Here is a 57671-nt window from a genome sequence, read left to right as displayed (position 1 = left end):
CGCCACGATCGGACAGATCCGCGCGGCGCTGCTGCGCCACAAGGTGATCTTCTTCCGCGATCAACACCACCTTGACGACGCCCAACAGCATGCCTTCGCCGCGCGCATCGGCACTCCCGTCGCCCACCCCGCGGTGCAGCAGCAGAACCTGCCGATCATCACGCCGATAAACTCCGACTACGGCAAGGCCAACCGCTGGCACACCGACGTCACGTTCGTCGCGAACTATCCGGCCGCCTCCATCCTGCGTGCGGTGACCCTGCCGGGCTACGGCGGATCGACACTGTGGGCTTCCACCGCCGCGGCTTATCAGGCGCTGCCCACGCCGCTCAAACACCTCGCCGAGAATCTCTGGGCGCTGCACAGCAACCGGTTCGACTACATCGCCGCGCCCGAGGCGCAGACCGACGACCAGAAAACGCATCGAGCGCGCTTCGAGAAAATCGACTTTCGCGCCGAACATCCGGTCGTCCGCGTCCATCCCGAGACCGGTGAACGAACCCTGGTGGCCGGCGACTTCGTGCGCGGATTTGTCGGGCTGGACAACTACGAGTCACAGACGCTTCTCGAGTTGCTGCAACGACGAATCACCATGCCGGAGAACACTGTTCGTTGGAATTGGGTGCCCGGCGACGTCGCCATCTGGGACAACCGCGCGACTCAGCACCGAGCGATCGACGACTACGACGACCAATACCGGCTCATGCACCGCGTGACCGTGCAAGGCGACGTGCCCGTCGACGTGCACGGCCAACGCAGTCGGGTGATCAGCGGCGCGCCCCTGCAGGCCGTCGACATCGTCGCAAGCTGACCCCACGGTGCGGTCGCGCCATCCAGCAGGCGTGCGGCCTCGGATAGCCGAACAGCGGGAAAACAGTCGGTCAGTCGGAACGCCTGGCGAACCGGCATCGGGCATGGTGAGGTGGAGGCTGGCTCGATCTCCCAAGGCCGAGATCACCCCTGACCGAAGTCATCCTAGAAGGGAGGCCCGCAGTGCTGGGTCTACCGGAATCCGTGCACGCCTGCTTGTTCGATCTCGACGGTGTGCTCACTGACACCGCGAGCGTGCACACCAAGGCCTGGACGGTCATGTTCGACACGTTCCTGCAGCAGCGGGCCGAACAGACCGGCGAGAAATTCGTGCCGTTCGACCCGGTCGACGACTACCTGAAATACGTCGACGGCAAAAAGCGTGAAGACGGCGTCCGGTCGTTTCTGGCCAGCCGAGGCATCGAGCTGCCCGACGGCGATCCCGACGATTCGCCGGACAAAGAAACCGTCTACGGCCTGGGCACCCGCAAGAACGACGCTTTCCAGAAGACGTTGCATCAAGACGGCGTCAAGGTATTCGAGGGCTCGCGCCGCTACCTGGAAAAGGTTGCCGCCGCGGGCCTGGCCACCGCGGTGGTGTCCTCCAGTGCCAACACCCGCGAGGTGCTCGAGATCACCGGACTCGACAAGTTCATCCAGCAACGCGTCGACGGCGTGACCCTGCGCGAGGAACACATCGCGGGCAAACCGGCACCCGATTCGTTTCTGCACGCAGCCCAGCTGCTGAACGTCACCCCCGCCGAAGCAGCGGTGTTCGAGGATGCCCTCTCCGGCGTTGCCGCCGGGCACGCGGGGCATTTCGGCTTGGTCGTGGGTGTCGACCGGGTGGGTCAAGCCGACGAATTACGCAGCCACGGAGCCGATCTCGTGGTGACCGACCTCGCCGATCTGATTTAGGAACCAGACATGATCAATGAAGACGCCTTCCCCATCGAGCCGTGGCAGGTTCGCGAGACCCGCCTCGACTTGAACATGTTGGCCCAATCCGAGTCGCTTTTCGCATTGTCCAACGGACACATCGGGCTGCGCGGCAACTTCGACGAGGGTGAACCGCACGGACTGCCGGGCACCTACCTCAACTCGTTCTACGAAGTCCGGCCGCTGCCGTACGCCGAAGCAGGTTTCGGGTATCCCGAAGCCGGCCAAACGGTCGTCGACGTCAGCAACGGCAAGGTGTTGCGTCTGATGGTCAACGATGAGTTGTTCGACGTCCGCTACGGCCAATTAATCGACCATGAGCGCATTCTCGACCTGAGGGCCGGCACGCTGGAGCGCCGCGTGCAGTGGCGTTCGCCCGCGGGACGGCAGGTGAAGTTGGTGTCGACGCGGCTGGTGTCGCTGGCCCATCGCAGCGTCGCAGCGATCGAGTATGTGGTCGAGGCCGTCGACGAATTCATCCGGATCACAGTGCAATCCGAGCTCGTCAGCAACGAGGACCAGCCGGCAACCTCGCGCGATCCGCGGGTCTCGGCGGTGTTGGACAGACCGTTGGAGCCCGTCGACCACGAGGTCACCGACAACCGTGCAGTGCTGATGCACCGCACCAGAGCCAGCGGACTGATGATGTCGGCCGCAATAGATCACGAGATCGAGGTCCCGGGACGCGTCGAGGTCCACACCGAAGCTCGCCCAGACCTGGCCCGTACCACGGTGATCTGTGGGCTGCGTCCCGGCCAACGGCTGCGCATCGTGAAGTATTTGGCGTACGGCTGGTCGAGCCTGCGCTCCCGACCGGCGCTGCGCGACCAAGCCGCGGGTGCGCTGGCCGGTGCCCGCTACGCCGGCTGGCAGGGCCTGCTGGACGCACAGCGGGAATACCTCGACAAGTTCTGGGACAGTGCAGATGTCGAGGTCGACGGCGACCCCGTCATCCAGCAGGCGGTCCGGTTCGGGCTCTTTCACCTGGTGCAGTCGAGCGCCCGCGCCGAGGGCCGCGGAATTGCCAGCAAGGGACTCACCGGAACCGGTTACGACGGCCATATCTTCTGGGACAGTGAGGGATACGTTCTGCCCGTGCTGACCTACACGTTGCCGCACGCGGCTGCCGATTCGCTGCGATGGCGGGCGTCGACACTGAACCTGGCCAAGGAGCGTGCGGCCGAACTGGGCTTGGAAGGCGCGGCGTTTCCGTGGCGGACGATTCGGGGGCAGGAATGCTCCGGCTACTGGCCGGCCGGCACGGCCGCCTTCCACATCAACGCCGATATCGCGATGGCGTTCGAGCGGTACCGCATCGTCACCGGCGACCACTCGCTGGAAGAAGATTGCGGCCTCGAGGTCCTGATTGAAACCGCGCGGCTGTGGCGCTCACTCGGCCACCACGACCGGCACGGGGTGTGGCACATCGACGGAGTGACCGGTCCCGACGAATACACCGCGATCGTGCGCGACAACGTCTTCACGAATCTGATGGCGGCGCACAACCTCGAGGTGGCTGCCGCGGCCTGCGCCCGCCATCCCGAGAAGGCCCGGGCGTTGGGCGTCACCACCGAGGAAACCGCCGCCTGGCGCGACGCGGCCAGCGCGGCCCACATCCCCTACGACGAAGAGCTCGGCGTGCATGAGCAGTGCGAAGGCTTCACCACCTTTGCCGAGTGGGACTTCGAAAACAGGCACAGCTATCCGCTGTTGCTGCACGAGCCCTACGTCCGGCTGTACCCCGCGCAGGTGATCAAGCAGGCCGACCTGGTGTTGGCGATGCAATGGCAGAGTCACGCATTCACACCGGAGCAAAAGGCCCGCAACGTCGACTACTACGAACGCCGCATGGTGCGCGACTCGTCACTGTCAGCGTGTACCCAGGCAGTGATGTGCGCCGAGGTCGGTCACTTGGAGCTCGCACACGACTATGCCTTCGAAGCGGCCCTGATCGACCTGCATGACCTGCATTCCAACACTCGCGACGGTTTACACATGGCCTCGCTGGCCGGCGCGTGGATGGCTCTGGTCAACGGCTTCGGCGGCCTGCGCGACGACGAGGGAATCCTGTCGCTCGATCCGCAACTGCCGGATAGCTTTGCGCGCCTACGGTTCCGGTTGAACTGGCAGGAATACCGGTTGACGGTCTCGGTCACCCACCAGGACGTCACCTACACCCTGCGCGACGGTCCGGAGGGCGAGCTGAAGATCCGGCACGCCGGCGAGGAGCTGGTGCTGACCACGACTGAGCCGACAACCGTTGCAATACAAGAACGTAAGCCGCTGTTGCCGCGACCGCCGCAGCCACCCGGCCGCGAGCCGGTGCACCGACGCAGTGGCGTGGCGATGCCGAAAGTTGTTGCGGTCAGCCCGCCGAGCTGATCCGCTCCTCAGCATCGTCGCCGGCGGGGGAAGGCCAGCGCAGCGCCCCCGGGGCTGAGGCCGGCACCACCGGGTGGGCCGGCGCGATCGGGTCGATCCGGCGATAGGGCTCACCCTGCCGCGGCCGCGCGTCGTTCTCCCCCTTGTTCGGCCACAGCGACGCGGCCCGTTCGGCCTGCGCGGAGATTGACAGCGACGGGTTGACCCCGAGGTTCGCCGAGATCGCCGCGCCGTCGACCACCGACAACGTCGGGTAGCCGTACACCCGGTGATACGGGTCGATCACGCCATGCTCGGCGCTGTCGCCGATCACCGCGCCACCAAGAAAGTGCGCGGTCAACGGGATGTTGAACAGCTCGCCCCAGGTTCCGCCCGCGACGCCGTCGATCTTGGCGGCGATGCGACGGGTGACTTCGTTGCCGACCGGAATCCACGTCGGGTTCGGCTCGCCGTGCCCCTGCTTGCTGACGTAGCGACGTCGGCCGAGCCGGCCGCGTTTGGTGAACGTGGTGATCGAGTTGTCCAGATGCTGCATCACCAGCGCGATCACCGTGCGCTCGCTCCACCTGTGCGGATTGAGCATTCGAAGGATGCCGCGCGGATCTTCGCCGGCCTGATCCAGCAGCTGCCTCCATCGCGGCACATCCGTACCCTCGGGACCGGACCCGTCGGTCATCAAGGTCTGCAGCAGACCCATGGCGTTGGAGCCCTTGCCGTAGCGGACAGGTTCGACGTGAGTGTCGGAGGTGGGGTGAATCGACGAGGTGATCGCCACCCCGTGGGTCAAGTCCAGGTCCGGCGAGACCTTCAACGTCGCGGCACCGACGATCGATTCGGAGTTGGTGCGGGTCAGCACACCCAGCCGATCCGACAGACCGGGCAACGTGCCGGTGTCGCGCATCTTGAACAGCAGCCGCTGGGTGTTGTAGGTGCCGGCGGCCAGCACCACGTGATTCGCGGTGAACGTCCGCTTCTTCCGGCGCAGCAAGCGTCCGGTGTGCTTGGTGCGAACCTCCCACAACCCGTCCGGCCGCTGTGCGAACTTGGTGACAGTCGTCATCGGATGTATCTGCGCCCCAGCCGATTCGGCAAGGCCGAGGTAGTTCTTCAGCAGAGTGTTCTTGGCGCCGTAGCGGCAGCCGGTCATACATGAGCCGCATTCCAGGCAGCCGGTCCGGGCCGGGCCGGCGCCGCCGAAGTACGGGTCCGGCACCGTCTCACCGGGTGTCTTGGTTCCGTTCGGACCGAAGAACACCCCGACCGGGGTCGGCACGAAGGTGTCGCCGCAACCCATGTCGTCGGCGACCTCTTTGACCACCCGGTCAGCGTCGGTGAACGTCGGGTTCTCGACCACACCGAGCATCCGCTGCGCCTGCTGGTAATGCGGCATCAGCTCCGAGCGCCAGTCGGTGATGTGCGACCACTGCTGATCGTTGAAGAACGGCTGCGACGGCACGTACAACGTGTTCGCGTAGTTCAGCGATCCCCCGCCGACGCCCGCGCCGGCCAGGATCATCACGTTGCGCAGCAGATGAATGCGCTGGATGCCGTAGCAGCCCAGTTGGGGTGCCCACAGGAACTTGCGCAGGTTCCACGAGGTTTTGGCGAAGTCCTCGTCAGCGAAGCGGCGGCCGGCTTCGAGCACGCCGACGCGGTAACCCTTTTCGGTCAACCGCAGCGCGGTGATGCTGCCCCCAAAACCCGAACCGATGATCAAGACGTCGTAGTCAGGCTCCATCGCACCAGTATGGACTTACCCGCCGGTAGCAAGCCAGAGTGCCGGCGTTCAGGCTGTCAGCTGCTGGCGGTCAACGCGACCTTCTGGAATTCCTTGAGGTCGCAGTAGCCCGATTTGGCCATCGACCGGCGCAACCCGCCGACGAGGTTCAACGAGCCGAATGGATCATCCGACGGGCCGTTGAGAACTTGGTCCAGCGGGGGCCGCTCGCCGACCGCGACCTGCAGCAATGCCCCCCGCGGCAACGACGGGTGGGCGGCGGCGGACGGCCAGAACCAGCCGTCACCCTGCGCCTCGGCCGCCTCGGCAAGCGGGGTGCCCAGCACCGCCGCGTCGGCGCCGCAGGCAATGGCCTTGGCCAGATCGCCGGACGTGTGGATGTCGCCGTCGGCGAGCACATGCACGTAGCGACCGCCGGTCTCGTCGAGGTATTCGCGGCGGGCCGCGGCGGCGTCGGCGATCGCGGTGGCCATCGACACGCTGATCCCGAGCACCTCGCCGCTGGTGGTCACTCCACTGGTCGATCCGTAGCCGACGATGACCCCGGCGGCGCCGGTGCGCATCAGGTGCAGCGCGCTGCGGTGGTCAATCACCCCACCGGCCACCACCGGCACGTCGAGTTCGGAGATGAACGTCTTCAGGTTCAGCGGCTCGCCGTCGCTGGCGACGCGTTCGGCGGAGACGATCGTGCCCTGGATCACCAGCAGGTCGATGCCGGCCGACAGCAACGCCGGCGTCAGCGCCTGGGCGTTCTGCGGGCTCACCCGTACCGCGGTGGTCACCCCGGCGTCCCGGATACGGGCCACCGCCGCGCCCAGCAGATCGGGATCCAGCGGCGCAGCGTGCAACTGCTGGAGCAGCCGGATGGCTGCCGACGGCTCGGGTTCTTTGGCCGCGGCCTCGATGACCTGAGCGATCTTGGCTTCCACGTCCGGGTGGCGGCCGATCAGCCCTTCGCCGTTGAGCACGCCCAGCCCGCCGAGCCGACCGAGTTCGATGGCGAATTCCGGCGACACCAGCGCATCGGTCGGATGCGCGATGACGGGAATCTCGAACCGGTAGGCGTCGAGCTGCCAGGCCGTCGTGACGTCCTGCGAAGAGCGGGTGCGACGCGACGCCACGATACTTATTTCATCGAGTTCGTAAGTGCGCCGGGCTGTTCGGCCCATGCCGATCTCAACCATGTCACGCATGAGCGGTCCTTCGATCAGTTCACCGGGCGTAGTAGTTGGGCGCTTCGGCGGTCATCGTGATGTCGTGCGGATGGCTTTCTTTCAAACCCGCCGCGGTGATTCGGACGAACTGGGCCCGCTGCAGCCCCTCGATGGTGTCGGCGCCGGTGTAGCCCATCGCGGCGCGCAATCCACCGGTGAGTTGATGAATCACCGACGATAGCGGCCCACGGAAGGGCACCCGACCTTCGATGCCCTCGGGCACCAGCTTGTCCTCGGAGAGCACGTCGTCCTGGAAATAGCGGTCCTTCGAGTACGACTTGGCCTCACCTCCCGAAGCCCCACGGCCTTGCATAGCGCTCAGCGATCCCATGCCGCGGTAGCTCTTGTACTGCTTGCCGTTGACGAAGATCAGCTCGCCGGGCGCTTCGCCGGTACCGGCCAGCAGCGACCCCAGCATCGTCGTGGACGCGCCCGCAGCCAGCGCCTTGGCGATGTCACCGGAGTACTGCAGTCCGCCGTCGGCGATCACCGGCACACCGGCCGGCCCGCAGACCGCCACGGCCTCGAGAATCGCGGTGATCTGCGGCGCTCCGACGCCGGCCACCACGCGGGTGGTGCAGATCGATCCGGGACCAACGCCGACTTTGACCGCGTCGGCGCCGGCCTCGACTAGCGCCGCGGCCGCCGACCTCGTCGCGACATTGCCGCCGACGATCTCGACCCGATCGCCCACTTCGGCCTTGAGGTGAGCGACCATGTCGAGCACCAACCGGTTGTGCGCGTGCGCGGTGTCCACCACCAGCAGGTCGGCGCCGGCGTCGGCCAGCGTCATCGCACGCACCCAGGCGTCGTCGCCGACGCCGACCGCGGCCCCGACCAGCAACCGGCCGTCGCTGTCCTTGGTCGCCAGCGGGTGCTGTTCGGTCTTCACGAAGTCTTTGACGGTAATCAGCCCGGTCAGCCGCCCGTGGCCGTCGATGATGGGCAGCTTCTCGATCTTGTGCCGGCGCAACAGTCCCAGCGCGGCGTCCGCGGTCACGCCCTCCTGGGCGGTGATCAGCGGGGCTTTGGTCATGACCTCCGCCACCTGCTTGGACTGGTCGACCTCGAAGCGCATATCGCGGTTGGTGATGATCCCGACAAGTGAGCCCAGCCCGTCGATCACCGGCAGCCCGGAGATCCGGAACCGGGCACACATCGCATCCACCTCAGCCAACGTGTTCTCCGGGTGGCAGGTGACCGGGTCGGTGACCATGCCGGCCTCCGAACGCTTCACGGTTTCGACCTGTCCGGCCTGCTCGGAGATGGGCAGGTTGCGGTGCAAGACCCCGAGGCCGCCGGCGCGGGCCATCGCGATCGCCATCCGCGACTCGGTGACGGTGTCCATCGCCGAGCTGACCAGCGGCACCTTCAGCCGCACCTTCTTGGTGAGCTGGCTGGAGGTGTCGGCGTTCGCCGGCACCACATCGGAGGCAGCCGGCAGCAGCAGAACGTCGTCAAAGGTCAGTCCCAGCATCGCGATCTTCTGCGGGTCGTCACCGCCGGTGGGCACCGGATCGTCCGGAAAACCACCGACCCGGGGATACGACGCGACAATCAGGTCGCCGGTGCCTTCGAGACGGGACAAGCCAGATGACATTGCCGGGGCCCTCCCATACGCGCGCGGAGTGAGAACGCCATCCTATCGGCTCGCGCCCAGCGACGATGCACGCCGCGACGCGGCGTGAGGAGAAGGCGGGCAATCGGGCCCTGCCGGGTGGCGGCGACGCGCGCCGGGGAAGCCCGTGAGGCCGCGACATGGGGGTTGGGCTGCGGGGGTAGTGCTGGCGTGATACCCGCCCGGCTGCGTACTGTGGAAGCCGTGCGCGACTACCTTCCACCCGGTTTGCCGCCGGACCCATTTGCCGACGACCCGTGTGATCCGTCGTCGGCATTGGACGCGGTGGAGCCCGGCCAACCGCTGGACCCTCAGGAGCGGATGGCAGTCGAGGCCGATCTGGCCGACCTGGCGGTCTACGAGGCCCTGTTGGCGCACAAAGGTGTTCGCGGCCTGGTGGTGTGTTGCGACGAATGTCAGCAGGACCACTATCACGACTGGGACATGCTGCGCGCCAACCTACTTCAGCTGCTGGTCGACGGCACTGTGCGTCCGCACGAGCCGGCTTACGACCCCGAACCCGATTCCTACGTGACCTGGGATTACTGCCGCGGGTACGCCGACGCCTCGCTCAACGAGGCCACCTCGGACACTTCGATATCACGGGAATAGCCCGACTCGCCGTTGAACGGCTCCCGCTTTCCGACGACCACATCTGCTCAACCGCCAAATGGGTTGGGCGCAACCGTGATAACCGGACCACCCGGCGGTATCACCGCCACGGTGGCTGTTGCGCTGATGGTCGGGACCGCGCCCGGTCCCGCGTTGGGCGGCATCGTCGCATTGCGGTCGCGGCCCGCCACCTTCGCGTTCAACCGGTTCACCTTCTCGATGAGCCCCTGTTTGCGGCCGTTGTCGCGGACGCTCTGCAGGTGGGCGCCGACCGTGGCCAATTTGTCCTGGGCCTGACCCCATTGGCCCAGCGCGATCATTTGCTCAACCTGGCCCAGGTCGGTTTCGGCTGACACGGCGATCCGGGCATCGCGGATCGACACCGGCTCCCCCGACAGCGCCGTGCGGACGGTGTAGAGCGCGTCGCCGGGTTGGGCCTGGCCCAGCACGGCACCGAATCCCGCGACGCTGAGCACGGCGGCGGCCACCACGCTGACCAGGGCCATCCGGCGACGAGCGCGCCGGCGCCCGGCCAGCCCGCGGTTCAACGCCGCCACCGCGTCGTGCTCCGGGCACACTCCGCGGGGACCTGGACCCCTCAGCTCGTCGCGCCAGTCCTCCAGCAGGCCGGCCAGTATCCGGTCCCCGGTATCGCCATAGTCGGCGACGTCAACGAAGTCGACCGGCTCGCGTCTGGTCAGCGCGTCGACGAACCGCTCGGTGCGGGCCACCGCGTCCGGATCGGGCTGATCAAATGGTGTGACAACTGGGTCAGACATAATCTCGTCCTGCCGCAGCGATCGCGGATTTCAGCCGCGCCAACGCGCGGTGCTGGGCAACTCGCACCGCACCCGCGGTGCTGCCGACGGCCGCGGCGGTCTCCTCTGCGCTCAGGCCGACCACCACCCGCAAGATCAGGATCTCGCGTTGCTTGTCGGGCAATATCTCCAGCAACTCGCTCATCCGGGTGACCGAGTCGGCGTCGAGTGCCGCTTGCTCGGGACCCGCATCGGTCGACCGGCGTTCGGGAACCGACTCCGCAGCATAGGAGAGATCGCGGCCGACGGCGCGATACGCGTCGGCCACCTTATGCGCGGCAATGCCGTACACGAATGCCAAGAACGGGCGGCCGCGGTCGTGGTAGCGCGGCAGCGCCATGACGGCTGCCAAGCAAACCTCCTGTGCCACATCGTCGGCCGACAGACCGCTCCGCTCCCACGTGCCGACTCGGGCCCGGCAGTATCGGACCACGATCGGCCGGATCGTCTCCAGTACTTCCCGAAGCGCGTCCCGATCGCCTGCCACCGCATCGGCGACAACCGCGTCGAGACGTTCCTCCTGCGTTGTCATCGACGGCAACATCTCCAGCGTTACGAGCCGGGCGTCGCCCGGCCCGGTGGGGCACTAATACGACAATAGTGACCCAGCAGAGCTCAGGGCCGTCGCCAGGCTCCGCCCCAACGCTCGACGCGGCGGGCGCAGTCGTCGCGGATGCCGCGCAACTCGCCGGCCGAGTTTCCTGCGCCGGCCAGGTCGACGAGTAGACCGGCCACCGCCCAGCGCAGCGGTAGCAGCCGCAATTGACCGGTGAGCTCCAGCGCCGCGTCGGCGACAGTTCGCGCGCGATCGAGGGCACCGTTGCTGCACAACGCCGCGGCCAACACCACGTCGCTCTTGGCCCGGTGCCGGGTGGCGCCGCCAAGGGTGGTTGCAACCAATTCGACGGCGAGCTCCGCGTTGCGGACCGCGACGGCGCCTTGGCCGCGGGCCATCGCCAGCTCGGCGGCGACCCAGGCTTTTCGTATCGCCAGCCGGTGCGGCGCCTGCGCCACCAACGGCTCGGCCCGCCCAAGCAGCGTCGCTGCTGCCGCCAGCCGCCCCACGCCCAGTGCGTCGGCCGCCAGCCCGGTCAGCGCGTCGGCGGCCGCCTCGGGGTCACCACCGGCCAGCGCCAAGGCGCGACCGTCCCAGCCGCGAGCCAGGCTGTGCCAGCCCAGCTGGCGCAGAAACGACGCCTGCGTGCTATGAGCGAGCGAGGCAAGCCTGCCGGACGGTTCGGCGCGCATCAGGATCGCGAGGTCGGCATACGCGCTGCCGTAGCGGCCCTGCCCTGCCGCGGCGACCGCACGCAACCACCGCTGATGGGGTGTCGCCGCAGCCGGTAACGGCCAACGTCCGGGCTGTTCGCCGAAAGCGACCGCGACGAGGTCTGACTCGACAGGCGAGCTGCGAGAGATATGTATCACGCTGGGCTATCCGTTAAGACTTGATGGTTTCTGAGTTACACCAGTATTAAATCCATCGATGAGCATATTTGTTGTGCCTGGCACGTGATTCGGCCACGAGCTGCAACATTTCGTCACAGCGCGACGTCAACGTGCACTCGCGGTTCAACAAACTCCTCGCGTGGATGAACTCGCGGTAAATTCCCAAGCCGCAGTTGGGCATTCGGCAGATTACAGCCTGTTGACGGAATTTCCCTAGCGCCCCTACCTTTAACGTCGACGAGTAGTCACCGGTGACCCGCTCGATTGAGTCGGCCTGAACCTGGGCGTGTAGAGAGGGACTTCAATGCCGCAACCGGAGCAACTACCAGGCCCCAATGCAGATATTTGGGAATGGCAATTACAAGGCCTCTGCCGCGGCGTGGATTCGTCGGTGTTCTTCCACCCGGACGGCGAGCGCGGCCGGGCCCGCCTGCAGCGTGAACGTCGCGCCAAGGAGATGTGCCGCCAATGCCCGGTGCTGGCCCAGTGTCGTGCGCACGCCTTGGACGTGGGCGAGCCGTACGGGATCTGGGGCGGGCTGTCGGAAACCGACCGCGAACTGCTGCTCAAGCGTGACATCGGCAGAACGCGCAGCATTCGCCGCAGCGCGTAGTTCGGTTCTAGAGCACCGACCCGTCCTGCTTGTACTGCTCGATCTTGTCCCAGTCGATCCCGGCGTCCAGCAGGATCTCTTCGGTGTGCTGGCCGTGTTCGGGTGCGCCGGTCGGCTGCACGTGCTGCCCGTCGAACTGGACCGGGTTGGTCGGCAGGATGTAGGGCTTACCGTTCATCGCGTTCACGGTCGGGATGTAGCCGTTGGCGACGACGGCGGGATCGTTGCGCAGCTCGCTAGTTCTCTGCAGGACGGCCCACGCTCCCGACAACGGCTTGAGGACGTCGCGCCACTGGTCGACGGTCTTTGAGGCGAATTCCTCGTCCATGATGTCGATGAGCTCGCCGCGGTTCTCGAACCGGGAATGACCGTCGGCGAACCGTTCGTCGGTGATCAGGTCGGTACGGCCGATGACGGTCATGAACTCGGGGTAGAACTTGTCGCCCTGCAACATCATCAGCGTGATGTAGCGGTCGTCCTTGGTCCGGTAGTTACCGACCAGCGGGTTGGGCATTTCGCGGTGGGTGAACGTCGGGATCGGGTCGCCGCCGTACAGCATCGCGGCGGTCACCTGGGGGGTCATCGCCCACGCAGCGAGCCCGAGCAGCGAGACGTCCACGATCGAGCTCTCTCCGGTCGACTTGCGCTTGTACAACGCCGCGGCGATCCCACCGGCGATGGTCAGCCCGCCCATCAGGTCGCCGAATGCCGGGGTCTGCATGACGGGCTCGGGCAGCTCGCGAGTGAGCGCGTCGGCGATCCCGCCGCGCGACCAGAAGGACACCCCGTCATAGCCGGGCTTGTCGGCGTCGACTCCCTGTGGCCCGTAACCGGATCCGCGAACGTAGATGATGTCAGGATTGACGGCGCGAATCTCGTCGACGTCGATGCCGAAACGCTTGCGCCTGCCGGGCAGATAACTGGTGAGGAACACGTCGCTGGTCTTCGCCAGTTCCTGAACGACCTCTTGCCCGCCCGGTGTGGTCAGGTCGATGCCGATGGATTTCTTTCCGCGGTTGGGCATTTCGATCATGTAGTTGACGGCGGTCGGTCCGCCGGGGATGAGGCCCATGGTCACCAGGCCCCGCTGCGGGTCGCCACCCTCCCGCGGCTCGACCTTGACGACGTCTGCACCCCACTCGGCGAGCACCGCGCCGGCCGCGGGGACGAACGTCCAGGCCGCGACCTCCAAGATGCGGATACCACTGAGTGGTTTGGCGCCGGTCATATCCAATCCTCCTGCATCGCGGTCAGTTTCGAACTATTCGCTGATGAGCCCGAACCGGCGATAAGCGGCACGGATGTCGATACGCGCCTGCTCGGGCAGCTTGGCTTGTGGGGGGCGGGATTCCGGGTAAGACCCGATCGGTAGTCCGACCACCGATGCGGCGAACTTGAACGCGCCGCCCCAGTGGGTGAAGTAGTCGGGGCGTCCGGGATAGCGGGTGAACCAACCGCGCATGTCCAGCTCGAACTGGTCGAGCCCCGATTCCTGGGCGTAATCCATTGCCTCGACCAGCTTGTCGTTCCAGACCAGCTCCCAGTACTGTGACAGGGCTCGCTTCTGCGGAGTCTCGAACAGATAGCCGGTGGTGCCGAGTTGCCCGGGGCCGACGATGCCCGACCGCAGCCAACCGGCGCGGTACACCGTCGTATCGCATTCCCAGATCACCAGATCCGGTGCGAGCTCGTGCAGCATGCGGCTTTGATGTGGCCTGAACGATCCCTCCTTGGTAGCGCATACCGCGGGAATCTCCTCGACAATGCGAGCGCTCTCCTGAGCGGACAGTACATATCCCGAGCTGGGCGAGTTGAACATTCCCAGTGCGATGTCGGTCCGCTCGGCGATATACCTGAAGAAGCTCAAAACACCTTCGCCGCCGTGCAATTCCATCATCGGCGTCTGGATGTAGACAATGTCGGCGCCGGCATCTTGCGCATGCTGCGTCAGCTCGAGTACGTCTTTGGCCGACATCGCCGCGGTACACGACTGTACGATCACGTCGGAGTTGATGCCCCGCGCCTCGTCAATAGCGATCTCCAGCAGCTTCTTTCGCTCGGCGACGGTCAGCGACCAGAATTCCGCGACACCGCTTGTCGCCCAGAGCATGGGGTGTCCGAGCGTACCGACACAGTGCCGGACCAGGGTGCGGTAGGCGTCCCAGTCGATGTCATCGCCGTCGCGTCCGCTGAACGGGGTGTACAGCGAGTCGCCGATGCCGTGCAGTGTATTGCGCGCCCATTGCCGAGCGTCCTTGGCGTTAGCCATTATTCACTCCTTGAATTAGCCGACGATCTCGAAGACCGCCGCCGCCGACGTCACCGGCTTGTCGTCGTTGCCCTCATCGTGCAGCAGCATGCGCACGCCCACCTTGCCCGGCCCGCCGACATGCGCGGTGCCGTCGACCCGGAAGGGGCCGACCTTGCCGCGCGACATGAACATCACGTGCCAACTGACAACCTGCAGTTTGCGGGTCCCGACCGCGTCAGCGGCCAGATCGACCGCGGCGGTTTCGAGCACCACGTGCTGTGGCCCGATGTGCAGGGCCGCATCCGGTGAGGCCAGTTCAACGCTGAGTGCCGGCAGCTGCCAATGTGCGTCGGGCCGCTTGGACGCGCCGAACGCCTGCCACAGCGGCGGCAGGTCCGGTGAATCCTCGATCACCAAATCGGTGCCCGAAACATCCATCTTTCCAAGGCCTTCCGGCGGGACACCGATGATCGCGCCCTGCCCTTCGTTGAAGGCGATGACCCGGTCCGGGTTGTCTGCGTCGACGATCTTGCATCGCCCGTAGCCCATCATCCGCCCCTGGTGGACGTTGCCGGAATCGACGACCTCGACTCTCGTCACGTCGTATCCGGGGTCGACGATCTGCACCGAGGCGATCACCGGGTTGGGCACTGCGACCATGTCGGTCTGACAACCCTCGGGCGAGGCTATGGCTAACGGCGCCACCATGATTCCACCGGCCTCATTGCGCATGTCGCGACGGATCACGACGGTGTCGTCGCTGTCGCCGACATTCATCGACGCATGATTGCGCCCGATGTAGCGGTAGCTCAGCAGCCCCGTCCAGCGCCGAAACAGCTCGTCTCGGTAGGCGTCGGCGTCACCCTGCAATTCCCTGATGTCGCGCAGCGGCCCGGTCAATCGCGTCGTCCCTCCTGAGCGAAAGTTGAGCAGACGCTCAGCTAGGACACTACGGAACATGTCCGCCGTCGAGCGGCGATATCGGCGATCTACTGCGGATCGAAGAGCACCGGCACCGACGTCGGCGACCGGAATACCTGCCCGCGGACGTGCGGGTCGTCGGCCTCCGGGTCGAGCCTCAGGTTGGGCAGTCGGTCCAGCAGCAGGTTGATGGCCGTGCGCATTTCCAGCCGGGCTAAGTGCATGCCCAGGCAGACGTGGACGCCGTGTCCCCAGCCCAGATTCGCCTTGGCCTGCCGATGGATGTTGAACGTATCGGGGTCGGGATAGCGATCTTCCTGCCGGTTCGCCGAACCCAGCATCGGCATGACCGTGCAGCCGGCCGGGATCGGCACGCCGCCGAGTTCGGTGTCGCGCGTTGTCACCCGGGTGATGGTCAGCAGCGGGGGCTCCCACCGCACACCCTCCTCGATCGCCTGCGGCAGCAGCGAGCGATCCGCGCGAATCGCATCCAACTGCTCCGGGTCGGACAGCAGCCCGAACAGCAGACTGCCCAGTGCGCGATAAGTGGTTTCCACACCGGCGGGCAGCAACAGCCGCAGGAACGAGAAGATCTCCTCGTCGGCGAGCTTTTCCCCGTCGATTTCGGCCGCGGCCAGCGCGCTGATCAAGTCGTCCTTGGGCTCGGCGCGACGCGCTCGAAGGATCGGCGCGAAGTAGTCGCACAGGGCGGCCGAGGCCGCGAGCCCTCGTGCGGGGTTCATCAGCCAGCTCAGCAACGAGATCGACCACCGCTGGAACTGCGGGTAGTCCTTTTCCGGCAGGCCCAGCAGACCCGCGATGATCTGGCTGGGGTAGTCGAAGGTGAACTCCTTGACCAGATCCGCCTTGCCGTTGGCCGCGAAGCTGTCGATCAGGCCGTTGGCCACCCGGCCGACCAGCTCGTCCTGCCAGTGCGCCAATGCCTTCTGCGAGAAGGCTTTCGACACCAGCGAACGCAGCCGCCCGTGGATCGGCTCGTCCATGCCGAGCATCACGCCTTCGCCCAGCACCGGCCCGAAGGCGGCGATGACGGCCGACGACGAGAACGTCTCGTTGTCACGCAGCATCTGCTGGACGTCCTCGTGGCGATACACGATGAACATCGGCAGGGATTCCTCGTGCGGAAGCGCGCCCGACGTCTCGAGTCGCTGAACCGGCTCCTCGCGGCGCAGGCGCGCCAGCTCGGTGTACGGGTCGCGTACGTCGCCGGAGATCGCGTCGTCGAAAGAGCCGAAGTCGTCGAGGTCGTCGAAAAGCTGTTCCATCTCTAGTCCTCATTTCCTTTGCGGCGCTTGGCCGCTATCGTCGCTAGGCGTTGCAATATTGGCTGCGGAATGATTTTCGTCGCGAACACCATTGCCTGCTGCGCGAACGTCAACGGCCACGCTCCGTCCCGCATCGAGCCCTGCTTGGGTATGCCGAGCACGATGCGCGACATGTGATGCAAGCCGATGGCCGGAAGAATCCTGCTGGACACCAACAACATCGACGCGTCCGGTCCCACACCTCGGCGACGAAACGACGCGGTGTCGGCCAGCGCCTTGACGAGTCCTTCGGTGAACCGCTCCGCGGGCCGGGCCAGACGCATGGCGAACCGGCCGCGGGTGTTCATGGTGTTGTGCAGCCGGGCGTACGGACCGCTGAAGTCGCGGTCGTCGGTGGTGCCCGCGTCGGTGATGATCTCGGTGTCGTAGGTGCCGGCCACCAGCACGGTGACGCCGAGACCGAACGGTGCGATCTCGACCGCCATCGACTCACCCCAGCGCTCCAGTGCCCCCTTGGCCGCCGAGTACGGCGCGGTGGCCGGCTGGCCCCGCACCCCGGCCGCACTGGACACCAGCACGATGCGGCCTTCGCCGGCCGCTCGCATCGACGGCAGCAGGGCCTGCGTCAGCGCGACGGGCCCCAAGACGCTGGTGGCAAACATATTCTGCCACAAGGTCATATCGGTCTCTTCCACCATTCCGGCCGCGGAGATGCCCGCGTTGTGCACCAGTGCGAACGGCGTACCGACGGCTTCACCGATGGCCTTGGCGGCGGCCGTGACCGACGCGTGGTCGGTCAGGTCGAGCTGGACGCCGATCAACCGATCGTCGTCGGCTGCGGCGCCGGTCGCCTCGCGCAACAGCGCCATACCCTGCTCGGGTGTGCGCATGGTCGCGACCACGCGCCACCCCTCGCGATACAGCCGCGCGGCCGACGCGAAACCGAGGCCACGAGAAGCGCCGGTGATGACGACGCTGCGCGGCTCAGCCATTCGTTGTCGCAGTGGCGCAGGGACCCTGCCCCGGTGGCGGCGGATCCACCTGCGGGCGGCCGTTGGGCTGCCCGCTGGCCCAGGTCGACCAGATGCCGACCGAGAATGGACCCTGCGCGCCGGCCTTCTCGTAATAGCCTTGCGGGTCATACACTTTGGCTTCCGGGTACGGCCACGGGCAGGCTACCGAGGTGGCGGCATGGCTGATCTTGATGACCGCGAACCATCCGCCGTAGGCGAAGTAGGACACGTTGATGATGGCGAACATCACCAGGAAGGTGCCCAGCACCGGTCGGGTCGGGAACAACTTCGCCTTGGCGGCAAGCTTTTCCGCGACAGACTTCCCGGTGTCGTCGCGATAGCAGAGGATGGCGGCGGGCACCATCACGAAACACACCGAGAACGACTCCCAGATCAGCGGGAACTGGAACGTGGTGCCGGTAAACACCGATCCCCACGGGATCACCTGCGAGTAGATGTACATACCGGCGTGCACCAACTGAATCTCCAGCCAGGCATCGAAAACAAAGCCGATTACCAGCGCCAGAAGACCAAGGCTGACCAACGGGTGCCGCGACACGAACGAGGTGGGCCCGTACTTGGCCTGTAGCTTCCGCAAAATCCAGACCGCCGGGAAGTACGGCCCGAAATAAAACATCACGTAACCGAAAACCACGAACGGCTCAACCGTCGGCGACAACGACACCAGCGGCCACGACTCCGGCCAGTGAATCAGGTCGGGGTTATAGACCGCGAACGGCGACCAGTTCATGATCGGGTCCTGCCACACGATCAGCGTGGTGCACAAGAACATCAACATCACCGGGCTGCCCGGATTGCGCCGCCAGCCCCGGATGAATACGACCAGCAGCACGATCAGCGCCACCACCGTGGCACTATCCAGGAAGGTGATGTAATCCAGGCCGAAAATGAACTTCACCGGTCGCGGGCGGCCATGCACGTTCGGGTTGGCGACGCGCGGATCGAGGGCCACGCGGCAGTTCGCGATGAAGAACAGCGCGAACGCGGCCAGCGCGGCACCGGCAATCCAGCCGCCCCAGCCACGCTTCGATGCGACTGGCTGCCTTTCGCCGGCAAGCGATGTGGATTGATCGGTGCTCAATTCTGCCTCACCCTTCTGCTCCGAAGCGGTCGACGAGGTGCGAGTTGACGCCGTCGGCGTCCAGCGTGCGGGCCACCAGGTAGCCCGCGCCCATCCAGGCGCGCCGGGTCCACTTGCCGAACGACACTCTGGTGCCGGGTGCGCCCGCGGCCGCGGGCATCATCTTCACCCGCTCCAACGCTTCTTTGACTCCGCGCGGGCTGAGCGGGTGGGCATCGCCGAACGCGCGCACCAAGGTCGCGGCGACATCGTGATTGACCGGCGGCACACAATATTCGGGACGGCGACCGCCGTACCGCTTTGCGTAGCGGTCGAGAAAGTCTTGGATGATCGGGTTCGCCTCGTCGTACTGGTCGACGCCGACCCAGCCCATGAACGCGTTCCACATGATCGGGTTGACCCAGGCGTTCTGGAAGGCTGTGGTGGTGAATCTCGGCGGGTCCCAGCTGACCGCCTCGAGTGCGGGATTGATGAACACGATCCCGAAACCGAAGCCGAGATGCACGATCGCCTCGGCCTTCGCTTCGTGCAGCGTGCGGACGGCGTCGTTGATGTCCTGAGCAGTTTGGGCGACTGCCGCCTCGGCGACGATCCGGATTCCTTTGCGGCGACACGCAGTTCGCAGGTTCTTCAGGTAGCTTTCGCCGATCAGGTTCTGCTCGACGAGCACGCCGATCTCACTGAAGCCGCGCTTGGCGATCAGGTCCGCCAGGAAAATCGGCTCATCGGTCATCGATCCTTGCGGGAACGCGAACGTCCATTCCCCCAGCCAGTCATCGGTTCCGGTGACGCTGATGGCCGGCACTTTGAACCGCTCCTCGATCGCCTCGCGGGTCGGCACGCAGTTGTCGGTGATATGCGGCCCGAAGACCGCAAGACAGCCTTCGTCGACCAGTTCGCCGAAGGTGTCGATCACCGCTTTGACCGAACCCTTGGGCAAGCCCTCGACCTCGCGGTAGACCATCTGCACCGGGCGATCCAGCAGTCCCTGCGCCATAGCCTCGTCGAACACGATGTCAAAGCACTGGGTGAAGTCGGCCTTCATCTCGTCGGGAAAACCAGGCGGCAGGGTGAAGTCCATCAGATAGCCGATCTTGATCGGCTCAGCAGTGCTTTCGTAGGACATGGGACCTCCACTGGCACGCGCCCACCGCGTTTATCGCCTGCAGACCTAATATTTGTTCAGACCTTAGCGACGTGGCTGAGCCGCGTCAATCACCGGATCGGACGGGCTCACCCAGATAGACGCCGATCATCTCCTTGAGGCCGCGATTCACCGCGACATCGTCGGTGAGCGGCCCGGCGATCGCGGCTTCGGCCGCCGCGTGCATCGGCAGACCCTCGGCGACCAGTCGGCCGGCCGCAATCAGCACCCGGGTGGACGCGACCTCGCGCAGGCCACCGGTTTCCAGACGACGGATGGCCTGCCCGAACCGTACCAGCTCGGCCGCCGTGGCTTTATCGACACCGGCCTCGTGCGCGACGATCCCCTCTTCGACTTCGGCTGCCGGAAAGGCGAATTCGATGGCGACCATCCGCTGGCGCGTCGAATCCTTGAGATCCTTGAGCACGCTCTGGTAGCCCGGGTTGTAGGACACCACCAGGCCGAAACCGGGTGCCGCATCCAACGTCACGCCGAGCCGCTCGATCGGCAGCTGACGCCGGTAATCGGCGAGCGGGTGCAGCACGACCGTGGTGTCCTGCCGCGCCTCCACCACCTCGTCGAGGTAGCAAATGGCGCCCTCGCGCACCGCGCGGGTCAGCGGGCCGTCGACCCACACCGTCTCGCCACCGCGCAGCAGATACCGGCCGACCAGATCGGCGGTGGTGAGGTCGTCGTGGCAGGCCACGGTGATCAGCGGTCGGCCCAGATCGTGGGCCATCGCCTCGACGAAGCGGGTCTTGCCGCATCCGGTCGGCCCCTTCAGGACGATCGACAGGCCCTGACGGTAGGCGGCCCTGAAAACGGCTTCCTCGTTGCCGATTGCCGTGTAGTAGGGGCGAGTCGCAGCTGTCGCCGGCGACACACCGTTCTGGTGAGCGAGCACGGGCTCGTTGGCCATTACTAACCTTCCGCCGACCGCTGGGTTGCGGTGAATGGAGCGTAAACGGAACAGATGTTAGTTTCAAGGTCGCTACCAGGACGGCGGTGCATCAAGACACTCGCCTGCGCACCTCGGCCGAGCGAATCGCCGAACGGAACAGCGGCCCAACGACACTCGTGAGTTCATCGGGGCGGGCGATGCTGGCGTGCGCGGTGCTGCCGAATACTTTGCGCAGCGACGCCACATCGGTGCCCGCACCGACCGTCAGGCATACGCAACCTGTGCCGCGGCGGCGCGCCTCGGTCAGCGCACGGCGCGCGTCGGCGGCGCCGTACGCGCGCTCGTAGCCGTGGTCGTATGCCAGGCCGTCGGACAGCACCACCAACAACCGCCGCGACGTTCCGCCCCGGGCCTCGAGCACCGCCGAGCCGTGCCGGATCGCGGCACCCAGGCGCGAATACGCACCGGGTTCCAAGCTGTTCAGCCGCCTGATCACCTGGCTGTCGAGGTGGTCGTCAAACCGCTTGACGGGCACCATGCTCACCGCGGCTCGGCCCTGCGAGTAATACGCGTAGAGCGCTACTCGGTCGCCCAGGTCGTGCAACGCGACGGTGAGGTTGGCGGCCACGGTGCGTTGTTGCTCGTGCACGATCCGCCCGACGGTGCCGGCCTCTGCCGTCGAACCCGAGATATCCAGCAGCATGAGCACCGACAGGTCACGTTGCCGCCGCAAACTGTCCAGATACACCGCCTCGTCAGGCACCGATCCGGCCATCAGTTCGACGTGCGCTTCGACGGCCGCATCGACGTCGATATCGTCGCCCTGCGGCTGACGATGCCGGCGATGCAAGCCCATTCCGAGCCGGGCAAGCGGGCGGCGCAGCCCGATGCCGTCGTCGATCGCCGCGCTCGCCGATACCTTTGTCGCCGAATCGATTTCGAGGACCGTGCACCAATCGGCCCGGTAGCTCCTGCGGTTGGCATCCCATTCCGGGTACGTCACGCCCCGAGTGCTCAGGTCGGCGGCATGATCGATGACGTCTTCGCTCGCCGCGCCCGCCAGCGACGACACCGCGTACGCACCGCGTTTCGCAGAGTTGGTGCGGTGCGTCGGGTTGTCCGCGCCGGGCGGTCCACCGCCGCTTCCGGTCTTGCGGGCCGACGACAGCATCTTCTTCAGCCATTTGCCGATGAAACCGCCCCCGCCCACCGGGCTGGTGAACAGATCGGGATCGTCGCTGTCGTCGACCTCGTCGTCGTCGAACTCCGTCAGTTCCTCGCGATGCTGGTTTCGCGGAACGTGTCCCGGCTTGTCCTGGTCGGTTTGTTCGGCCGCACGAGCACCCGCGGTCAGCACCTTGGTCGCGCGGATGACACCGAACTCGGGCGGTGGATCGTCGATCGCTTCCTTCCCGGACGCCAGACTCAGCGAGTGGCCGGACGACGTGCTCCGCTTCGCGATGTGCGGGCCGGCCGTGGCCAACGACCTCGGCAGCATGCCGGCGTTGGCGGCCAATGCGCGGTGGCCCTCAACCGCCAAATAGCGCTTGGTCAAACGGAAATGGCGGGCCAGCGGTCGCATGACGTCGGGATCGAAACTGCCCGCGGCGATCATCGATGCCTGCACGGCGATGGCCTCCAGAGTCGCTCGCGCGGGCAACGTCGGATCGATGAACACCGTCCGGCCGTCCGTCCACGTCGGCCCACCGGAACTCTGCGAATCCACCGCAAGCGGGCGCCCGGCAAAGGCGGAGGCAAGCATGCTGAGGGTGCGCAATCGGTCGGCGTCAGCGCCCTCCGTCACCGGCTACCTCCGGATTGCTTTTAGCGATGTTGACCAAATATCTGTTCCAGACTAGGGCTCGGGGTCGATCGCCGTCAACGAGATCGATGACCGGGCGCCTAGGGCTTCGAACAAATATTTGGCATGTGGGTCCACGGACCCGACTGGGCGCCGCTAGTGTTCCGACATGCAGGTGCTGCTGTTCAAGCTCGGGCTGATCTTGTTCGTGATCGGCCTGCTCACCGGGCTCGCCACCCCGGTGCTGAAGAATCCGAGGATGGCGCTGTCGAGCCACCTCGAGGGTGTCCTCAACGGCATGTTCCTCGTGCTGCTCGGCCTGCTTTGGCCACACGTCCACCTGACTCATGCCTGGGGCGTCACGGCAGTCACGCTGATCGTGTATTCCGCGTTCGCAAACTGGCTGGCGACGCTGCTCGCCGCGGCGTGGGGCGCCGGCCGCAAACTTGCGCCGATCGCGACGGGCGACCACGAAGCCTCGGCGGTGAAGGAACACGTCGTCAGTTTTCTGCTGGTGTCCTCGCTGACGATCGTGGCTGGCGTCGTCATCGTCATCGTCGGGCTTTGACGGTTTCCAGCCACCGTCGGCGGTTTGACTTCGGCGAATCTGGGTAGCCCCGGCCCATGAATAGGGGCGCAGCGTTTGCGATCGCAGTGTCTGCAGTTGCCATCGGACCATTAGCCGGATGCATGAACCAGGGCGGACAACCCAACTCGTCGGCGCCCGCGGGCACCGAGCGGATGACCACTCAAGTCAAGGGCGTAGATGGGACGGTGGTCGCCAATGCGACCTTCGATTTCGCGAACGGCTACGCGACAGTGACCGTCGAAGCGGGGCCCAACCAGATCCTGAGCCCCGGCTTCCACGGTCTTCAAATTCACTCGGTGGGTAAGTGCGAAGCCAATTCGACTGCGCCGACAGGAGATTCGACCGGGGACTTCGCCTCGTCCGGGAGTGTCTACCAGGCGCCGGACCACACGGGTTATCCCGCCAGCGGCGATCTGACTGCACTGCAAGTGCGCTCCGACGGCTCGGCGAAACTCGTCACCACTACCAATTTGTTCACCGCGGCAAATCTGCGAAACAGCTTGGGCAGCGCGCTGATCGTCCACCAGACCGCGGATAACTTGACTAGTAATCCCGCCGGTAGTTCAGGTAAGCGGTTGGCCTGCGGTGTGATCGCCGCCGGTTCCGCCACGACCTCCTCGTCCACGACGACCAGCATCTCCACCGTCACCACCACGGTCGAGGTGCCACCGCCGCCGGGCACGAGCACGAGCACGAGCACCGTCACGGTCACCAGCGCGCCAACGATGACGTCCACCGCATCCACCACGACGACTAACAGCCTGCCGCCTGGCCGCTGACCTGACCCTCAGGCCACATCCAGAAACTCTCGTCTGCCGCCCCGGCTGGCGTGTCGAGCTCTGCGATTTCGGTGGTCTCAGCCGCCGGGGCAGGGCCCGGGAATCCACATGTTCCAGCAAGTGCCGGGAGGGGGAGGCAGCCCAGGAGGCGCGGGGGCCGGAAGGCTCTGCGGGGGTGGCGGATTGGGACCTTCATAAATGCCTTGGCCTTGATTGGCCTGGTCCGGGGCCACGTGATAGTAGGTGTGGCAGACGTTCATGTCCCACGTCACCGGATCGTGAACGTGGTTCTGGGTCAAGTACAACAACGAATCGCCTGGGCACCAGCGATTTGGGCCCCAGCACACCTGGTTGACCATCGCGGCGGGCTGACAATCATCGACCGCTCGGGCGGTGCCTGCACCCGGACCCGCCACCGCCAAGCCGCCGGACATCAACATCGCCGCTGCCCACGCTGCGGTTAGTTGCTTCATGCCGAGAATTTTCCGCTGCGGTTGTTTCGTGCACATCGGGCAAATGCCCTATTTCCAGTTTCGGCTGGGGTAGTGGCTAAAGTCTTACGCGCCTAGCGATCGCTCGGCGTGGCGCACTGGTAGCGGATGCCGCCGTTGCCGCGATCTGGTTGGCGAAGTCAGCTTGCTCGGGTCCGGAAACCGTCTTCGTCGTCGTCGCTGTCCAATTTCGGCTGCTGGACCAATCGGCCCCTATCGAAGGTATAGGTGCTGGTCGACTCTCGGATCGTGGTGTCCGCTTGCTCATCGGGCGATTGGCAGTCTGGGCACAGCAGTCCTACCGGATACAGAAGGATGTGGCGAATAGCCCAGTCTGCGGCGTTGGCTCGAGAGGAGGTGTAATCCCGCTGGCAGCGGTAACAGCATCGAAAATGATGCCGCACCAGGGAACCGATCAGGCTCCCGAAGTCGGACGTATCCATACCGAAGACTTTAAGTCTCGAGGTGACACACCTACGCCAATGAACGCGCGTGTTGGGCATCGTGGGAATTCTGTTAATCATCCCAACAAACGAAAGCACCGCGGCTTAAGCCGGTCTCAGCCGAGGCGATGCAGGCCAGCAGACAAACAAAACACCCCCGGCCAGAAGCCGAGGGTGTTCCGTGTGAGTGCTGTTAGTGCGCGTGGCCGTGGTGGTGGCCGTGCTCGTCCGCATCGGCGGGCTTCTCGACAATCGCGGTCTCGGTGGTCAGCACCATGCGTGCCACCGACGCCGCGTTCAGCACCGCGGACCGGGTCACCTTGACCGGGTCGATGACCCCGTCGGCGGCCAGGTCGCCGTACTTCAGCGTCGTCGCGTTGAACCCGTGCCCCTTTTTCAGTTCGCCGACCTTGTTGACCACGACCGCGCCGTCGAGCCCGGCGTTGGCGGCGATCCAGTACAGCGGTGCACTCAGCGCGTCGGAGAACACGTCCACGCCACCGGCCTCGTCACCAGAGAGCGAATCACGCAGCTTGGTAAGCGCCTTGCGGGCATGCACCAGCGCCGATCCACCACCGGGGACAATGCCCTCTTCGACGGCGGCCTTGGCGGCGGCCACCGCGTCCTCGACGCTTTCCTTGCGCTCCTTGAGCGCGGTCTCGGTGGCGGCGCCGACCTTGATCACGGCAACCCCGCCGGCCAGCTTGGCCAGCCGCTCTTCCAGCTTTTCCCGATCCCAGTCGGAGTCGGAGGCTTCGATCTCGGCCCGGAGCTGCTTGGCGCGGTTGTCCAGGGCCTCGGCGCTGCCACCGCCTTCGACGATGACGGTGTCGTCCTTGCTGACCACCACGCGGCGGGCCGAACCGAGCACCTCGAGGCCGACCTCGCGCAGCGCGAGCCCGACGTCGGGGTTGACCACCTGGCCGCCGGTGACGATGGCCAGATCCTCCAGGAACGCCTTGCGACGGTCACCGAAGAACGGCGCCTTGACCGCGACGGCTTTCAGCGTCTTGCGGATCGCGTTGACCACCAGCGTCGACAGCGGCTCGCCCTCGACGTCCTCGGCGATCACCAGCAGCGGCTTACCGGCCTCGGCGACCTTCTCCAGCAACGGCAGGAAGTCGGGCAGCGAGCTGATCTTGTCGCGATGCAACAGGATCAGGGCGTCCTCGAGCACGGCCTGCTGCGCGTCGAAGTCGGTGACGAAGTAGGCCGACAGAAAACCCTTGTCGAAGCCGACGCCCTCGGTGAACTCCAGCTCGGTGTTCAGCGTGGACGACTCCTCGACGCTGACCACGCCGTCGTGACCGACCTTGGTCATCGCCTCGCCGACCAGCTCACCGATCTGCTCGTCGCGCGACGACACGGTGGCCACCTGCGCGATACCGGTCTTGCCGGACACCGGGATGGCCGAGGCCAACAGCGCCTCGGACACCGCGTCGGCGGCCTTGCTGATCCCCAAGCCGAGCGCGATCGGGTTGGCGCCCGCCGCGACGTTACGCAGGCCGTTCTTGATGATGGCCTGTGCCAACACGGTCGCGGTGGTGGTGCCGTCGCCGGCGATGTCGTTGGTCTTTGTGGCCACCGACTTGACCAGCTGGGCGCCCAAGTTCTCGAACGGGTCTTCCAGGTCGATCTCGCGGGCGACGGTGACACCGTCGTTGGTGACCGTCGGCCCACCAAAGGCCTTGGCCAGCACGACATGCCGACCGCGTGGGCCCAGCGTCACGCGGACGGCGTTGGCGAGCTTGTCCACGCCGGCTTCCATCGCCCGGCGCGCGGTCTCGCTGAACTCAATCTGCTTGCTCATAGGCCTTTCTGTCTCCTCAAAATGAGTGCCTTGTCGCGTCTGATAAGCGGTCCGCCCCGGTGACCACCCACGTGTTGACGTGGGGATCGCCGGGGCGGAACACGCCTCGAATTACTTGGAGACGATGGCCAGCACGTCGCGGGCCGACAGGATCAGGTACTCCTCGCCGTTGTACTTGATCTCGGTGCCGCCGTACTTGCTGTAGATGACAGTGTCACCCTTCGACACGTCCAGCGGAATCCGCTTCGAGCCGTCCTCGTCCCACCGGCCGGGGCCGACGGCGACGACTTTGCCCTCTTGGGGCTTCTCTTTAGCGGTGTCGGGAATGACCAGACCGGATGCGGTCGTGGTCTCGGCCTCATTGGCCTGTACGAGGATCTTGTCCTCGAGTGGCTTGATGTTCACGCTCGCCACGATTAGAGCCCTCCACTTGTTGATAGCAGGTCCGGGGCGGTTGCCCCGATTTACCAGGTGCTTCGGCTCTCGTCCGTGCCTACGCGTCGTCGTCGCGGGAGCCGACGCCGGGATTGTCCGATTGCCACCTAGCACTCTATACATGCGAGTGCTAGCACTCAAGGTTGGGCTGCTGCTTCAGGCGACTTGGCTTTTTACCACGGGCAAGCCTGGGTCGCTGGCCACGTCCAGCGGCGACGGCGACGCCCCGGCGGCTACCAGGTGTGCGGCGAAGGACGCGATCATCGCTCCGTTGTCGGTGCACAGCCGCGGGCCGGGGATACGCAGCGTCAACCCGGCCGCCTCGCACCGCTGCGCGGCCAGCTCACGCAGTCGCGAGTTGGCGGCCACGCCGCCCGCGATGAGCAGGGTCGACACGCCCAGCTGGGTGGCCGCACGGACCGCCTTCACGGTCAGCACGTCGGCCACCGACTCCTGGAAACCGGCGGCGATGTCGGCGGTCGACGCGTCCGGGTGGCTTTCCACGTAGCGCGCGACCGCGGTCTTGAGCCCGGAGAAGCTGAACGCGTGGGCCTCGTCGGCCGGGCCGGTCATGCCGCGAGGGAACACGATCGCCTCCGGATCGCCGCTACGTGCCAGATCGTCGAGCACCTTGCCGCCCGGATAGCCCAGCCCCAGCAGCCGGGCCACCTTGTCGTAGGCCTCCCCCGCGGCGTCGTCCACGGTGCTGCCCAACTCGACGATCGGCTCACCGAGCGACCGGACATGTAGCAGGTGGGTATGGCCGCCCGACACCAGCAGCGTCACGCTCTCCGGCAGCGGGCCGTGTTCGTAGACGTCGGCCGCCAAGTGGCCGCCTAGATGGTTCACCGCGTAGAACGGCACGTCCCAGGCGGCCGAATAGGCTTTGGCCGCAGCCACTCCCACCAACAACGCACCGGCCAGTCCCGGCCCGATAGTGGCCGCGACGATATCGGGTTTACCCAGACCCGCGGTAGCCAGTGCACGTCGCACCGCCGGCTCGAGCGCCTCCAGGTGGGCCCGCGACGCGACCTCGGGCACGACGCCCCCGAACCGGACATGTTCGTCGACGCTGGACGCCACCTCGTCGGCCAGCAGTGTCACGGTCCCGTCGCCGTTGAGCCGGGCGATGCCGACACCCGTTTCGTCGCACGACGTCTCGATAGCAAGGATGGTCCTCATAGCGCCTCTCGCCGCATCGTGTACGCGTCTGCGCCGCTGATCCGGTAATACCGCCGGCGCACGCCTACTTCGGTGAATCCCACGCTGCGATACAGCGCTATCGCCGCCGCGTTGTCGGTGCGGACCTCCAGATACACGACGGCCTCCCCGGCGATGTCGAGCAGCTCCACCAGCATCCGCCGGCCGATGCCGCGGCCTTGGTAAGCGGGGTCGACGCCGATGGTGTGGATTTCGTATTCGAATGGCGGCGTACGGCCCAACCGGGATATACCGCCGTAGCCGATCAACGTGCCGCCGTCAGCAGCGGTGCGGGCGGCCACATAGTGATTGTGGTCAGCGGCGAGCTCGCGGACGAATGCGGCTGTCGGCCAAGGGTCGTCGCCGGGAAACAACAGCGCCTCCAGTTCGGCGCAGCGATCGGCGTCGGCCTCGGTAAGCACGTCGATGGTCACGTTCACGATCCGGCCCGCTCGGCCAGCGTCTTGGCGTCCGGCCGGCGCAGATACAACGGCACCAGCGCGGCGGGAGGTTGCGACCAGTCAGACACCGCGGCCACCAGGCCGGCCGCGTCGGGGTACAGCGGTTCACGGCACGGCAGCCCGAACAGTGCAGCATGGTCCGGTGAGCCGGCAACCGATTGCGCCCGACCCGGGTCGACGTCGGCCGGGGCAGCAACGGCTGGTCCGCCGGTCCGAATACCGTAGCGATAGCGGGCCCAGTAGACCTCGCGCCGACGGGCATCGGTGACCACCAGCACCTCGCCGGTGGTCTGCCCGCCGATGGCATCGAGGCTGCAGACCCCGTACACCGGCATGCCGAGCGCGTGACCGTAGGCCGCCGCGGTCGCCATGCCGACCCGCAGGCCGGTGAACGGACCCGGACCGCAGCCGACGACCACGGCATCGAGGTCGGCCATCGAAAGCGCGGCATCGGCCAGCGCGGCCAACACATTCGGGGTGATCCGTTCGGCGTGCGCGCGCGCGTCGATGCTCACCCGCTCGGCCAGCACCTTCGATTCTGAGCCTTCGGCTACCACGCCAGCCGTCACCGCCGGAGTTGAGGTGTCGATGGCCAACACGATGCGACTCATCGGCAGCTCCACTGCCACGTCGCAGTTCGGGTGTCGGAGTCGCTGATTCGCTCGAGGCGCACGTCCAGATGCCGGTCGGACAACCGTTCGACCAGGCCTTCGCCCCACTCCACGACTACGACGGCATCGTCGAGTTCGGTGTCCAGATCCAGGCTTTCGAGCTCGTCGAGCAGGTCGGCGCCGGTGTGGTCCAGCAGCCGGTAGACGTCGACGTGGATCATCGCCGGGGCGCCGTCCCGTCGCGCCGGATGCACCCGCGCCAGCACGAACGTCGGCGAGGTCACCGGCCCGTCGACGTCCATCGCCGCTGCAATCCCCTTGGCCAGCACTGTTTTTCCCGCGCCGAGCGGGCCGGTGAGCACCACGACGTCGCCGGCACGCAATTGACGGCCCAGCCGCGTACCCAGCGCGACGGTGTCGTCGACATGCGGCAGTGTCGCGGTGCCAGACCCTCCCTCAGTCACGACGCAGCAGCCGATCACGCCACCGTCGGCTCAGCACCGCGAATCTGCTTGGCGTCGCACGCTTCACCAGTCGCACCAACCCGTCGCTGATCGGATCCGGCTTGGCCAGCAACACCAGATGGCCTGCGCGCGAGACGATCACCAACTCACAATCCGGCAGCGCCTCGGCCATTCGCCTCGAATACCTGTCGGGGGTGACCAGGTCGTGATCACCGCAGACGATCAGCGTCGGGATCGTCGCCAGTGTGGCCAGCCCAGCGGTCTCGTCGTGCACCTGCAGCGCGTGCAGAAATTCCACCATCGTCGGGACCGGGGTTTCGAGCATCATCTTCTCGGAGAACGCCGCAATGCTCGGACTGACGTTCTCATCGGCATAGGACGCCGCCCGCAGAATCGGCCCGATCAGCGAACGCGCCGCGGTGCGGCCACGTTGCACCAGCTTGGGCGCCGAGCGCGCGGCTCGCAGAACAGCCTCCAGCGCAGGGTTATTCAGGATCTCGCCGAGCGGCGACTTGGCCACCCCTTCGGCCGCAGATGAGATCAGCGCCGCGCCGGTGATCCGACTGCCGTAGTGACGGGGGAACTGCCGAGCGTGCGACAACACCGTCATCCCACCCATCGAATGGCCGACGAGCACGATCGGGCCGCGCGGCGCGATCTCCTGCAGCACGGTCTCCAGGTCCATGCCCAGCTGCGTCACCGTGTAAGTCTGCGGCGGAGCTTCACCCGACCGGCCGTGACCGCGCTGGTCGTAGAAGATCATCCGGACCTGCGACCCCCACTCGTCGCACAACCGTATGCGCTGAAAGTGGAAGGCCCCCATGCGAAGACAAAAGCCGTGGGTGAACACGACGGTCAGAGGTGCGTCGGTGGGCCCGACCTCGCGCACCGCCAGCGGCACACCGTCAGGGGTTGTCACCAGGTAGCTGCGGTCGCCGTCGAGTGTCTCGAAATCCTCGTGGACGAACGGATCGTCGATGACCGCACGCCGGTTGAGCATCGACCGGGCCGCACTGACCCCGGCGATGGTACCCACCGCGCTGACTCCTGCGGCACCTGCCAGCCACCGCCCTCGCCTACCCAGGTGTAAGCGGTCAAATTCCCGGTCGCTCAACGATTCTCAGCCTCGCGATAGGTTCTGGTGATCCGTCCGCGCGGACTGGTCACCACTTCGTAGTGGATGGTGTCCAGCAGATCCGCCCACTCCTGCGCGGTCGGCTCACCTCGGGTGCCCGGCCCGAACAGGATCGCCTCGTCGCCTTCTGTGACGTCGACGTGGCCGGGCCCGAGGTCGACCAGGAACTGGTCCATACAGATGCGGCCGACACCGGGGTATCGGCGGCCGTTGATCAGCACATCGAGTCGCCCGCCCAGCGACCGGAAGACGCCGTCGGCGTAGCCGATCGGCAGCAGGGCCACCGTGGTGTCGTGCTGCGCGATCCAGGTATGCCCGTACGACACGCCCTCGCCGGCTCGAATCGACTTCACCAGCGCCACTGCGCATTTCACCGTCATCGCCGGCATCAAGCCCATGTCTCCCAGGGTGGGTACCGGACTCAGGCCGTACACTGCGATACCGGGCCGGACCATGTCGAAAGCCAGCTCGGGGCGCGACATCGTGGCCGACGAGTTCGACAGGTGCGCCACTTCGAATGGCAACTTCTGGTCACGCGCCAGGGCCACGATATCGGTAAACCGTTGCGCCTGAAGGTCATTGATCGGATTGTTGGGCTGGTCGGCGTAAACCATATGCGACATCAGGCCCCGCAACCGGATGGTGCCCTCGGCGATGGCCTGGCGCAACGCGGTCAGCATCGACGGGTAGTGGGCCAACGGCACGCCGTTGCGGTTCAGCCCGGTGTCCACCTTGACGGTCACCGCGGCGGTGCGGCCGGTGCGACGGACCGCGGCCAGTAGCTCGTCGAGCTGCCGCGTCGACGACACCGCGATCTGCACGTCGGCCAGCAGCGCGGGCCCGAAGTCGATGCCCGGCGGATGCAGCCAGGCCAACACGGGCGCGGTGAGGCCTTCGGTGCGCAGCGCCAGTGCCTCGTCGACGGTGGCCACACCCAACTCGGCCGCACCTGCGGCCAACGCGGCCCGGGCCACCTGCCCGGCGCCGTGCCCGTAGCCGTCGGCCTTGACGACAGCCATCACCTGCGCACCGCCGGCGTGCTCACGCAGCACCCGCACGTTGTGCACGATGGCACCCAGATCCACGACGACCTCAGCGAGGACGCCCGGTGTCAGGGATGTCGGCGTAACAGCCACGGCCGATATTGTCCCAGAACCGGCCCTCGCGGCCGCATTCCCACAGGTCAGTGCGCGAAATGCTCGGCCTGGTAGTGCCCACCCGGCTTGAGCTTGTCCAAGCTGGCCAAAGCGGTGCGAGCGTCGTCGTGCAGCGCCCGGGCCAGGTCGGCCGACAGGCCTTCGCGCACCACGACGCGTAGCACCGAGATGTCGGTGGCGTTGTCCGGCATCGTGTAGGCCGGCACCTGCCAGCCGAAGCCGCGCAACTCGTGGGAGACATCGAACTCGGTGTAGCCCAGACCGCGGGCCAGCCGGAAGCTGACAACGGGGATCGCCGAACCGTCCGAGATCAGCTCGCAGTGGTCGGCTACCCGCAGCTGCTCACCCAGCCAGCGGGCGGTCGACGACAAACTCTGCATGACCTGCGTGTAGCCCTCGCGGCCCAGTCGCAGGAAGTTGTAGTACTGACCGATCACCTGGTTGCCCGCGCGGGAGAAGTTCAGCGTGAAGGTCGGCATGTCACCGCCGAGGTAATTGACGTGGAACACCAGGTCCTCGGGCAGGTGCTCCTGGCTGCGCCACACCACGAAACCGATGCCGGGGTAGGTCAGCCCGTATTTGTGCCCGCTGACGTTGATCGACACCACCCGGGGCAGCCGGAAGTCCCACTTCAGCTCGGGGTGCAGGAACGGCACCACGAAGCCACCGCTGGCCGCGTCGACGTGCACCGGCACGTCCACACCACCGCCGTCGGCTAGCTTGTCCAGCGCCGCACAGATTTCCGCGATCGGTTCGAGTTCACCGGTGTAGGTGGTGCCCAGGATCCCGACCACCCCGATGGTGTTTTCGTCGACGGCGTCGACGACCTGTTCGGGGGTGATGACGTAGCGGCCCTCCTCCATCGGCAGATACCGCGGCTCGACGTCGAAGTAGCGACAGAACTTCTCCCATACCACCTGGACGTTGGACCCCATCACCAGATTCGGGGTGCGCTTTTCCCAGCCTTTGCCGACCTTTTCGCGCCAGCGCCATTTCAGGGCCAGCCCGCCCAGCATCACCGCCTCGCTGGAGCCGATGGTCGACACCCCGATGGCGCTGGACGGGTCGTCGTCGCGCAGGTGATCGGCGTGAAAGAGATCGGCCACCATGCATACGCAGCGCTGCTCGATCGCCGCGGTCAACGGATATTCGTCCTTGTCGATCATGTTCTTGTCGAACGTCTCGGCCATCAGCCTGTCCGCCTGGGGATCCATCCAGGTCGTCACGAAGGTCGCCAGGTTCAGCCGCGAACTGCCGTCGAGCATCAGCTCGTCGTGTATGAAGCGGTAGGCGGCGTCGGGATCCATCGACTCCTCGGGCAGTCGCAATGCCGGCACCGGGGTGGTGAATATGCGGCCGGTGTAGGCGGGGGCGATCGAGTGCGCGGGCAGGGACGGGTGGCTGCTGGACACGGCGGATCCTTTCGGTAGTGAGCTAGAGCGCGGCTAAAGCGGAGCGGATGTGACCGACGATGCGAGACGCCGACGTCGGCGCATACCCCGGCCCCGGGTCGGCGGCCGACAGCGCCGCGGCCCGAGCGTGCACGAAGGCCGCCGCGGCGGCGGCTTCGCAGGGCGGCAACCCCGCGGCCAGCAGAGCGCCGATCATCCCGGACAGCAGATCGCCGGACCCGGCGGTCGACGCCCAGGACTGCCCGGCCGGGTTGAGGTACACCGGGCCACCGGGATCGGCGATCACGGTGACGTTGCCTTTCAGCAGCACGGTCGCCCCCACCGCGTCGGCGAGCTTGCGGGTGGCGCCGATGCGGTCGTCACCGGGCGGTGCGCCGGCCAGCCGGGCGAACTCGCCGGCGTGCGGTGTCAGCACGGTCGGGGGACGACGGGCTGCGAGCATGTCGGGGTGCGCCGCCAGGATGGTCAACCCGTCGGCGTCCACCAGCACCGGCAGGTCGGTCTCCAGCGCGAACCACAGTGCGGCAGCACCGGTTTCGTCGGTGCCCAGTCCCGGCCCGACCACCCAGGACTGCACCCGTCCGGCCGCGGACGGGTTGGGCGACGCGATCACCTCGGGCCAGTGCGCCAGCACTTGGCTGTGGGCGCTGCCCGCGTAACGCACCATTCCGGAGGTCGCCGCCACGGCGGCACCGGTGCACAGCACCGCGGCGCCCGGATAGGTCGACGACCCGGCCATCACGCCGGTGACGCCCTGGGTGTACTTGTCGTCGTGCGGGCCCGGCACCGGCCAGCGTGCCGCGACGTCGGCCGCGTCGAAGCCGACAACCTCAGCGTCGGGCAGGTCCAGGCCGATGTCGATCAACCGCACCCGCCCGCAGTCGGCCAGCACGTGCGCCGGCTTGAGGCCACCGAACGTGACGGTCAGCGCGGCGTGTACGGCGGGTCCGGTGATCGCGCCGGTGGCGACGTCGATGCCGCTGGGAATGTCGACGGCGACGACCGGGATGTCCTTGGCCTCGACCGACTCGAAGACGGCGGCCGCGTCCGGCCGCAACGGCCCGGATGCGGAGATGCCGACAACGCCATCGATGACGAGGTCGGTCGTCGCCGCGACGCTGTCGACGACCCGGCCGCCGGCTTTGCGGAAGGCAGCCAGCCCCTTTTGGTGGGTGCGTTCGGGTTTGAGCAGTATCGCGTCGGCGGCCGCGCCGCGGCGGCGCAGAAAGGTTGCCGCCCACAACGCGTCACCGCCGTTGTCGCCCGAGCCGACCACCGCGCACACCCGCCGTCCGGCAACCCCGCCGGTGCGGGCGGTCAACTCGGCGATTATTGCGGTGGCCAGTCCGTAGGCCGCACGCGCCATCAGCGCGCCGTCGGGCAGGTTCGCCAGCAGCGGCGCTTCGGCCTCGCGGATCGCCTCAGCCGAGTAGTAGTGCCGCATCGTGCCCAGATTACGGGTCCCGCAACGCCGGTACAGTCGATTAAACAGGCTAAATATCTAGACCGAGCTGGCCGAGGCGGGCGTAGCGGTCCGCCGTCGGGCCATCGGGTAGAACGACAGCCCGATGAAAATCGCCGAAAAGTGGCCGATCGCAGTGAAGTTCGGGGTTGCGATCAACGGCACCACAAAGACGGTGATCAGCACCGCGAGGTAGGCCCATCGCCACGGCCGGGCGAGGCGATAGGAAAGCACGGCTATCACGCCGACCAAAAAGTAGCTGACTCCGATATCGGTGGCACGGACGAGCCGCTCCGGTGCGTGGTGATACTGGATCTGCAAGTACAGCAGGCCCTCGCTGATGTAGGTTGCGCCGACGTGTGCGGTCAGTCCGACGGTAAGCCAACGGATTTGGCCGAGCCAGTGCTCGGCTGGAGCAAGGAACAACGAGAACAGCGCGAGGTAGGGCAGCCAGTAGCGGCCGTCGATCCAGAGCAGGCTTTCACCTAGCACGGTCAGCGGGTCACGGGACAGATCGCGAAGGTTCGTGGAGCCGTGGATCAGCACCTGATGCAATGCACGCCGGCCCAGGTGGTGCGCAACGATCGTCGTTATCAGCAGCACGGTCAGCCACAGATAGGTCAACGGCGCGGTTCTCACGAATCGCCACAGCCGCACGGCGATTACCTTGACACGGTGCAGGGCTCGTCCTGCGCAGCGACCCCTTGATCCGCTACGACGCCCCGCGTATCGTTGAATTCCAATTACGAAACCCTGCGTATCGTAATTCCGGGCTTCCGTCGCAGGCGCTCAGCGATGATGCGAAAGGATCTCACTTGGTGCGCAGCCGCTACGCGGGCCAACCCTTCACTACCCCGGATACCGACATCGCCACCGCGCTCGAGCAGGTCAGCATTCCGACACTGTTGCTGTCGCTGGTGCACATCACCGGCGATCCCCGCTTCGTCCGCGACTTCAAACCGGCCGGGATCTTCCTCAACGAGGTCCAGGGATTCATGTCCGAAGAGGACAAGGCTCGCGCGCGGAGCGAGGCGCTGCCGGTGATCGCCGACTATCGCGACCGTGGCTGCCCTGAGCTTGCCCCGCTGTCGGCCGAGCTCATCCGGGAGATGATGAACTGGGCGGCCTGCGAAAGCGTGCCCGACGACTACCAGGAGCTGCTCGCCGAAGAAATGGACCTCGAGGGCGTCGACCCCCGCCGACCGGCTTCGCTGGACTCCGATCGCGCGGCGCAACTGCCGGTCGTGGTCATCGGCTGTGGCGAATCCGGCATCCTGGCCGGAATTCGCCTGCGCCAGGCCAACCTTCCCTTCACCATCGTGGAGAAGAACGCCGGCCCGGGTGGAACATGGTGGGAGAACAGCTATCCGGGCGCACGCGTCGACGTGGCCAACCACTTCTACTGCTACAGCTTCGAGCCGAGCAATGAGTGGTCGCATTTCTTCGCCGAGCAGCCGGAGCTGCAGAGCTACTTCACCCGCGTGATGCACAAGCATCATCTCAACGACCACGTGCGCTGGCGCAGCGAAGTCGTTGCCGTTGAGTGGGACGACGAGGATGGCATGTGGACGGTCACCATGCGCGAGGACGACGAGGGTCTGACCACGATGCCGGCGCGCGCCGTCATCGCCGCGGTCGGCCAGCTCAACCGTCCGCACATCCCGGAGTTCAAGGGCGCCAGGAAGTTTCGCGGTCCGTCTTTTCATTCGGCGACATGGGATCACTCCGTCGATCTGACCGGCAAGCGCGTGGCGCTGATCGGCGCGGGCGCCAGTGGGTTTCAGATCGCGCCGGCCATCGCCGACGACGTGGAGCACCTCACGGTGTTTCAGCGCACCGGCCAGTGGATGTTCCCCAACCCGATGTACCACGAGGAAGTCGGCGACGGTGTGCGCTGGGCGATGGACCACCTGCCGTTCTACCCGCGCTGGTACCGATTCCTTGTGCTGTGGCCCGGCGCCGACAAGGGTCTCGATGCCGCGCGAGTGGACCCCGCCTACCCCGACCAGGACAATGCCGTCAGCGAGATCAATGCCGTTGCCCGCCTGATGTTTACCGACTGGATCACCACTCAGGTCGACGGCGACCAGGAGTTGCTGGCCAGGGTGCTACCGGACTACCCGGCCACCGGCAAACGGACGCTGCAGGACAACGGCAGCTGGCTGCGCACGCTGCGCCGCGACGACGTCGACCTGGTGCGCAACCCGATCGAGCAGATTACCGCCGATGGCGTCGTCACCGATGACGGCGAAACCCATCATGTCGATGTCATCGTCTACGCCACCGGGTTTCGGCACACCGACGTGCTGTGGCCGATGACCATCACCGGCCGCGACGGCGTCGACCTGCACCGGGTCTGGGGCAGTCGGCCGTTCGCCTATCTGGGCATCACCATTCCGCAGTTCCCGAACTTTTTCGTGATCTACGGGCCGGGTGCGCATCTCGCCCACGGCGGCAGCCTGATCTTCAACTCCGAACTGCAAATGCGTTACATCAACAGCTGTCTGGCGAAACTTGCTGAGCCGACCGTGCATTCCATCGAGCCGACCGCCGAAGCCGCGGCCGATTGGCATCGGCGCACCCAGGATGAGATCAAGCAGATGGTGTGGTCGCATCCTGCCGTCAAGCATTCGTACTTCAAGAACTCCGACGGCGAGATCCACACCGTCAGCCCGTGGCGGCTCAACGAATACTGGGCAGCGACACGCGAACCCGACTGGTCTGCGTTCGTCACCCGGAGCAGGACTACTCGACGGTGACCGACTTGGCCAGGTTCCGCGGCTTGTCGACGTCGTAACCGCGGGCCTGCGCCACCGAGGCCGCGAACACCTGCAGCGGGATGGTCGACAGTAGCGGCTGGAAAAGCGTTGACACCGAAGGTATTTCGAACAGGTGATCGGCGTAAGGACGAACCGTGTCGTCACCCTCCTCGGCGATCACGATGGTAATCGCGCCGCGGGTCTGGATCTCGCGGATGTTGGACAACAGCTTGGCGTGCAGCATGGCGGCGCTCTTCGGTGAGGGCATCACGACGATCACCGGCAGATTGTCTTCGATCAACGCGATCGGGCCGTGTTTGAGCTCACCGGCGGCGAAGCCCTCGGCGTGCATGTAGGCCAGTTCCTTCAGTTTCAGCGCGCCCTCCAGCGCCACCGGGTAACCGACATGGCGGCCGAGGAACAAGATGGTCGACGCCTGAGCGAACCGATGGGCCAGCGCGGCCACCGGGGCGATCTCGGCGATCACGCGGGCCACCAGGTCCGGCATCGACTCCAGCTCGCGGTACTCGCGTTCGACCTCGTCGGGGTATTTGGTCCCGCGAGCCTGCGCCAAGGCCAGCCCGACCAGGTAGTTGGCGGCGATCTGCGCCAAGAACGTCTTCGTCGAGGCGACGCCGATCTCCGGGCCGGCGCGGGTGTAGAGCACCGCGTCGCATTCGCGCGGGATCTGCGAGCCGTTGGTGTTGCAGATCGCCAGGACCTTGGCCTTCTGCTCCTTGGCGTGCCGCACGGCTTCCAAGGTGTCGGCGGTCTCCCCGGACTGCGAGATGGCCACCACCAGCGTGCTGCGGTCCAGCACCGGGTCGCGGTAACGGAACTCGCTGGCCAGCTCCACCTCGACGGGCAGCCGGGTCCAGTGCTCGATGGCATATTTGGCCAACAGCCCGGAGTGATACGCGGTGCCACAGGCCACCACAAACACCTTGTCGATCTCGCGCAGTTCCTGATCGGAGAGCCGCTGCTCGTCCAGCACGATGCGGCCGTCGACGAAGTGCCCGAGCAGGGTGTCGGCCACCGCGGTGGGCTGCTCGGCGATCTCCTTGAGCATGAAGTACTCGTAGCCACCCTTTTCGGCGGCGTCCAGGTCCCAGTCGATATGAAAAGTTCGGGCACTCGCGGTCAGGTCGTTGCCGTGGAAGTCGGTGATCCGGTAGCTGTCGGCGGTGATCGCGACGGCCTGATCCTGTCCGAGTTCGACCGCGTCGCGGGTGTGTCCGATGAAAGCGGCGACATCGGACCCGACGAACATCTCGCCGTCGCCGATACCGACCACCAAGGGCGTCGAGCGCCGCGCCGCGACGATGGTGCCCGGTTCATCGGCGTTGGCGAACACCAGGGTGAAATGGCCCTCGAGGCGGCGCAGCGCGGCCAGCACCGAAGCGGTGAAGTCGCCCGCGGTCTCACCGTGGTGGTACTCGTGGGCGACCAGGTGAACGGCCACCTCGGTGTCGGTGTCACTGGCAAACTCGACGCTGGCGGTCTCGAGTTGCTGGCGCAGAATCGCGTAGTTCTCGATGATGCCGTTGTGGACGACGGCGATCTTGCCCGCTGCGTCGCGGTGCGGGTGCGCATTGCGGTCGGTGGGACGCCCGTGCGTGGCCCAGCGCGTGTGACCGAGGCCGGTGGTACCGCCCAGTGACGCGGGGTCGGTCTCGGCGAGCGCACTCTCCAGGTTGGCCAACCGGCCGGCACGCCGACGTACCGTCAGCTTGCCGACGCCGTCGACCAGCGCCACACCCGCCGAGTCGTAACCGCGGTACTCCATCCGGCGCAGCGCGCCCACGACAACGTCAAGGGCGCTCTGATGCCCGACGTAGCCGACGATTCCGCACATAGCCCATCAGGGTAGTGCAGTCGCGCGCCGCCGAACCCCTCCGAGAGCGGTGCAGCCGCCCCGATCGGGACGGCCGCACGCTCCTGACCTGCATGAGTTCGGTTTTTGTTAGCCGGCTTACCGGCCCTGGTGCTCATTCCAGCCGGGTCCGCCCGGTCCGCCCGGTCCGCCTGGTCCGCCGTGGTTGTCCCAGCCCGGTCCGCCGTGGTTGTCCCAACCGGGACCACCCGGGCCGCCGGGGCCCTCCGGGCGCCAGGGGCCATTACCGTGCCAGTGGCCCTGGTCGTGGGGCTCGCCGTCGAAGTAGTTGTCATCGTGGCAACGTCCCCAGTCGAAGTTATTGCCCCAACCCGGGTCCCAGAACTGTCCCGGACACCAGTGGTAGTCGGGGACCGGGGCCGCAGGCATGGCCTCAGCGACGCTCGCCGCGCCCACCCCAGCAAGCCCAAGACCCGAGGCGATGGCAGTCGCAGCTGCAATTTGTTTGATGTTTATCACCGTATCTTGGTACCACCCCGGCTCGCTCAGCTAAACCTTCGGGCAGCAAAATTCGTTATGAGTTCCTGTGAATAACTTTGGTATTGAATGGGTTTCAATAATGCGTACCACCGGCGTCGGCGGTGAATAACCGCCGTGGGCTGCGAAGGGTGGATAAAATTGGGCAGCCGCCCAACGGCCACGGCTGCCCTGGGGTGAAATGGCGGCCGCCCAACGAATCGGCCGGGCCAGTGACCGGCGTCGTGCAGTCACCCAACGTTTACCCGGTACTCAGTACGTTCGGGCCGACGCTGACGTGCGCTACCGTCAACGGGTGGCAAATACCAGCAAGCTTGTCGGCACCCTCACCCGACGCGGGCCACACCGAGTTTTGCGCGGCGATTTGGCGTTCGCGGGCTTACCAGGCGTGGTCTACACGCCCGAGGCCGGTTTCAACCTCCCGGGTGTGGCCTTCGGCCACGACTGGCTGACCGGCGTCGCGCGTTATCCGGGTCTGCTGGAGCATCTGGCCTCGTGGGGGATCGTCGCGGCTGCCCCCGATACCGAACGAGGACTGGCGCCGTCGGTGTTGAACCTGGCCTTCGACTTGGGCAGGGCGCTGGACGTCGCCGCCGGAGTGCGACTCGGCCCGGGCAAGATCAGTGTGCATCCGAGAAAACTCGGCGTGATCGGTCACGGCTTGGGCGGCTCCGCCGCGGTGTTCGCGGCCGCCGGCATGAAGGCCAAACCCCAAGCAGTGGTCGCACTTTTTCCGACCGTCACCGACCCTCCGGTTGAGCAGCCGGCGGCGACGCTCAACGTGCCCGGTGTGGTGTTCAGTGCGCCGGGCTCTGGAAAGTCTTTGCGTTCCAACGCCATTGCCCTCTGGCAAGCATGGGACTCCGCCACACTGCGGATCGTCAGCAAGGCCAAAGCAAACGGGCTGGTCGAGGGCCGCCGGTTGACCGGGGCGTTCGGCCTTGGCGGCCCGGATCGCAAGACACAGAAGACGACTCGTGCGCTGCTGACCGGCTATCTGCTGTACGCGCTCAGCGGCGACAAGACGTATCGCGACTTCGCCGATCCCGACGTTCAACTGCCCAGGACCCAGCCCATCGAGGACGAGGCGGCGGTTTTGACACCCGAGGAGAAGTTCGTCGCGTTGCTCAAGGGCTGAGCGTTCGCATCACTGGCCCGCTTGCGGCAGTTGATCTTCGGCGATCTCACACGGCGTTGCTTCGTCATCCGGCGGTACGGCCGCTGCTGGTGGCGAAGCATCGGGCGGCGGCGGGTTGACCTGCTGTGCGACCGGTTCGCCCACGGCATCACCGGTCGTCGGCGGAGTTTCGCTGAGTGGATCGGCAGGCTCTTCAGGTGCGGTGTCGTCGAGGCTGACCGGTTCTGCCTTGTCGCCAGTGTCATCTGTGCCGTCCGGGTCGTCGGCCTTGTCCGCTTGGTCAACGAGTGGGTCGTCGGCCAGCGAGTCGCCGGAGTCGGAGCCGTCGTCGAGCCCGCCGGCCAGCGACCCCAGGATGCTGCCGATACCGTCCACGATGCTGCCGACGACGCCGCCGATCCCGCCGGCGATACCGCCCAGTCCACCGAAATTGCCTGCGCCGGTGGGTAATCCGGCGGCGTCGCCGAGCGGCGCCCCCAGTTCGGGCAGCGGTGATGCCGTATCGTCGAGCCCTGTTGTCGAAAGTGGCTGCGGTTCTTCGCTTGTCGGTGGTCGCACCGCCGGCGCCGCAGCGGGCACAGTCGGCACCGCGGCAGGCAGTGCCGTCTCCGCGGCCGGGCTGAAGCGAGGCGGCTCGTCGACGACCGGTTGCCAACTCGGACCCAAGTCGCCGGGTACATCGAAACAGACCTCGGCACCGGACGTTACCACGTGGATGGCCGCGTCGTAGGACGCCGCCACCGACGCTGTGCTCGACCCCATTGCAGCCAACCAATCGATGCGAATGTCGTTGTCCACGTATGGCGAAATCTGCTGAGAAACCACCTCTTCGGCCGTCGGCCGGTTCCCCGCACCGGTGGTGACGGTGTGGGCAGCGGCCAGCCAGGCCGAGCGCTGCGCCGCTGCGCGCTCGTCGATCGCGATGGCGGTCGCGACCTTGCCGTCGACCGCCTGCCACACGTCGTCACGCAGCGTGGCGTAACGCTCGGCCGCCGCGCGGACATGGACGACCGCCTCGGCCGCGGCGTCGCAGTGGCGCTGCAGAAACCGCATCGCGGAGTCCGCACCTCGACCTCGCCACGCCGCAGCCAGCTCGGTTAGCTGCGCGCGCTGGACCCACAGCGCCTCCTCGATCGCAGTGACCGCGGCACCAAGCGCGGCGGCGTCGCCGTCGAGCACCCGCAGGTCGAGTCCGGTCTCGGTGTCGTACCAGTCCCAGACTTGCGATGCCCGGGCGGTGAGGTCGGGCTGCTGATAGCCAACTGCATGACAGGCCTGCACGTAGGTCTGCGTGTGCTCAACTGCCGGCCTGCCCTCGGCCAGTCGCGCCGCCACGTCGTACCGGTCGCTCACGTGGGCCGCTAACCGATCCGCGCCGCGGCCAGTTGGTCGGCGTCGGCGTAGCGGTTCGCACCGGCCCGTAGCGCGGCAGCAACCTCCATGCTGGCCCGAGCCCATTGCGTCAGCTCGCCGCTGAGGCGATGCAGCGCAAACCGCAACGCATCGCCCCGCCCGATGTATGCCCGCCCGGCCGTGGTGCCGTCGAAGGTCAACCCGCCGAAGTGGATGCGCACCGCACCGTCGATGAGATGTGCCGCGTCGTCAAATCGGTTCGCGACGGCCTGAACTGCTGCAGCGTCGATGAACGCGTCTTGTTGTGCCATAACGGGTTCGACGCAACGCGCCGCGCGAAGGTTCCGAGCAATCGGGCAGTTAGTGCGTGGCGCGCACCGTGTCGGCGACCAGCGCGGCGAGCCGGTGCGCGACGTTCTCGTCGTCGGCTTCTACCATGACCCGGATCATCTGTTCGGTTCCGGAGGGGCGCAACAGGATTCGACCAGTGTCGCCCAATTCATCCTCGGCCTGCGCAACCGCGTCGCGCACCGACGGCGCGGCAACCGCGGCGGCCTTGTCGGAGACCCCGACGTTGATCAGCACTTGCGGCAACGTGTGCATCGCGGAGGCCAGCGCGGCCAGCGACTCGCCGGTCTGCGCCACTCGCGACATCAGCCGCAGGCCGGTGAGAATGCCGTCGCCGGTGGTGGACAGCGTGGGCAGCACGATGTGTCCGGATTGCTCGCCGCCGAGGCTGAACGCACCAGATCGCAGCTCTTCCAACACATACCGGTCACCGACGCTGGTGGTGCGGACCTCGATCCCGGCCGCGCGCATCGCCAGGTGCAGCCCGAGATTGCTCATCACGGTGGCGACCAGGGTGTTGCCGGTCAGCTCGCCGGCCTCCCGCATCGCCAGTGCCAAGATCACCATGATGGCGTCGCCGTCGACGACCTCGCCGGCGGCATCGACGGCCAGGCACCGGTCGGCGTCGCCGTCGTGCGCCAGACCGAGGTCGGCGCCGTGCTGCAGCACCGCCGAGCGGACCACATCCAGGTGGGTCGAGCCGCAGCGGTCGTTGATGTTCAGCCCGTTGGGTTCGGCGTTGATCGCGATGACGCGCGCACCGGCGGCGCGGTAGGCGCGCGGTGCGGCCGCCGACGCGGCGCCGTGTGCGCAGTCGACGACCACGGTCAGCCCGTTGAGCTGGACGGTGCCGGCCTTGCCGACCTGACGCAGGTAGCGGTCCAGCGCGTCCTCGGCGTCGATCACCCGGCCGATCTCGGCGCCGGCGGGACGCAGCCCGGGCCCGGTCGCGACCAGATCCTCGATCTGGTCTTCGGTCGCGTCGTCGAGCTTGTGCCCGCCCGGTCCGAAGATCTTGATGCCGTTGTCGGGCATCGGGTTGTGCGACGCGGAGATCATCACCCCGAAGTCGGCGTCGTAGGCGTGAGTCAGGTAGGCCACCGCCGGGGTCGGCAGCACACCGGCCCGCAACGCGTCCACGCCCTCGCTGGTCAGGCCGGCGATTACGGCGGATTCCAGCATTTCGCCGCTGGCACGGGAATCGCGACCGATCACCGCGACACGCCGTCGTCCGCTGCTCGACCTGGTCAGCCGTCGTGCGGCCGCGGCGCCGAGGGCCAGCGCGAGCTCGGCGGTGAGCTCGCGATTGGCGACCCCGCGGACGCCGTCAGTGCCGAATAGTCGACCCATGCGGTCAAACCTCTCACAGTTGGTGACCGCGCACACAAACGACAAAAGGATTGGCCGGAGTGCCACCCAACCGGTACGCGGCCGTGATCGCCGCCCGGATCAGCGCTTGCTGTACTGCGGCGCCTTGCGGGCCTTCTTCAGGCCGTACTTCTTGCGCTCGGTGGCACGCGGGTCACGGGTGAGGAAGCCGGCCTTCTTCAGTGCGGGCCGGTCCTCGGGCTGGACCACGATCAATGCCCGGGCGATCGCCAGCCGCAGCGCGCCGGCCTGACCGGACGGGCCGCCACCATGCAGGTGGGCGTAGACGTCGAAGCTGTCCACCCGATCGACGGTGACCAGCGGCGCCTTGATCAGCTGCTGGTGCACCTTGTTCGGGAAGTAGGCCTCCAGGCTGCGGCCGTCGAGGTCGAATTTGCCGGTGCCGGGCACCAGGCGCACCCGGACCACGGCCTCCTTGCGACGGCCGACGGTCTGGATCGGGCGCTCGATGACGAAGGAGTCCTCGCGCGCCGCCGGCGCGGCGGCCGCTGCGGTCGCAGAAGCTTCGGTGGCCTCAGCGGCCGCAGAAGCCTCGGCGGTCTCTGCGGTCTCTGTCACCTCTGCGGCCTCCGCCTCAGTGGTTTCCGGTGCTGCGGTTTCGGTCATTGGGCCACCTGCTTGATCTCGAACGGAGTCGGTTGCTGGGCGCTGTGCGGGTGCTGGGGCCCGGCGTAGACGTGCAGCTTGCGCTTGATCTGGCGAGCGAGCTTGTTCTTCGGCAGCATGCCGATGATTGCCTTCTCCACCACCCGATCGGGGTGCTTTTCCATCAGCTCGCCAATGGTGCGCGTCTTCAGCCCGCCGGGATAACCCGAGTGGCGGTAGGCCAGCTTCTTGTGCAGTTTGTCGCCGCTCATGGCGACTTTGTCGGCGTTGACGATGATGACGAAGTCACCGCCGTCGACATTGGGGGTGAATGTCGGCTTGTTCTTGCCGCGCAGCAGGTTGGCTGCCGCGACGGCAAGGCGGCCGAGCACCACGTCCGTGGCGTCGATGACATACCACGACCGCGTGGTGTCACCCGCCTTCGGCGCGTATGTGGACACAGCGCTTACCTTCTTTACTCGAGTGGATCCCGGTGCGACCCGGTGCCGGTCAGGCGGTTGCGGAAGGGATGTCCTCGGCGACCGACGTTGACCCGAGGCCCGGCGTACCGCACGCCAACGCAGGAGCTTACCGGCGGTTATCCGTGCAGGTCAAAACGCGTCAACGGCGGGTAGTCGCGCCTCACCGACCTGCGCTGGCCGCGCTGAAGCTTCGCTGAGGCCGTCCCGAATACTCCGACAACGGCCGGATCAGTGTGTTGGAGCCGGCCTGCTCGATGATGTGAGCCGTCCAGCCGGTAATGCGGCTCATCACGAACAGCGGCGTGAAGCTCGCGATGTCGAATCCCATCAGGTAGTAGGCCGGTCCGGTCGGGAAGTCCAGGTTGGGCTTGAGCTTGGTGGCGGCGAACATCTCGGACTCCAGGATGTGGTAGATGTCCAGCCAGCGCCGGCCGTCGCGGACCTCCGCGACGCGGACCAGCGCTTCTTTCATCGTCGGCACCCGGGAGTCGCCGTTCTTGTAGACGCGATGCCCGAAGCCCATCACCTTGTCTTTGCGGGAAAGCTTGCCGCGCAACCAATCCGCGGCCTTCGACGGCTCACCGATCTCGATCATGTCGTGCATGACGGCCTCGTTGGCCCCGCCGTGCAGCGGGCCTTTCAACGCCCCGATCGCCGCCGTGACCGCGCTGTAGATGTCGGACTGCGTCGAGGTCACCACCCGCGCGGCGAAGGTGGAGGCGTTGAAGCTGTGCTCGGCGTACAGGATCATCGACTGCTCGAACGCGGTGGCGATCACCGGGTCCGGAACCTCGCCGAAGCACATGTTCAGGAAGTTCTCCGCGTAGCTGAGGTGGCTGTGCGGCGCAATCGGTTCCAGACCCCGCCGACGACGCATGTCGGCAGCGACGATGGTCGGCAGCACCGCGAACATCCGCAATGACTTGGCGAAGTTGGCCGCCTCCGCGCCGTCGTCCTCCTCGGGATCCTCGGCGCCCAGGTAGCTAATCGCGGTGCGCACCACGTCCATCGGATGGCAGGTGTCGGGCAGCTTGGCCAGCAGTGACAGCATCGACCTGTCTACCCGACGGTTCGCCCGCTCACGCTGGTTGAACAGCGCGAGTTGCCCGTCGGTTGGCAGTTCGCCGTGCCATAGCAGGTGGCCAACCTGCTCGAAGCTGCAGTGCGCGGCGAGATCCTGCACCGGGTAGCCGCGGTAAGTCAGCGAGTTCGTCTCGGGCACCACCTTGGAGATCGAGGTGGTGTCGACGACGACGCCGGCAAGACCTTTGTGGATCTTTTTTTCCGGAGTGTCCGCCGTGGTGCTCATCGGTTTCGGCCTTTCCCATCAAAATTGAAGATCTCGTCGTCGAACTGGTTGTAGTCGGCGTAGCGCAACAGCTCGTAGAGCCTCTCGCGGTGCTGCATGTGCTCCAGCAAGCCGGATTGTGTTCCCCTGGCATCGATTTCGCGCAGGCCACCCTCGACGGCGAACATCGCCAGCCGCAGTGTGGTGACCGGGTAGATGACGGCGTTGTAGCCGATATCGGTGAGCTGCGAGGTGGTCAGCAGTTCCGACTTGCCGAACTCGGTCATGTTGGCCAGTAGCGGAATATCCAGTGCGGCACGGAATTTCTCCAAGTCGGACGGACCCCTCAGCGCTTCGGTGAAGATCAGGTCCGCGCCGGCGTCGGCGTAGGCCCGTGCCCGCTCGATGGCGGCGTCGATGCCCTCGATCCCGGCGGCGTCGGTGCGGGCGCAGATCACGAAGTTCGGGTCGCGGCGCGCGCCCACCGCCGCCCGCAGTCGCTTGACCATGTCGGCGGTGGGAACGACGTCCTTGCCGTCGAGATGACCGCATCGCTTCGGGTTGACCTGGTCCTCGAGATGGCAGCCGGCCAGCCCGCCGCCCTCCAGCAACGTGATGGTGCGCGCGGCGCTCATCGGCTCACCGAACCCGGTGTCGGCGTCGATGAGGGTGGGCAGGTCGGTGACCGCAGCAATCTGCGCGCCGCGCCCGGTGACCTCGGTCAACGTGGTCAGCCCGATGTCGGGCAACCCCAGATCGGCCGACAGTGCCGCGCCGGAGACGTAGACGCCCTCGTAGCCGATTTCGGCGACGAGCTTGGCCACCAGTGGTGAGAACGCGCCCGGAAAGCGTTGCAGCCGGCCCGAATTCAGCCCGGTCCGAAATGCGGCCCGCTTGTCGGCGGCACTGGATGCCGACGCCAGCAGCCCGGTCACCGGAAGATCCCGGACGGAATCATCGGCGCCTTGTCCAGCACCTCGGGCAGCACTCGCAGGTTCAGCGCGCCCAGCTGATCGCCCTTCAGCTCGCGGATACCCTGCACGGTGTCCAGGAACCGTTGCTGCTCAGCGTGATCCGCCACCCCGTCGGCGAGCGTGCTGAATTTGCCGATGTACTGCTCGCGCCCGAATGGCCGTGCGCCCAGCGGATGTGCATCGGCGACGGCCAGCTCGTCGGTGATCAGCTCGCCACTTTTGAGCGTCACCTCCGCGCGCGCCCCGAATGCCTTCTCGGCCGGGTCGTTCGAGTGATACCGGCGGGTCCACTCCGGATCCTCGAGCGTGGAGATCTTCTGCCACAGCTCGACGGTGTCCGGCCGGTGCGCCCGCTTGGGGGCATAGGAGCGTTCGTGGTCCCAGGCGCCGTCCTGCAGCGCGACGGCAAAGATGTACGGCAGCGAATGATCCAGCGTCTCCCGGGAGGCGTCGGGGTCGAACTTCTGCGGGTCGCCGGAGCCGGTGCCGATGACGCAGTGGGTGTGGTGGCTGGTGTGCAGCACGATCGTCGCGATCTGGTCGAGATCGCCGATGCGTTCGCGCAGCCGGCGGGCCAGGTCGATGGGCGCCTGACTCTGGTATTCGGCGGAATGCTCTTTGGTGTAGCTGTCCAGGATGGCCCGCTTGGCCTCCCCCGGCGCGGGCAGCGGCACCTGGTAGGTGTGCTCGGGGCCGGAGAGCAGCCAGGCGATCACGCCGTCCTCGCCTTCCCAGATGGGTGCGGGCGATCCTTCGCCGCGCATGGCCCGGTCAACGGCCTCGATGGCGACCTTGCCGGCCAGGGCGGGCGCGTAGGCCTTCCAGCTGGAGATCGATCCCTTGCGGGATTGGCGGGTCGCGGTGGTCAGGTGCAGTGCCTGTCCGATCGCCTGGTAGATGGTGTCGGGGTCGAGCCGCAGCATGGTGCCCAGTCCGGCGGCCACCGACGGGCCGAGGTGCGCGACGTGGTCGATCTTGTGCTCGTGCAAACAGATCCCCTTGACCAGGTCGATCTGAATCTCGTACGCCGTCGCCAGGCCGCGAATCAGGTCGTTGCCGCGCACGCCGAGCTGCTGGGCGACCGCGACCAGCGGCGGGATGTTGTCGCCGGGGTGGGAGTACTCGGCGGCCAGGAAGGTGTCGTGGTAGTCGAGTTCACGCACCGCCACGCCGTTGGCCCAGGCCGCCCACTCGGCCGAGTAGCTGCCGTCGACGCCGAAGACGGTCGCGCCCGGGTGAGCACGATGCGCCAGGGCCTGGTGGCGCGCGGTGGTGACCGGTCGCCGCAGCACCGCGGCGGCGCTGACAGCGGCGTTATCGATGATCCGGTTGATCACCATAGCCTCGGTCGCCGGTGCCACCGGGACCGGGTCGACGGCAACCTGGGCGATCTTGTAGGCCAGGTGCTCGGTGACCGGGAAGTCATCGGCGCTGCGGTGGGTCCGAACCGTGTGGATCAACATAGTTCGCACACTATGCAAAGCCGGCCGCTGGGGAAAGTACCTGTATATGCGTATTTTTGCGTCCTGATTCGTCGCAGATTGCGAACGTTGTGTAAGCCATCGCAGGGTAAAGTGCCCACGGTGGCGAAGATGTTTTCGGGTGCCCGGCTGCGACGGCTGCGAAACGAGCGCGGCCTGAGCCAGGCGGCGCTGGCCCGGACACTGAATCTGTCCACCAGCTACGTGAACCAGCTGGAAAACGACCAGCGTCCGATCACGGTGCCGGTGCTGCTGGCCCTCACCGGACGTTTCGACCTGCCGTCGAATTACTTCTCCGCCGACTCCGACGCCCGATTGGTGGCCGACCTGTCCGACGTGTTCACCGCCGCCGCCGACTCAGTGAGCTCTGCGCAGATCGAGGAGCTGGTGGCCCGGATGCCCGAGGTGGGCCGCAACCTGGTCGCTGTGTACCGCCGGCTGCGGGAGTCCACCGAGGAACTGGAGGCGTACCGGTCGCACGCGACGACGGAGACGTCGCTACCCGCGGGGCGCCCGATGCCGTTCGAGGAAGTCCGCGACTTCTTCTACGACCGCAACAACTATGTCGGCGAACTCGACATCGCGGCCGAGCAGATGTTCACCGAGACCGGGATGAGCGTGGGCGGGCTGGACGTCGGGTTGTCGGCGCTGATGCACGACCGGTTCGGCGTGCGGGTGGTGATCGACGCCGACCTTGCCACACACGTCAAGCGGTCCTACGACCCGGAGAGCAAGGTGCTGCGAATCGCGCAGTGGCTGTTGCCGGGCCAGCGCGCGTTTCAGATCGCCACCCAACTAGCGCTGGTGAGCCAGGCTGAGTTGCTTTCGGCGATCTTGGATTCAAGCTCAGCCACCGACGCCCAGCTCACCCCGGAGTCCCGTGGCGTTGCCCGCATCGGCCTGGCCAATTACTTCGCCGGCGCGTTTCTGCTGCCCTACCGTGAATTCCACAGCGCCGCAGCGGAATTACGCTACGACATCGATCTGCTGGCCCGTCGGTTCGAGGTCGGCTTCGAGACGGTATGTCACCGGCTCTCGACATTACAGCGACCGCAACTACGCGGCGTGCCATTCATCTTCGTCAGGACGGATAAGGCCGGGAACATCTCGAAACGTCAGTCCGCCACCGCATTTCACTTCAGTCGGGTCGGTGGCAGCTGCCCACTATGGGTCGTGCACGACGCGTTCGCCCAACCGGGTCGGATCGTCACGCAGGTCGCCCAGATGCCCGACGGCCGTTCGTATTTCTGGCTGGCCAAGACCACCGCGCCTGAAGGTCAGGGCTATCTGGGCCAGCACAAGAGCTTCGCCATCGGTCTGGGCTGCGACCTGATCCACGCCGACAAACTGGTCTACTCCACCGGCATCGCACTCGACGATCCGAGCACCGCCGTCCCGATCGGCGCGGGCTGCAAGATCTGCAATCGCTCGGCCTGCGCGCAGCGCGCGTTTCCTTACCTCGGTGGGCGCGTCGCGGTCGACGAGAACACCGGCAGCGGCCTGCCCTACTCGCCGGCTACCGAGCTTGCTTGACCGGCGGCATCCGACCCGAATTCATCTAAGAATTGCCGGATTTCGGATTTTGCGCATCACGATCGGCGTAGCTTGCTGCTGAGGTTAGCCATGACAGATGTCGACTATTGCGTTGTCGGTGCGGGATTCGCCGGTTTGACGGCCGCCCTGCGGCTGAAGCAGGCCGGTCGCTCGGTGGCGCTGCTGGAGGCCCGTGATCGCGTCGGCGGGCGCACTTACACCGAGGTCCTCGACGACGGGTCGTGGATCGATCGGGGTGGCGCATGGATCGGGCCGGGACAGGACCGCGTCTATGCGTTGATGAGCGAGTTCGGTGTGCCGGCGTACAAGCAATACATCGACGGCGAGTCGATGATGATCGTCGGCGACAAGCAGCACCGCTATGCCGGCACCATCCCGTGGACGGTGAGCCCGTGGGCGACGATGAACCTCGGCGTTGGGTTGATCAAGGTACGGCAGATGTGCCGATCGATTCCGCTGCACGCCCCGTGGCAGGCCCGCAGGGCCGCCGAGTGGGACCAGGTCAGTTTGGCGGCATGGCTCGACAAAAACATCATGTCGCACCAGGCCCGCGACATGCTGGACATGGCGCTGGCCGGCCCCTACACCTCGGCTGCATCAGAGGTGTCGTTGCTGTGGGTGCTCTACCAGATGGCCTCGGGCGGCGGGCCGGACTTTGTCGTGTCGAGCGAGGGCGGCTCCCAGGATTCCCGCCCGGTCGGCGGGATGGGAGCCATCTACCGGCCGGTGGCCGCCGAACTCGGCGACGCACTGCAGCTCTCGCAGCCCGTGCGGCACATCGCCCAGGACGCCGACGGCGTGACGGTCCGCTCCGACGACCTGTCGGTGCGGGCACAACGGGTGATCGTGGCCGTTCCGCTGGCCATCGCCGGCCAGATCGACTACCGGCCGACGCTGCCGCTCGATCGGTTGTTTCTGCACCAGCGGATGCCCAGCGGCGCGATCTTCAAGATCTCGGTCGTCTATGACGAGCCGTTCTGGCGTGCGGCCGGCCTGTCCGGCCAGACGGCCTCACCGGGATCGCCGGCCACCCTGACCATCGACGCCTGCACGGACACCGGCACGCCCGGCGTCATGTGTGTGATCACCGAAGGCCCAGCCGCCCGAAGGCTGGGACGACTTGGGCCGGCCGATCGCCAAGCGGTGGTCGTGGCCGAGCTGGTCGACCGGTTCGGCGGCAAGGCCGCTTCACCCATCGGCTATCACGAGCAGGACTGGAGTCTCGAGCGTTATTCCGGTGGCGGGATGATCAGCCACGCACCCACCGGTGTACTGACCGAGTTCGGCTACACCCTGCGCCAGCCGTGCGGCCGGATCTATTGGGCCGGAACGGAGAGCTCGGCCGTCATGTGCGGATGGGTCGACGGCGCCATCCGCTCTGGAGAGCGTGCAGCCGAAGAAGTGCTGGCCCGCGAAACGACAGCGGTTAATTAGCCTGCTTGACCGGCGGCCGATAGAAGAGCGCCAGCTGGCCGAGCGCCCCACCAATGCCCAGCAGCAGCGAACCGAACAGTCCGTGCCAGCCGGGGTGGAAGTTGTGTCCGAAGATCTGCCAATCCAGGCTGTACCGCCCGGCGCCCAGCGTCGCGATGACCACTGCCGCCGTCGCCAGGATCAGGTTGTACTCCCAGCCCTCCTTGACGATGAAGAAGCCGTTGGGCCGGTGCACCGTCCACGCCGCGACCAGCATCAGTGCGACGAAGCCGGCGGCGGGGATGGGCGTGAGCAGGCCGGCAGCCAGCCCCAGGCCCGCGCTGACCTCGGTCGTCGCGGCAACGACAGCCTGGAAGGTGCCGTACTTCATGCCGATGCTTTCGAACCAGCGCGCCGTGCCCGGTATCCGTCCGCCACCAAAGAATTTGTTGAAGCCGTGAGCGGGCAGCGTCATGCCCAGCACTCGCCGCAGGATCAGTAACCCGGCGTCATAGGCATCATTCATAGACGCCAACCTAGATCATCGGGTAGGCACGGGATAAGCAGAGGTATCCTGCCAGCCGCACCCGACCGCAAAGGAGCGACCCATCAAAATCGCCGTCATTGGAGCTGGCAACGTCGGCCGCACGTTGGGCACCGGGTGGCGCAACCGGGGCCACGATGTCACCTTCGGCGTCCGAAACCCCGACGATCCCAAGTACGCATCGCTGGGCACGGTGCAGACCAACGAATCCGCGGCCGCGCCAGCCGATGTGGTGGCACTGTGCACGCCGTGGCAGGGCACGCAGCAAGCAGTGCAAGGCTGCGGTGACCTTGCCGGCAAGGTCATCATCGACGCCACCAACCCGCTGTCCCCGGATTTCAGCACGCTCGAGGTCGGGCTCACCACGTCCGGCGCCGAGCAGGTCGCCGGCTGGGCACCGGGCGCGCGAGTCTGCAAAGCGATGAACCAGATCGGCGCCCCGATGATGGACGGCCCGCAGCTGACCGGCACACCGGTGATGTTCATCTGCGGCGACGACGACCAGGCCAAGTCGGTCACCACCCGGCTGGTGAGCGAGCTGGGCTTCGAAACCGTCGACGCGGGCGATCTGGCGTCGGCCCGGCTATTGGAGCCCTACGCGCTGCTGTGGATTCATTTGGCGCTGCGCCGCGGACTCGGTACCGATTTCGGATTCGGCTTGCTGCGCGGTCGAGCCTGAACATCCGGATGTCCACACGGCCCGTGATACTGCTCGACGGCGATGCGTCGTCCCCGCCGGAGGTGCTGGGCCACAAGGGGTATGGCATCAACATGATGCGCCGCAACGGCTTGCCCGTGCCGCCCGCATTCTGCATCAGCGCCGAGGTAAGTGCGCGTCGCCGCGCCGAACCGGAGGCGACGATCAACGCCATCTGGCAAGACGTGCTCGACGGAATGCGCACACTGGAAGCCGCTACCTCGCGCAGCTTCGGACGAGGACCGCATCCGCTGCTGGTCAGCGTGCGTTCGGGGGCGGCGGTGTCGATGCCCGGGATGATGGACACCCTGTTGGATCTCGGGTTCAACGACGCCGTCGAAAAGGCGCTGGCCGTCAAGGGTTCGGCCGACTTCGCCCGCGACTCGCGGCAGCGGTTCACCGCCTCGTATGCGCGGATCGTCGACGGCCCGGCTCCCGACGATCCCTATTTGCAGTTGCGCGCCGCGATCGATGCGGTGTTCGCCTCGTGGGACTCACCGCGCGCCGTCGCTTACCGTTGCCACCGCGGTCTCGACGACAGCGGCGGCACCGCAGTGGTGGTGCAGGCCATGGTTTTCGGCAACATCAACGCCAATTCTGGTGCGGGCGTGGTGTTCTCTCGTAACCCGATGACCGGGGCCGACGAGGAATTCGGCGAATGGCTGGCAGGCGGCCAGGGTGACGATGTGGTGTCCGGCACCGTCGACGTCGAGCCGATCGCCGCACTGCGCAGCCAGCAGCCGGCCGTCTACGACGAATTGATCAACGCTGCACGGTCGTTGGAACGACTGGCGGCAGACGTGCAAGAGGTCGAATTCACCATTGAAGACGGGACGCTGTGGCTGCTGCAGACGCGGGCGGCCAAGCGCTCGGCGCAGGCCGCGGTGCGTCTGGCCCTACAGCTGCTGCGCGACGGCCTCATCGACGAGGCCGAGACGCTGCGACGGGTGGCCCCTGCGCATGTCGAGGCGTTGTTACAGCCATCACTTCAGCCGGAAACCCAAATGGCCGCGAGGCTTTTGGCGACGGGTCAGCCTGCCGGCCCGGGCGTCGCGTCGGGGCGCGCCTACACCGAGGTGGATGCTGCGATCGACGCCGCCGACCGTGGCGAGGACGTCATCCTGGTACGCAACCACACCAGTCCCGATGACATCCACGGGATGCTGGTCGCCCGCGGGGTCGTCACCGAAACCGGCGGTGCCACCAGCCACGCGGCCGTGGTCAGCCGTGAGCTTGGTCGTGCGGCCGTGGTGGGCTGCGGCAGCGGGGTCGCGCAGTCACTGGCCGGCAGGCTGGTCACCGTCGACGGCAACGAGGGCGAAGTGCGTGAAGGCAAGCTGTCGCTGTCTGCCTGGTCGGAGGACAACACCCCAGAGTTACGCGAATTGGCTGATATCGCAAGGCGAGTCAGCCCGCTACGGGCGCATGCCCGCGGCGACTATCCCCGACTTGATCGCGTTTCCGAGGCGGCGGTACGCACCGCCATGGCGAGTGGGCCCAGCGACGTGGTGTCAGCCAGCCCGCTGCTGGCGATGCTGGCCGCGATCCGGATCGGCGGGACGTCGTGAGCGACTTGACGGTGCTGCAGGCGGTCCGGCTCAAAGGTCGGGTCAGCCGTCAGGATCTGGCTGCGACGCTGGGTGAAGATCACGGCGCTGTCATCGACCGGCTCGTCGGATCGGGTCTGCTGGTCGACGATAAGACATTGCGGCTCAGTCCCGAAGGTCGCGCCCGCCTGGAGACATTGCTGACCGGCGAACTGCGAGATGTCGATAGGGCGGCAGTTTCGGCCGCCTACGACGAATTCCGTTCCGTCAACCACGAATTCAAAGCACTGGTCACCGATTGGCAGGTCAGGGATGGCCAGCCGAACACCCACGACGACGTTGACCACGACGCGGCGGTGCTGGGCCGGCTCGACGAGGTACACCGGCGGGTGAAGCCGATCCTCGCCGCGGCGGCCGAACAGCTGCCGCGACTGAGCCGCTACTCGGTGAAGCTGCAGACGGCGCTGGACAATATTCATGCGGGCGAGACGATGTGGCTGGCCCGGCCGCTGATCGACTCGTATCACACCGTGTGGTTCGAGCTTCACGAGGAGCTGATTCTCGCCGCCGGCCTGACCCGCGAAACCGGTGATGCATAAACGGTTTTGCTACAGCTCGGCGTCCAGCCGGGCGACGTAGTCGTCAACATCGTCGATCGCCGACTCGGCGGCGTGCACGCTGATCACGATGGTGTCGCCGATCCCGTGCACACCGTGGGTGAGGCCCATCACCGGCGACAGGGCCGGGTGGCCGGCGGTCAGTAGCACCGGCGCATCGCCGAAACTCAGGTCGGCAGGGCCGCGGTAAACACTTGACACCACGGTGTTTCCGGAAATCTGCGCCGGCCGGACGTCGGGATCGAAGTGGCTTACACCCCAACGCAGCACGGGCGCCGGCACCGCTGCGAACGCCCGATCGGCGGCGGCGGCCGCGGGATGCTGCGAGCGCCGGCGGGCATCGGCCAGGTCTGTGGCGATCCTTTTCAGGCGGTCCTGCCGGTCCAACTCCGGATACAGTCCGACCGTCACGTTGGCGAAGTGGTTATACGCTTGCGGCACAGATGTTTTGGCCATCGGAACCTCGGCCGCGAGCGATGCGGCTTCGTCGCCCAGGTAGCGGGCGAGTGCGCCGGAGACCGCTGCCAACACTGCGACGGTGACTGTAGGGCCGGTTAGTTGCGAGCGGTCGCGTACCAGTGTGCGCAGATGCCGGGTGCCAGCAGGACGGGAATTGGTGGACAGTGCCGGCCGCGTCCCGGGCGACGGCCGCAGCAGACCGGCCGCGGTATCGCGGACCAGCTTGCGATGAGCTTGCGCCGCAACGACGCCGCGCCACGGTAAGAAGCCCGTCGACGCCGCCACAGCCGGCACGGGGGTCGCCCGTCCGAACAACCACGCGGCCAATGCCGCGCTGCGCGTGCCGTCGGCGAGCGCGTGGGAGATTTGCAAGACCGCGACGGCGCCCGGCCCGCTGCCGCCCGGAAGACCGTGTACTGGCGCGAAGACATGCAAGCGCCACGGCGCCCAGCGGACGTCGAGCTGGTCGTCGGCGAGTCGACCCACGGCATTCAGGCAGCCTTGCCAGCTGTCGTCGTCGAGGTGGTGTCGCACGACCCGGTCGGACGCGACCCCGGTGCGCACCCAACGCGGATAGCTCAGCGGCAAGCCGTCCTCGACGCGCACCGTCAATGCATGACACGCGTTCGCCCGGTCGCGGACCTCGTCGACGGCCCGCTCGAAATCCATTGGCTGACCGTCGAATGCGTAGATCATGAAGTCGTCGTTGGGGACCTTGGCCGACATCCAGTAGAACTGCGCATCGATAGGCGCCATCCGGGTCGGCATCTCCGCATCCTATGGATCCACAGTCCGGTTTTTATCCACAGGCGGGGGTTCGCGGGCTACCGGAAGGTGGGACCCCTCCGCCAAGACCAACCGCATCGGCACCGACCGCCGCTATATCGGCTCCGGCCACCTGATCCGCGATCACCGCTACGTCGATGCCTTCGTCCTCGACACCATCGCCGAGCGACTGAGCCGCCCCGACTTCGCAACCCAGCTCGCCACGGTCGGTGACGTCATGAAGCCCGAGGTCGAGGAATCCAAGCGGTTGCGCGCCCGGCTGGCCAAAATCGACAACGGGTACGACGAGGGGATCATCGACGACCGCCGCTGGAAGGCGGCAAAAGAGAACCACCAGGCCAAGCTCCGCGAGATCGACCAGAAGCTGGCCACCCGCAAGGCGGGGCGGCGCTGGGCAAGATCGCCGAAGCTCCCGACCTGACCCAGGCGTTCCGCGAGGCGTCCCTCATGGCGCAACGGGCCGTGATCGAGGCACTAGGCACGGTCAGGCTGCGCCGCCAGTCCAACGGTCGGAATCGCGTGCGGTCGAGCGCCGTGGTTGGGCGCGTGATGGGGCCGGGGTGGTCGTGCTGGGGGCTGCGGTGGACGCGTTTGGCGGTCAATCAGGCTGTCCTGCTTGGCGAATGATGAGGGCACCACCCCGGTGCGGGTCGGCAGCCGCAACTTGTCGGACCCGGCTGCAAAGATGACGTCATGTCCTTGACCGCATCGCCTCCCGCGGCGGTGAGCCGTGCCGGGCGTGTTGAGGTGTTGTTCGAGGAGTTGGCGGAGTTGGCCGGTCAGCGCAACGCCATCGATGGGCGCATCGTGCAGATCGTGGCCGAG

At 66.6% G+C, this 57671-nt stretch carries 54 protein-coding genes (1 of these 54 running past the window's edge); 15 read left to right on the top strand and 39 right to left on the bottom strand.

What is annotated here, in order from left to right; genetic code table 11:
- From VGG53_RS09290 to VGG53_RS09280, 3 genes are all read left to right on the top strand, one after another.
- On the top strand, positions 1-811 hold the 3' portion of the coding sequence (locus VGG53_RS09290) for a TauD/TfdA family dioxygenase (RefSeq protein ID WP_331517749.1). The gene continues 98 nt to the left of window position 1, outside the view; 811 of the gene's 909 nt are visible here — the last part of the coding sequence; its start codon lies off the left edge, out of view; its stop codon occupies positions 809-811.
- Between the two features lie 149 nt (positions 812-960).
- Complete coding sequence (locus VGG53_RS09285) at positions 961-1728, top strand: beta-phosphoglucomutase family hydrolase (protein WP_331517801.1); 768 nt, start codon at positions 961-963, stop codon at positions 1726-1728.
- A 9-nt stretch (positions 1729-1737) separates the two neighbouring features.
- On the top strand, positions 1738-4131 hold the full coding sequence (locus VGG53_RS09280) for a glycoside hydrolase family 65 protein (RefSeq protein ID WP_331517748.1): 2394 nt from the start codon (positions 1738-1740) through the stop codon (positions 4129-4131).
- On the opposite strand, the gene VGG53_RS09275 is transcribed toward VGG53_RS09280, so the two are convergent.
- From VGG53_RS09275 to guaB, 3 genes are read right to left on the bottom strand one after another with little or no spacing between them, the layout of a single operon-like run.
- Positions 4115-5869 (bottom strand): GMC family oxidoreductase, encoded by a 1755-nt coding sequence (locus VGG53_RS09275; protein ID WP_331517747.1) that lies wholly within the window; start codon positions 5867-5869, stop codon positions 4115-4117. The two genes, VGG53_RS09280 and VGG53_RS09275, sit on opposite strands and share 17 nt — an antisense overlap.
- 56 nt (positions 5870-5925) lie before the next feature.
- On the bottom strand, positions 5926-7053 hold the full coding sequence (locus VGG53_RS09270; RefSeq protein WP_331517800.1) for a GuaB3 family IMP dehydrogenase-related protein: 1128 nt from the start codon (positions 7051-7053) through the stop codon (positions 5926-5928).
- 28 nt (positions 7054-7081) lie between these two features.
- Entirely contained in the window at positions 7082-8683 is a 1602-nt protein-coding gene (guaB, locus tag VGG53_RS09265; protein WP_331517746.1) for an IMP dehydrogenase, read from the bottom strand.
- Between the two features lie 222 nt (positions 8684-8905).
- Here guaB and VGG53_RS09260 point away from each other — a divergent pair, with 222 nt between their 5' ends.
- Positions 8906-9313: a DUF5319 domain-containing protein gene (locus VGG53_RS09260; protein ID WP_331517745.1), complete on the top strand. Its 408-nt coding sequence runs from the start codon at positions 8906-8908 to the stop codon at positions 9311-9313.
- A gap of 47 nt (positions 9314-9360) precedes the next feature.
- On the opposite strand, the gene VGG53_RS09255 is transcribed toward VGG53_RS09260, so the two are convergent.
- The 3 genes from VGG53_RS09255 to VGG53_RS09245 all read right to left on the bottom strand — a co-directional run bounded on the left by VGG53_RS09255 (position 9361) and on the right by VGG53_RS09245 (position 11559).
- Entirely contained in the window at positions 9361-10092 is a 732-nt protein-coding gene (locus tag VGG53_RS09255) for an anti-sigma-D factor RsdA (RefSeq protein WP_331517744.1), read from the bottom strand.
- Complete coding sequence (locus VGG53_RS09250; RefSeq protein ID WP_331517743.1) at positions 10085-10663, bottom strand: sigma-70 family RNA polymerase sigma factor; 579 nt, start codon at positions 10661-10663, stop codon at positions 10085-10087. Before VGG53_RS09250 ends, VGG53_RS09255 begins: the two co-directional genes overlap by 8 nt.
- A gap of 83 nt (positions 10664-10746) precedes the next feature.
- Entirely contained in the window at positions 10747-11559 is an 813-nt protein-coding gene (locus VGG53_RS09245) for a hypothetical protein (RefSeq protein WP_414688926.1), read from the bottom strand.
- Between the two features lie 325 nt (positions 11560-11884).
- On the opposite strand from VGG53_RS09245, the gene VGG53_RS09240 reads away from it, so the two are divergent.
- Complete coding sequence (locus tag VGG53_RS09240) at positions 11885-12193, top strand: WhiB family transcriptional regulator (protein WP_331517742.1); 309 nt, start codon at positions 11885-11887, stop codon at positions 12191-12193.
- Between the two features lie 7 nt (positions 12194-12200).
- Here the strand turns inward: VGG53_RS09240 and VGG53_RS09235 are convergent, their stop codons facing one another.
- The 9 genes from VGG53_RS09235 to VGG53_RS09195 all read right to left on the bottom strand — a co-directional run bounded on the left by VGG53_RS09235 (position 12201) and on the right by VGG53_RS09195 (position 22573).
- A complete protein-coding gene (locus tag VGG53_RS09235; protein ID WP_414688925.1) occupies positions 12201-13421 on the bottom strand; it encodes a CaiB/BaiF CoA transferase family protein in 1221 nt (406 codons plus the stop codon).
- Between the two features lie 33 nt (positions 13422-13454).
- On the bottom strand, positions 13455-14462 hold the full coding sequence (locus VGG53_RS09230; RefSeq protein ID WP_331517740.1) for a dihydrodipicolinate synthase family protein: 1008 nt from the start codon (positions 14460-14462) through the stop codon (positions 13455-13457).
- Between the two features lie 15 nt (positions 14463-14477).
- A complete protein-coding gene (locus tag VGG53_RS09225; RefSeq protein ID WP_331517739.1) occupies positions 14478-15344 on the bottom strand; it encodes a hypothetical protein in 867 nt (288 codons plus the stop codon).
- A gap of 89 nt (positions 15345-15433) precedes the next feature.
- Positions 15434-16651, bottom strand: a complete 1218-nt coding sequence (locus tag VGG53_RS09220) for a cytochrome P450 (RefSeq protein ID WP_331517738.1) — start codon at positions 16649-16651, stop codon at positions 15434-15436.
- A 2-nt stretch (positions 16652-16653) separates the two neighbouring features.
- Positions 16654-17643 (bottom strand): SDR family oxidoreductase, encoded by a 990-nt coding sequence (locus VGG53_RS09215; protein ID WP_331517737.1) that lies wholly within the window; start codon positions 17641-17643, stop codon positions 16654-16656.
- Entirely contained in the window at positions 17636-18766 is a 1131-nt protein-coding gene (locus VGG53_RS09210; RefSeq protein ID WP_331517736.1) for a spirocyclase AveC family protein, read from the bottom strand. The genes VGG53_RS09215 and VGG53_RS09210 overlap by 8 nt, the downstream gene beginning before the upstream one ends.
- A gap of 7 nt (positions 18767-18773) precedes the next feature.
- The gene (locus VGG53_RS09205) at positions 18774-19892 is read right to left on the bottom strand and encodes an ABC transporter substrate-binding protein (RefSeq protein ID WP_331517735.1); all 1119 of its coding nucleotides are present in this window, start codon (positions 19890-19892) and stop codon (positions 18774-18776) included.
- An 85-nt stretch (positions 19893-19977) separates the two neighbouring features.
- Positions 19978-20829 carry a CbbQ/NirQ/NorQ/GpvN family protein gene (locus VGG53_RS09200; protein WP_331517734.1) on the bottom strand — a complete coding sequence of 284 codons (852 nt, stop codon included), beginning with the start codon at positions 20827-20829 and terminating at the stop codon, positions 19978-19980.
- A gap of 91 nt (positions 20830-20920) precedes the next feature.
- On the bottom strand, positions 20921-22573 hold the full coding sequence (locus VGG53_RS09195) for a nitric oxide reductase activation protein NorD (protein ID WP_331517798.1): 1653 nt from the start codon (positions 22571-22573) through the stop codon (positions 20921-20923).
- A 208-nt stretch (positions 22574-22781) separates the two neighbouring features.
- On the opposite strand from VGG53_RS09195, the gene VGG53_RS09190 reads away from it, so the two are divergent.
- A complete protein-coding gene (locus VGG53_RS09190; RefSeq protein ID WP_331517733.1) occupies positions 22782-23180 on the top strand; it encodes a hydrogenase in 399 nt (132 codons plus the stop codon).
- A gap of 56 nt (positions 23181-23236) precedes the next feature.
- Positions 23237-23980 carry a superoxide dismutase family protein gene (locus VGG53_RS09185; RefSeq protein ID WP_331517732.1) on the top strand — a complete coding sequence of 248 codons (744 nt, stop codon included), beginning with the start codon at positions 23237-23239 and terminating at the stop codon, positions 23978-23980.
- A 77-nt stretch (positions 23981-24057) separates the two neighbouring features.
- Here VGG53_RS09185 and VGG53_RS09180 read toward each other — a convergent pair whose 3' ends face one another.
- From VGG53_RS09180 to VGG53_RS09125, 12 genes are all read right to left on the bottom strand, one after another.
- Entirely contained in the window at positions 24058-24453 is a 396-nt protein-coding gene (locus VGG53_RS09180) for a hypothetical protein (protein WP_331517731.1), read from the bottom strand.
- A 654-nt stretch (positions 24454-25107) separates the two neighbouring features.
- Complete coding sequence (groL, locus tag VGG53_RS09175) at positions 25108-26724, bottom strand: chaperonin GroEL (protein WP_331517730.1); 1617 nt, start codon at positions 26722-26724, stop codon at positions 25108-25110.
- A gap of 111 nt (positions 26725-26835) precedes the next feature.
- Positions 26836-27138, bottom strand: a complete 303-nt coding sequence (gene groES / locus VGG53_RS09170; protein WP_331517729.1) for a co-chaperone GroES — start codon at positions 27136-27138, stop codon at positions 26836-26838.
- Positions 27139-27315: 177 nt separating this feature from the next.
- Entirely contained in the window at positions 27316-28341 is a 1026-nt protein-coding gene (gene tsaD, locus VGG53_RS09165) for a tRNA (adenosine(37)-N6)-threonylcarbamoyltransferase complex transferase subunit TsaD (RefSeq protein ID WP_331517728.1), read from the bottom strand.
- Positions 28338-28802, bottom strand: coding sequence for a ribosomal protein S18-alanine N-acetyltransferase (gene rimI / locus VGG53_RS09160; RefSeq protein ID WP_331517797.1), 465 nt, complete (start codon positions 28800-28802; stop codon positions 28338-28340). The genes tsaD and rimI overlap by 4 nt, the downstream gene beginning before the upstream one ends.
- Positions 28796-29431 (bottom strand): tRNA (adenosine(37)-N6)-threonylcarbamoyltransferase complex dimerization subunit type 1 TsaB, encoded by a 636-nt coding sequence (tsaB, locus tag VGG53_RS09155; RefSeq protein ID WP_331517727.1) that lies wholly within the window; start codon positions 29429-29431, stop codon positions 28796-28798. The genes rimI and tsaB overlap by 7 nt, the downstream gene beginning before the upstream one ends.
- On the bottom strand, positions 29428-29895 hold the full coding sequence (gene tsaE / locus VGG53_RS09150; protein WP_331517726.1) for a tRNA (adenosine(37)-N6)-threonylcarbamoyltransferase complex ATPase subunit type 1 TsaE: 468 nt from the start codon (positions 29893-29895) through the stop codon (positions 29428-29430). Before tsaE ends, tsaB begins: the two co-directional genes overlap by 4 nt.
- Positions 29888-30979: an alpha/beta fold hydrolase gene (locus VGG53_RS09145; protein WP_414688928.1), complete on the bottom strand. Its 1092-nt coding sequence runs from the start codon at positions 30977-30979 to the stop codon at positions 29888-29890. Before VGG53_RS09145 ends, tsaE begins: the two co-directional genes overlap by 8 nt.
- A gap of 26 nt (positions 30980-31005) precedes the next feature.
- The gene (gene alr / locus VGG53_RS09140) at positions 31006-32166 is read right to left on the bottom strand and encodes an alanine racemase (protein ID WP_331517724.1); all 1161 of its coding nucleotides are present in this window, start codon (positions 32164-32166) and stop codon (positions 31006-31008) included.
- 47 nt (positions 32167-32213) lie between these two features.
- Entirely contained in the window at positions 32214-33599 is a 1386-nt protein-coding gene (locus tag VGG53_RS09135) for a glutamate decarboxylase (RefSeq protein WP_331517723.1), read from the bottom strand.
- Between the two features lie 22 nt (positions 33600-33621).
- The gene (locus VGG53_RS09130; RefSeq protein WP_331517721.1) at positions 33622-35043 is read right to left on the bottom strand and encodes an NAD(P)H-hydrate dehydratase; all 1422 of its coding nucleotides are present in this window, start codon (positions 35041-35043) and stop codon (positions 33622-33624) included.
- 57 nt (positions 35044-35100) lie between these two features.
- On the bottom strand, positions 35101-35742 hold the full coding sequence (locus tag VGG53_RS09125; RefSeq protein ID WP_331517796.1) for a rhomboid-like protein: 642 nt from the start codon (positions 35740-35742) through the stop codon (positions 35101-35103).
- Between the two features lie 137 nt (positions 35743-35879).
- Between VGG53_RS09125 and VGG53_RS09120 the strand changes: the two genes are divergently transcribed.
- Entirely contained in the window at positions 35880-37820 is a 1941-nt protein-coding gene (locus VGG53_RS09120) for an NAD(P)/FAD-dependent oxidoreductase (RefSeq protein WP_331517719.1), read from the top strand.
- Here the strand turns inward: VGG53_RS09120 and glmS are convergent.
- Both glmS and VGG53_RS09110 read right to left on the bottom strand, forming a co-directional pair.
- On the bottom strand, positions 37807-39675 hold the full coding sequence (gene glmS / locus VGG53_RS09115) for a glutamine--fructose-6-phosphate transaminase (isomerizing) (RefSeq protein WP_331517718.1): 1869 nt from the start codon (positions 39673-39675) through the stop codon (positions 37807-37809). The genes VGG53_RS09120 and glmS overlap by 14 nt on opposite strands.
- Positions 39676-39792: 117 nt before the next feature.
- Complete coding sequence (locus VGG53_RS09110; RefSeq protein ID WP_331517717.1) at positions 39793-40173, bottom strand: hypothetical protein; 381 nt, start codon at positions 40171-40173, stop codon at positions 39793-39795.
- Positions 40174-40486: 313 nt separating this feature from the next.
- Here VGG53_RS09110 and VGG53_RS09105 point away from each other — a divergent pair, with 313 nt between their 5' ends.
- On the top strand, positions 40487-41329 hold the full coding sequence (locus tag VGG53_RS09105; protein WP_331517716.1) for a hypothetical protein: 843 nt from the start codon (positions 40487-40489) through the stop codon (positions 41327-41329).
- 9 nt (positions 41330-41338) lie between these two features.
- Here the strand turns inward: VGG53_RS09105 and VGG53_RS09100 are convergent, their stop codons facing one another.
- The 8 genes from VGG53_RS09100 to prpD all read right to left on the bottom strand — a co-directional run bounded on the left by VGG53_RS09100 (position 41339) and on the right by prpD (position 49211).
- The gene (locus VGG53_RS09100; RefSeq protein ID WP_331517715.1) at positions 41339-42682 is read right to left on the bottom strand and encodes a hypothetical protein; all 1344 of its coding nucleotides are present in this window, start codon (positions 42680-42682) and stop codon (positions 41339-41341) included.
- An 8-nt stretch (positions 42683-42690) separates the two neighbouring features.
- Positions 42691-42993 (bottom strand): type VII secretion target, encoded by a 303-nt coding sequence (locus VGG53_RS09095; RefSeq protein WP_331517714.1) that lies wholly within the window; start codon positions 42991-42993, stop codon positions 42691-42693.
- Between the two features lie 49 nt (positions 42994-43042).
- The gene (gene glmM / locus VGG53_RS09090; RefSeq protein ID WP_331517713.1) at positions 43043-44380 is read right to left on the bottom strand and encodes a phosphoglucosamine mutase; all 1338 of its coding nucleotides are present in this window, start codon (positions 44378-44380) and stop codon (positions 43043-43045) included.
- Between the two features lie 99 nt (positions 44381-44479).
- Positions 44480-44977, bottom strand: coding sequence for a 30S ribosomal protein S9 (rpsI, locus tag VGG53_RS09085; protein ID WP_414688927.1), 498 nt, complete (start codon positions 44975-44977; stop codon positions 44480-44482).
- A 44-nt stretch (positions 44978-45021) separates the two neighbouring features.
- On the bottom strand, positions 45022-45465 hold the full coding sequence (gene rplM / locus VGG53_RS09080; protein WP_331517711.1) for a 50S ribosomal protein L13: 444 nt from the start codon (positions 45463-45465) through the stop codon (positions 45022-45024).
- Positions 45466-45646: 181 nt separating this feature from the next.
- A complete protein-coding gene (locus VGG53_RS09075) occupies positions 45647-46795 on the bottom strand; it encodes a bifunctional 2-methylcitrate synthase/citrate synthase (protein ID WP_331517710.1) in 1149 nt (382 codons plus the stop codon).
- Positions 46792-47709, bottom strand: a complete 918-nt coding sequence (prpB, locus tag VGG53_RS09070) for a methylisocitrate lyase (protein WP_331517709.1) — start codon at positions 47707-47709, stop codon at positions 46792-46794. The genes VGG53_RS09075 and prpB overlap by 4 nt, the downstream gene beginning before the upstream one ends.
- Positions 47706-49211 (bottom strand): 2-methylcitrate dehydratase PrpD, encoded by a 1506-nt coding sequence (prpD, locus tag VGG53_RS09065; RefSeq protein ID WP_331517708.1) that lies wholly within the window; start codon positions 49209-49211, stop codon positions 47706-47708. The genes prpB and prpD overlap by 4 nt, the downstream gene beginning before the upstream one ends.
- Positions 49212-49340: 129 nt before the next feature.
- Between prpD and VGG53_RS09060 the strand changes: the two genes are divergently transcribed.
- Positions 49341-50762 (top strand): short-chain fatty acyl-CoA regulator family protein, encoded by a 1422-nt coding sequence (locus VGG53_RS09060; protein WP_331517795.1) that lies wholly within the window; start codon positions 49341-49343, stop codon positions 50760-50762.
- Positions 50763-50852: 90 nt separating this feature from the next.
- The gene (locus VGG53_RS09055) at positions 50853-52217 is read left to right on the top strand and encodes a flavin monoamine oxidase family protein (RefSeq protein ID WP_331517707.1); all 1365 of its coding nucleotides are present in this window, start codon (positions 50853-50855) and stop codon (positions 52215-52217) included.
- On the opposite strand, the gene VGG53_RS09050 is transcribed toward VGG53_RS09055, so the two are convergent.
- Positions 52210-52722, bottom strand: coding sequence for a DoxX family protein (locus VGG53_RS09050; protein WP_331517706.1), 513 nt, complete (start codon positions 52720-52722; stop codon positions 52210-52212). The two genes, VGG53_RS09055 and VGG53_RS09050, sit on opposite strands and share 8 nt — an antisense overlap.
- A gap of 82 nt (positions 52723-52804) precedes the next feature.
- On the opposite strand from VGG53_RS09050, the gene VGG53_RS09045 reads away from it, so the two are divergent.
- The 3 genes from VGG53_RS09045 to VGG53_RS09035 are packed head-to-tail and all read left to right on the top strand — an operon-like array spanning position 52805 to position 55583.
- The gene (locus VGG53_RS09045; RefSeq protein ID WP_331517794.1) at positions 52805-53419 is read left to right on the top strand and encodes an NADPH-dependent F420 reductase; all 615 of its coding nucleotides are present in this window, start codon (positions 52805-52807) and stop codon (positions 53417-53419) included.
- A 23-nt stretch (positions 53420-53442) separates the two neighbouring features.
- Positions 53443-55005 (top strand): pyruvate, phosphate dikinase, encoded by a 1563-nt coding sequence (locus VGG53_RS09040; protein WP_331517793.1) that lies wholly within the window; start codon positions 53443-53445, stop codon positions 55003-55005.
- Complete coding sequence (locus VGG53_RS09035) at positions 55002-55583, top strand: MarR family transcriptional regulator (protein ID WP_331517705.1); 582 nt, start codon at positions 55002-55004, stop codon at positions 55581-55583. The genes VGG53_RS09040 and VGG53_RS09035 overlap by 4 nt, the downstream gene beginning before the upstream one ends.
- Before the next feature lie 9 nt (positions 55584-55592).
- Here the strand turns inward: VGG53_RS09035 and VGG53_RS09030 are convergent, their stop codons facing one another.
- Positions 55593-56816 carry a WS/DGAT domain-containing protein gene (locus tag VGG53_RS09030; RefSeq protein ID WP_331517792.1) on the bottom strand — a complete coding sequence of 408 codons (1224 nt, stop codon included), beginning with the start codon at positions 56814-56816 and terminating at the stop codon, positions 55593-55595.
- 247 nt (positions 56817-57063) lie between these two features.
- On the opposite strand from VGG53_RS09030, the gene VGG53_RS09025 reads away from it, so the two are divergent.
- Positions 57064-57267, top strand: coding sequence for a hypothetical protein (locus tag VGG53_RS09025; protein ID WP_331517704.1), 204 nt, complete (start codon positions 57064-57066; stop codon positions 57265-57267).
- Positions 57268-57671 lie beyond the last annotated feature (404 nt).

Origin of the sequence: Mycobacterium sp. (assembly GCF_036490025.1) — a bacterium.
GTDB lineage: Bacteria > Actinomycetota > Actinomycetes > Mycobacteriales > Mycobacteriaceae > Mycobacterium.
Note: the sequence above shows the minus strand (reverse complement) of the source record. Positions and strands in the feature narration are given on the sequence as shown.

Bases quoted from the DNA above. Each gene is read 5' to 3' on its own strand.
- VGG53_RS09280 (WP_331517748.1), top strand. From the start codon at position 1,738: ATGATCAATGAAGACGCCTTCCCCATCGAGCCGTGGCAGGTTCGCGAG.
- VGG53_RS09275 (WP_331517747.1), bottom strand. From the start codon at position 5,869: ATGGAGCCTGACTACGACGTCTTGATCATCGGTTCGGGTTTTGGGGGC.
- VGG53_RS09270 (WP_331517800.1), bottom strand. From the start codon at position 7,053: ATGGTTGAGATCGGCATGGGCCGAACAGCCCGGCGCACTTACGAACTC.
- guaB (WP_331517746.1), bottom strand. From the start codon at position 8,683: ATGTCATCTGGCTTGTCCCGTCTCGAAGGCACCGGCGACCTGATTGTC.
- VGG53_RS09255 (WP_331517744.1), bottom strand. From the start codon at position 10,092: ATGTCTGACCCAGTTGTCACACCATTTGATCAGCCCGATCCGGACGCG.
- VGG53_RS09250 (WP_331517743.1), bottom strand. From the start codon at position 10,663: ATGACAACGCAGGAGGAACGTCTCGACGCGGTTGTCGCCGATGCGGTG.
- VGG53_RS09240 (WP_331517742.1), top strand. From the start codon at position 11,885: ATGCCGCAACCGGAGCAACTACCAGGCCCCAATGCAGATATTTGGGAA.
- VGG53_RS09235 (WP_414688925.1), bottom strand. From the start codon at position 13,421: ATGACCGGCGCCAAACCACTCAGTGGTATCCGCATCTTGGAGGTCGCG.
- VGG53_RS09230 (WP_331517740.1), bottom strand. From the start codon at position 14,462: ATGGCTAACGCCAAGGACGCTCGGCAATGGGCGCGCAATACACTGCAC.
- VGG53_RS09220 (WP_331517738.1), bottom strand. From the start codon at position 16,651: ATGGAACAGCTTTTCGACGACCTCGACGACTTCGGCTCTTTCGACGAC.
- VGG53_RS09215 (WP_331517737.1), bottom strand. From the start codon at position 17,643: ATGGCTGAGCCGCGCAGCGTCGTCATCACCGGCGCTTCTCGTGGCCTC.
- VGG53_RS09205 (WP_331517735.1), bottom strand. From the start codon at position 19,892: ATGTCCTACGAAAGCACTGCTGAGCCGATCAAGATCGGCTATCTGATG.
- VGG53_RS09200 (WP_331517734.1), bottom strand. From the start codon at position 20,829: ATGGCCAACGAGCCCGTGCTCGCTCACCAGAACGGTGTGTCGCCGGCG.
- VGG53_RS09195 (WP_331517798.1), bottom strand. From the start codon at position 22,573: ATGCTTGCCTCCGCCTTTGCCGGGCGCCCGCTTGCGGTGGATTCGCAG.
- VGG53_RS09190 (WP_331517733.1), top strand. From the start codon at position 22,782: ATGCAGGTGCTGCTGTTCAAGCTCGGGCTGATCTTGTTCGTGATCGGC.
- VGG53_RS09185 (WP_331517732.1), top strand. From the start codon at position 23,237: ATGAATAGGGGCGCAGCGTTTGCGATCGCAGTGTCTGCAGTTGCCATC.
- VGG53_RS09180 (WP_331517731.1), bottom strand. From the start codon at position 24,453: ATGAAGCAACTAACCGCAGCGTGGGCAGCGGCGATGTTGATGTCCGGC.
- groL (WP_331517730.1), bottom strand. From the start codon at position 26,724: ATGAGCAAGCAGATTGAGTTCAGCGAGACCGCGCGCCGGGCGATGGAA.
- tsaD (WP_331517728.1), bottom strand. From the start codon at position 28,341: ATGAGGACCATCCTTGCTATCGAGACGTCGTGCGACGAAACGGGTGTC.
- tsaB (WP_331517727.1), bottom strand. From the start codon at position 29,431: ATGAGTCGCATCGTGTTGGCCATCGACACCTCAACTCCGGCGGTGACG.
- VGG53_RS09130 (WP_331517721.1), bottom strand. From the start codon at position 35,043: ATGCGGCACTACTACTCGGCTGAGGCGATCCGCGAGGCCGAAGCGCCG.
- glmS (WP_331517718.1), bottom strand. From the start codon at position 39,675: ATGTGCGGAATCGTCGGCTACGTCGGGCATCAGAGCGCCCTTGACGTT.
- VGG53_RS09095 (WP_331517714.1), bottom strand. From the start codon at position 42,993: ATGGCACAACAAGACGCGTTCATCGACGCTGCAGCAGTTCAGGCCGTC.
- glmM (WP_331517713.1), bottom strand. From the start codon at position 44,380: ATGGGTCGACTATTCGGCACTGACGGCGTCCGCGGGGTCGCCAATCGC.
- VGG53_RS09075 (WP_331517710.1), bottom strand. From the start codon at position 46,795: ATGAGCACCACGGCGGACACTCCGGAAAAAAAGATCCACAAAGGTCTT.
- prpD (WP_331517708.1), bottom strand. From the start codon at position 49,211: ATGTTGATCCACACGGTTCGGACCCACCGCAGCGCCGATGACTTCCCG.
- VGG53_RS09060 (WP_331517795.1), top strand. From the start codon at position 49,341: ATGTTTTCGGGTGCCCGGCTGCGACGGCTGCGAAACGAGCGCGGCCTG.
- VGG53_RS09055 (WP_331517707.1), top strand. From the start codon at position 50,853: ATGACAGATGTCGACTATTGCGTTGTCGGTGCGGGATTCGCCGGTTTG.
- VGG53_RS09050 (WP_331517706.1), bottom strand. From the start codon at position 52,722: ATGAATGATGCCTATGACGCCGGGTTACTGATCCTGCGGCGAGTGCTG.
- VGG53_RS09030 (WP_331517792.1), bottom strand. From the start codon at position 56,816: ATGGCGCCTATCGATGCGCAGTTCTACTGGATGTCGGCCAAGGTCCCC.
- VGG53_RS09025 (WP_331517704.1), top strand. From the start codon at position 57,064: ATGAAGCCCGAGGTCGAGGAATCCAAGCGGTTGCGCGCCCGGCTGGCC.